Below are 56,406 nucleotides of genomic sequence, written 5' to 3'. Positions count from 1 at the left end.
CGGTCCTCGTCGTCGACCACGACGATCGGGCGGCCGGCGGCGATGTCGGCGATGGCCTGCTCGATCGGGTCGAGCGTGAGGTCTTCCAGACCGTCGGTGCTGTACAGGATCGGTGCCGTGCTCATGCCGGCGCTCCTTCCAGAGCGGGCCGCGCGCCCTGGCGGGAGCGCAGCCACCAGTCGCGCATGCCCCACAGGACGAGCGCGCCGTAGATGACGTAGACGAAGCCGGAGAAGGCGTAGCCGTTGGCGAAGTTGAGGGGGACGCCGACCAGGTCGACCAGGAGCCAGGCGAACCAGAACTCGACCATGCCTCGCGCCTGGGCGTACATGGCGACGATGGTGCCGACGAAGATGTAGGCGTCCGGCCAAGGGTCCCAGGACAGACTCGGGTACGCCTTGAAGAGCAGGGCGACCGCGACGGTGCCGGCGGCGGCCGCGCCGACCATCACCGCGCGCTCGGTCCAGGTGGCGAACCGCGGGGCGATGTGTCCGTCGCCGCCGTGGCCCTTGTTCCGGTTCCACTGCCACCAGCCGTACAGGGCGACGACCATGACGATCGCCTGCTTGCCGGCGCTGCCGGTCAGATGGCCGTAGAACGCGCCGAAGAGGATGAGGCCGGCCAGGAACTGCACGGGCCAGCTCCAGACGGAGCGCCGCCAGCCGAGGGCGAGGGCGACCAGGCCGGTGATGTTGCCGATCATGTCCGACCAGAGGATGGGCTTGCCGAAGGCGGTGAAGGCCTCGGAGGTCAGCCAGTTCACCGGCCCGCTCCCTGGGTGCTCGCGAGCAGCCGCTCGACGTACTTGGCGACGACGTCGACCTCGAGGTTGACCGGGTCGCCGGGCTGCTTGTGGCCGAGCGTGGTCAGGTCGAGGGTGGTCGGGATGAGGCTGACGGTGAAGTAGTCGGGGCCGGCGTCGACGACGGTGAGGCTGATGCCGTCGACGGTGATGGAGCCCTTCTCCACGACGTAGCGCGAGAGGTCCGCGGGCAGGGAGACCTTGACGATCTCCCAGTTCTCGGACGGCTTGCGCTCCAGGACCTGGCCGGTGCCGTCGACATGGCCCTGCACGATGTGTCCGCCGAGACGGGCGCCCACGGCGGTGGGGCGTTCGAGGTTGACGCGGGAGCCGACGGCGAGGGCGCCGAGGCTGGAGCGGTCGAGGGTCTCGGCCATGACGTCGGCGGTGAACTCGTCGCCCTCGTGCTCGACGACGGTGAGGCAGACGCCGTTGACGGCGATCGAGTCACCGTGCTTCGCGCCCTCGGTGACGACGGGGCCTCGCAGGCGGAAGCGACACGCATCGCCGAGGTTCTCGACGGCGGTGATCTCGCCCAGCTCTTCGACGATTCCGGTGAACACTTCCCGGGTCCTCCTGCCACATCGGGGCACGGACTCCGGGGCTGTCGATGACGACAGAATGAACGAGCAGGAGCACTGGGGGCGACGCCGGACAGACCCGCCCATATGGACGAGTAGATACGGCGACGCGCACGAATGCCCGCCCGCCGCGCACTGCCTCCCATCCGGACTTTAACCGTCGGTCCAGGAATTTCACCTGGTCAACCGGTCACTGGAAGTGACCGGGTCGCGGACTGTAACCGCCGGTTCGGACTTTCACCGACCCCGGAGTGCGCTGCTTTAAGGTACAGAGCCAGTGTGCCACGGCTGATCGAGGTCCATACGGGCGAGTGATGTGGGGTGGCTCACAGGTGGTGCCGCTGGACTTCTCAACCCGCCCGACCTGTTGGACCCTCTGGTCTAGTCCTTTTTGGATCTCCGCAGACGGCCCGGCGGCGGTGACGACGGCCCTTGCCCGCCGCCGGGTCCCGCACCGCCCGGGCATGGCAGGGTGACAGGCATGACGAGTGCGATCGCCGACGAGTTCGAGAGCCATCGTCCGCGGCTGTTCGGCCTGGCCTATCGCCTGCTGGGCTCGGCGGAAGAGGCCGAGGACACCCTCCAGGACGCTTATCTGCGCTTCAGCGGCGCCGACCGGGCCGGCATCGAGCGCCTCGGGGCCTGGCTCGCGAAGGTCGTCACCAATCTCTGTCTGACCCGGCTGACCTCGGCCAGGGCGCGGCGCGAGACCTACGTCGGGAGCTGGCTGCCGGAGCCCGTCGTCACCTCGGACGGCACGCTCGGCCCGCTGGAGTCCGCCGAGCAGCGCGACGCGGTGTCGATGGCGGTGCTGGTCCTGCTGGAGCGGCTCACGCCGACCGAGCGGGCGGTGTACGTGCTGCGGGAGGCGTTCGCCTACGGATACCGGGCGATCGCCGACGTACTCGATCTGAGCGAGGCCAACTGCCGTCAGTTGCACCGCAGGGCGGTACAGCGGGTGGGCGAGCCCGAGTCGCGGTTCGAGGCCGCGCCCGAGCGGCGGGAGGAGCTGGTCGCCTCGTTCGTCGCCGCGGCCCGGGAGGGCGATCTCTCCGGTCTGGAGAAGCTGCTCGCGGCCGACGCGACCTGGTGGAGCGACGGCGGCGGCAAGGTGTCCGCGGCCCTGCGGCCGGTCGAGGGGCGCGAGAAGGTCATCCGCTTCCTGCTGGGCGCGTTCGAGAAGTGGGGCCGGGCCCTGCGGTTCACGACGGTCGAGGTCAACGGCGGGACCGGGGTCGCCATGTGGGCGGGCGAGGCGGGCGAGGCCCTCGCCGCCCTGGTGACCTTCGACGTGCGGGACGGGCTGATCGGCGACATGCGGGCCGTATTGAACCCGGACAAACTGGAATTCGTGCGCGGTCAGCTCGCCCACTCGTAGCGGCCTGTCACATTTCGCCGGGGGTACGTGGTCTCAGCTGGCGAGGGGCGCTCCACCCGGGAGCGTCCGGCGTCCGAAGGGACTGAACAGCATGACCACGATCCTGGTGACCGGCGGTACCGGAACGCTCGGCCGGCTCGTCGCCGAGCGGCTGCGGGCGGACGGGCACGAGGTGCGGGTGCTCAGCCGGCACACCCAGCCGTACGCCGTCGACCTGCGCGAGGGGGGTGCCGCGCTGGACGTGGCCGTCGAGGGCGTGGACACGGTCGTGCACTGCGCGACCACGCAGACCGGCGGCGACGAGAAGGCGGCCGCGAACCTGATCGCGGCGGCGCGACGGGCGGGGGTGGGACATCTGGTCTACATCTCGATCGTCGGCGTCGACCGGGTGCCGTTCGGCTACTACCGGTCCAAGCTCGCCGTGGAGAGGCAGGTCGAGGAGTCGGGGCTGGGGTGGACCGTGCTGCGGGCGACCCAGTTCCACGATCTGCTGGTGAGGGTGTTCCGGGCGATGGCCAAGTCGCCGGTCATGGTGCTTCCCGCCGGTGTGAGCGACCAGCCGGTCGAGGTGGCCGAAGTCGCGGACCGGCTGGCCGAGTTGGCGGCCGGGCCGCCCGCGGGGCGGGTGGCGGACCTGGGTGGGCCCGAGGTGCGGTCGTTCGAGTCGCTGGCTCGGGCGTATGTGAAGGCGACGGGGCGCCGGCGGGCCGTGGTGAACGTGCCGTTGACGGGGAAGGCGTACCGCGGCTTCCGGGCGGGTGGGCATCTGGCGCCGGAACAGGCCGTGGGGAAGGGGACGTTCGAGGAGTATCTGGCGCGGCGGTCCGGCAGCAAGGGCTGAGTACGGCCGCCACGGCCCCGCGCCCCTATCGGGGCGCGAAGAGGTCGTCCTGCGCCCGGTCCCGTGCCGTCAGCAGAGCGCCACGCAGGACGGCCCCACCGCCGAGAACGCCGGGACGTACCTCGGTCGGCAGGGGTGACATCCGGCGGACTCGCCGCTCCACGCGCGCGGCGAGTTCCTCCCCGCCCGCCTGCCCGACCTCCCCACCGAGAACCACACACCCGGGGTCCAGAACGGCCACGACGGACGAGACGCCGACAGCGAGCCGGTCCGCCAGCGCGCCCAGGAAGCCGTCCGCCCCCTCCGCCACCGCCCTGCCCACCAGTACCGCCGCCACCGGCTCGGCCCCGGACGCGGCGCCCACCACCCCGTACTCCCCCGCCAGCTCCGCGATCGCCGCCGACCCCGCCAGCGAGTGGAACCCCCCGTCGCACCCCGTCGCCGAGGGCAGCCCCCGCGTGCCGGGCACCGGCAGGAAGCCGATCTCCCCCGTCCCCCCGGAGGCGCCCCTGCGCAACGAACCGTCCAGCACCACCGCCGCCCCCGTCCCGTGCCCCAGCCACAGCAGCACGAACGTGTCCCGGTCCCGCGCCACCCCATCCCGCTGTTCCGCCAGCGCCGCGAGGTTCGTCTCGTTCTCGACGTGGACACGAGCCTCCGGGAAGCGTTCCTGGAGGGCGGCGACCAGGCGGCGGTGCCATTCGGGCAGGCCGGTGGAGTTCCGCAGTTCGCTCGTGACCGGGTCGATCAGGCCGGGCGCGCCGATACCCATGGTGTGGAGCCGGTCCACGCCCGCCTCCTTGGCCGCGCGCTCGACCAGCGTCACCGCCTGCTCGACCGCAGGCCCCGTCCCCGTGTCGTCGCCGATCGGCACCGACGCCTCGGCCAGCACACGCCCCAGCAGGTCGGAGACGAGGACGGAGACGCCTTCCGTGCGGACGTCGAGCGCCGCCAGATACGCGAGGTCCGCGACGATGCCGTACAGCTTCGCGTTCGGTCCGCGGCGCTGTTCGCCCGACTCCCCGACCACTTCGATCAGATCGGCGGCGATGAGGCGTTCCACCAGGTCGGCGACGGTGGGGCGGGACAGACCGGTCAGCTGTTTCAGCTGTCCTGCCGTCAACGGGCCTTCCTGCTGGAGCAGTCGCAGGGCGAGCCGGTCGTTGATGGCCCGGGCGGTGCTGGGGGATGCGGGCATGCCGGGATCCTTCCAGATCGGCCGGGCCCTCAGGTCGGCGCGAGGGCGGCCTTCAATCGACTATCTATCAGGCAGGGACCCTGATAGTTTACGTCGCCGGTGGGGACCGGAGACCGCGAAGGGGCGGGAGAATGAGCGAAGTGCAGTACGACCAGGGCCAGGTGAAGCGCGCCCGGTACGCCGTGGCCGCGGTCTTCGCCGTGCACGGCGCCGTCACCGGTTCGTTCGCCACCCGGGTGCCATGGATCCAGGACCACGCCTCGGTGAGCGCGGGCCAGTTGGGCCTCGCCCTCGCGTTCCCCGCGCTCGGCGCGTCCGTGGCCATGCCGCTGGCGGGGAGTATCAGCCACCGCTTCGGTGCGCGGAACGCCCTGCGGGGCCTCATCTCCCTGTGGACGCTGGCCCTGGTGCTGCCGGCCCTGTCCCCGAATCTCCTGACCCTGTGCCTGTCCCTCTTCGTCTACGGCGCCACCGCCGGCATGGCGGACGTGGCGATGAACGCGCTCGGTGTCGAGATCGAGAACCGGCTCAACCGGTCGATCATGTCCGGCCTGCACGGCATGTGGAGCGCGGGTGCCCTGGTCGGCTCGGCGGCCGGCACCCTCGCCGCCCACCTGGGCTCGGACGCGCGTCTGCACCACGCGCTGGCCGCGGCCGTGCTCACCTTCCTCGGCCTGCTGGCCTGCCGTTGGGTCCTGGACCTCCAGCCCACCGAGGACGAGGAGCCGCCGCCGCGGTTCGCGCTGCCCCCGAAGTCGGCCCTGCTCATCGGTGCCGTGGGCTTCTGCGCGGTGTTCGCGGAGGGCGCCAGCCTGGACTGGTCGGCGGTGTATCTGCGGGACCAGTTGGAGGCCTCGGCGGGGCTCGCGGCCGCCTGCACGACCGGCTTCACGTTCACCATGGCGGTCGCGCGGCTCGCCGGCGACCGGATCGTGGACCGGTACGGCTCCGTGCGCACGGTCCGGGCCAGCGGCGTCCTCGCCGTGCTCGGCGGGCTGCTCATCGTCGTGGCGAACCATCCGGCGGTGGCGATGGCCGGGTTCGCGCTGATGGGGCTGGGGATCGCGGTGGTCGTGCCGCTGTGCTTCGCCGCCGCGGGCCGCAGCGGGTCCAACCCCAGTCTGGCCATCGCGGGTGTCGCGACCATCACGTACACCTCCGGTCTGATCGCCCCGAGCGCGATCGGCGCCATCGCCCAGGCGGCCAGCCTGCTGGTGTCGTTCGTCCTGGTGACCGTGCTGGCGAGCGGGCTCGTGGCCTTCGCGGGCGTGCTGCGCGCCGGCGACCGCGACCGTCCGAAGGTCGGCCGGCCGGCCGCAACAGTGCCCGACCGGCAGCCCTGAACCGCGCGTAGGCCACCGAGCCGTCCCGCGAGCAGAAGCGGAAGCCGTACGTCGGACCGGTCTCGCCGACCCGCTCCAGCCACAGGTGGACGGCGCAGGTGCCCGGCCCTGATCAGCCGGCCCAAGGCGAGGGCGGTGACCTGGGCGGATCTCCCTGACAATGGTCCGGACATCCGCACGTACGACGAAAGCGAACCCGCACCATGGATCTTGGCGTCGGCTGGAAACTGCACGGCGACGGACGCACCCCGGCACCCGGAGCGGTGGTCCGCCCCGACGAGCGGCTGTCCTGGCCGCGCACGGTCGGGCTCGGTGCGCAGCACGTGGTGGCGATGTTCGGGGCGTCCTTCGTGGCGCCGGTCCTGATGGGCCTGGATCCCAATCTCGCGATCATGATGTCCGGCGTCGCGACCGTGATCTTCCTGCTGGCCACCCGCGGCCGCGTGCCCAGCTACCTCGGCTGCTCGCTCTCCTTCGTGGGCGTCGCCGCGGTGATCCGCGCACAGGGCGGTACGAGCGCCACGGTGACCGGTGCCGTCTTCCTCGTCGGTGTCGCGCTGTTCCTGGTCGGTGTCGCCGTGCAGCGGTTCGGGGCGCGGATCATCCATGCCGCGATGCCGCCCATCGTCACCGGCGCGGTGGTCATGCTGATCGGCTTCAACCTGGCCCCGGTGACGGCCTCCACGTACTGGCCGCAGGACCAGTGGACGGCTCTGCTGGTCATGCTGTTCACCGGTCTGGCGGTCGTCTGTCTGCGTGGTTTCTGGTCCCGGATCGCGATCTTCCTCGGGCTGGTCTTCGGATACGGCATCTCCTGGGCCTTCGACCGGATCTTCGGCCGGATCCACTCGGTGGACGCGAGCGGCAAGCTCACCGACCACTGGCGGCTCGACCTCTCCGCGGTCGGCCAGGCCGACTGGATCGGGCTCCCGGCCTTCCACGGACCGTCCTTCGAGTGGTCGGCGATCCTCGTCGCGCTGCCCGTCGTCATCGCCCTGGTCGCGGAGAACGCCGGACACGTCAAGGCGGTCGGCGAGATGACCGGTGACTCGCTGGACGACAAGCTCGGCACCGCGATCTCGGCCGACGGCATCGGCTCGATGCTGTCCACCGCGGTGGGCGGCCCGCCCAACACCACGTACTCCGAGAACATCGGCGTGATGGCCGCGACCCGTGTCTACTCCACGGCCGCGTACTGGGCAGCCGCCGGTTTCGCGCTCCTGTTCGGCCTGTGCCCGAAGTTCGGCGCGGTCGTCGCCGCGATCCCGGGCGGAGTGCTCGGCGGCATCACCGTGATCCTGTACGGCATGATCGGCCTGCTCGGCGCGCAGATCTGGATCAGCGCCAAGGTGGATCTGCGCAATCCGCTCAACCTGGTGCCGGCCGCGGCGGGCATCATCATCGGCGTCGGCGACGTCACCATGAAGTTCACCGACACCTTCTCGCTGAGCGGCATCGCGCTGGGCACGCTGGTCGTCATCACCGGCTATCACGCGCTACGGGCGTTCGCACCGGCCCACCTGAAAACGCAGGAGCCGCTGCTGGACGAGGGCACGTCCTCGTACGGCGAGGCCGAAGCGGCTCAGCGCGCCAAGTCGTAGGCGTACGACGGTGTGAACGTGCCGGGCGAGCCCTTGCAGCCGTCCGACTCCCCCGGCAGCTTCACCCACAGATAGCCGTCGATGCGTGACTCTCCGGTGTTCAGGGTCGGAGCCCGGCCGAGCTTGCGGCCGTCGGGGTCGCACCACTCGCCGTCGGGCGGGGCGCCGTTGCCGTTGCGGCTGGTGTCGATGACGGCGCCGAGGCCCGCCGCGCCGCCGAGGGCGTCGAGGACCCGTCGGTCGTAGGCGATCTCGTCGGCGGTGCGGTGGAAGTTGGAGACGTTGCTGAAGACTCCGTCGGAGGAGGCGGCCGAACCGGCGCCCGCCTGCCGTAGCAGATCGGCCTGTTTGGCCGCCGGGTGCCAACCGGAGTGGCCGGCGTCGAAGTAGACCCGGGCTTTCGGATTCGCATCCTTGAGGGTCCGCCCGGCACGGGCCAACGAAGCGAAACGGTCGGCCCGTTGGCCGGCGGAGAGGCAGTCGGCCTGCGCTATCGAGTCGGGTTCCAGGATCACGACGACCTCGCCGGAGCCGAGCCCGGCGGCGAACCTGTCGATCCAGGCGTCGTAGGCGTCGAGGTCCGGCGCCCCGCCCTGGGAGGCCCCGCCGCAGTCGCGGTCCGGGATCCCGTACGCCACGACCACCGGCACCCGGCCCTGCGCCGCGCCCCCGGAGGTGACCGCACGCACGCGTGCCGTGATGGTGGCCGGCGTGTAGTCGGCGAACCACACGGCCGCCGGCTGGTCGGCGATACGGGACTGTATGACGTCCTGGCGTGCGTCGCCGGGGTTGTCGCGGACCCAGTCGAGGACCTGTGACTCGGGGTGGCGGTAGAGGCGGATGGAGACGGCCGCGGTCTCCTCCTGTTTCTTCTCGGCCTTCGTCGCCGAGGGCGTCGGGCTCGCCGGCTTCTTCTTCGGAGAGGCGGACGGAGAAGCCGACCCGGTGACCGAGGGGGACGGCGAGGGTGCGGGAGGCCGGAGATCCAGGGTCGGGGAGTCCGTCACCTCGGGGCGGGCCTCGTCGGAGCCCCGCCCGTCGTCGAGCGCGGACATCATCCCGGTCGCGGTGCCCACGGCGACCACGACGGAGGCCGCCGCGACCATGCCGTTGCGCCGGGCGGCACGGCTGCGCTCGGCCCTGCGTTCGGCCAGGCGGTGGGCACGTTGGCCTGGCACCTGCTGATCCCCTCCCCCTTCGGCGGCGGCGTTCCCCCGTTCTGGGGAAGCACCGGGCCCGCCGACACTTCGGCCAGCCTAGGCCTGGGACCCTGCCTCCATGCCCCAGTTGGAACAGTTCGTCACCCCCGTCGACGCCGTCGTCTCACGGATGCGCGCCCTGGACGAGTCGCTTCCGGAACGGGACGGGATCGCGGTCTTCAACCGCGTCTACCTCGCCGTCACGGAGGCCGTCGACCGGGGCATCGACACGGGCCGGTTCACGGACGCGCACGCCGCGATCACGCTGGACGTGCGGTTCGCCGAGCGGTACCTGCGGGCGGTCGAGGCGGCGACCGACGAGCGCCGGCCGCCCGCGTGCTGGCGGCCCCTGTTCCAGTACCGCCGCCATCCCGGTGTACGCCCGCTGCAGTTCGCACTCGCGGGCATCAACGCGCACATCGGGCACGATCTCGCCCTGGCCGTCGTGGACACCTGCCGTACGCTCGACTGCGAACCCGCCGACGTGGAGGACGAGTTCGACCGCGTGGGTGATCTCCTCGTCTCGCTGGAGGAGCGCATCCGCGAAGATCTGATGCCGGGTCCCGACCTCCTCCAGATCGCCGACCCGCTGACCCATCTGCTCGGCGCGTGGAGTCTGGAGCGGGCCCGGGACGCCACCTGGACGGCGGCCCGCGCACTGTGGGCGCTGCGCGGACTGCCCGATGTCGCCGGGGAGTTCACGGAGCGGCTGGACACGGCGGTGGGGTTCGCGGGACGGATGCTGCTCACACCGCTGCCGGAGTGATCCGGCCCGCCTGCGCCGACAGCCGAGGAACCGAACTGGTGCCGGGCTGGGTGAACCCGGTCGTGTACGGCGGCCTCGCGCTCCGCGTACCGGCCCTCGGGACGGCGGTCTCCTCGGGCCTCCGCCGTCGACCGGCTCAGTCCTCCGGCAGTTCCACCGGCGCGATCTCGTCGTAGACGTCCCCCGGCCCCGGGTTCGTCGCGTCGGTCGCCCCGCCGAAGTGGTGCATGACCCCCCACACCGCGTTCAGCGCGGTCTGGATCGCTCCCTCGGCCCAGCCGGCCGTCCAGGAGATGTCGTCGCCCGCGAGGAAGATGCCCCGCTTGTCCTCGGGCAGCCGGTCCTGCATGAAGTGCGTGAACAGGCGCCGCTGGTAGCGGTAGTGGCCGGGCAGGTTGGCCTTGAACGCGCCCATGAAGTAGGGCTCGTTCTCCCACGACACGGTCACCGGGTTGCCGATGATGTGCTTCCTGATGTCGACCTTCGGGTAGATCTCGCCGAGCGACTTCAGCATGACCTCCATCCGCTCGTTCGCGGACAACGGCAGCCACTTCAGGCTGTCGTCGCACCAGGTGTACGAGAGGCAGATGACGGCCGGCTTGTCGGGACCGTCGTCGAGGAGGTAGGTCCCGCGCGTCATACGGTCGGTGAGGGTCATCGACATGACGTCACGCCCGGTCGGGTTCCCCCTGTCGTCGACGGCCTTGTCCAGCCAGAACGGCCGGTCCACGGGGACGAAGAGCTTGCTCGACTCCATGTAGTGCGTGCGCTCGATCGCCGTCCAGTGGTCGATCGGGAAGAGCGAGTCGTCGCAGGCGATCTTCGACAGCAGCATCCAGGACTGGGCCGTGAAGATCGCCGCCCGGTAGGTGCGGATGTCGCCGTCGGCGTCGGTCACCGTGATCCGGTTTCCCGCGGTGCGGTGCAGACGGGTGACCGCGGGACGCGGCTCGCCGTTCACGTGCAGCTGCGCCAGCGAGGTCCCGTAGGGCCAGTGGACGATCTTCTCGGGCGCGCGTTCCCAGAGCCTGAGCGGCAGTTGCTGGGAGCCGCCGACGATGCCGCGGTGATGGTCGTCGGCCTCGGTGTAGACGACCCGCAGGATCTCCAGGATGGAGTTGGGGAAGTCGGTGTCCCAGCCGCCGGTGCCGAAGCCGACCTGGCCGAAGATCTCGCGGTGCCGGAAGGACCTGAAGGACTCGGAGTCGCAGAGGAAGCCGTAGAAGGTCTGGTTGTCGAGCTTCTCGACGAGCTTCGCCCAGATCTCGCGGATGCGCGGGACGTCCCGCTCCCGCATGGCCTGGTTCATGTCGGTGAAGTCGGCGCCCTCTTCGAGGCACTTGTTCCAGGCCGCGGCGACATCACGGTAGACCTGCGGCAGGTCGTCGATCGTCTCGGCGTAGTGCGACTCGCCCTTGAGGTCGACGACCGTCGAAGGGGTCGCCTCCGCAAGGGGGTTGGGGAAGGGCTGCGTCTTCAGGTCCACCAGGTCGATGTAGTGCTGGAGCGCCGTGGAGGACGGCGGGAAGCGCATCGCGCCCATCTCGGCGGTGAGGCCTTCGGTCCCCGGTCCTTCGAAGCCCACGGTCCGCAGCCGGCCGCCGATCCGGTCGGCCTCGTACACGACCGGCTTGAGGCCCATCTTCATCAGCTCGTACGCGGCCACGAGGCCGGACAGCCCGCCGCCGATCACCGCGACCTCGGTGCCGAGCTCGGTCGCCGGTATCTGGCCGAGGCCCGCCGGGTGGGCGAGGAAGTCGTCGTACGCGTACGGGAAGTCCGGGCCGAACATGGTGATCGGCGGCTGCTGCTCGTCGGCGTGCTGGACGGCGTTGGGCACCGTGGACGTCATGGGGTACGGACTCCTAGCGACTGCGAAAGAAGGGGGAAGCTCAGACCAGGGACCCGTAGAGCCCGGGGCGGCGGTCGTGCAGATACGGGTTCGCCTCGCGGGAGGCGGCGAGGGACACGGGGTCGGCGTCCGCGAACACCAGCTCCTCGCCGCGTCCGGCGCGGGTGCGGGCGACCCCGTCGGGACCGGCGAGGGTGGAGAGCCCGACGAACTCGAACTCCCCTTCCTGGCCGACCCGGTTGACGTACGCGACGTACATCTGGTTCTCGAAGGCGCGCACCGGGATCATCGACTCGGCGACGAACTGGAAGGGGTGCATCTGCGCCGTCGGCACGACCAGGAGGTCGGTGCCGGCGAGGGCGTGGGCGCGGACGTTCTCCGGGAACTCGACGTCGTAGCAGATCATGAGGCCGACGGTCAGTCCGCCGAGCTCGGCCTGGACGACCGGCTGCTCCCCCGGTGTGAAGTGGTCGCGCTCGAAGCAGCCGAAGAGATGGGTCTTGCGGTAGTTGGCCCGGCGGTCGCCCGTGGCGGAGATCAGCTGGGCGGAGTTGAAGACCGCGTCCCCGGAGCGCTCGGGATAGCCGTACGCGAGGGCGAGCGAGTGCCTCGACGCGATCTCCGCGACCGCGTCCGCGCTGTCCCCGTCGGCCGGCTCCGCGAGACGGGCGATGTCGTCGCCGATCGCGTACCCGGTCAGGAACATCTCCGGCGCGACCAGCAGTCCGGCGCCCGCGGCGGCGGCACGGCCCGCGGCCTCGTCGAGGACCTTGAGGTTCTCGACGACCGAGCCGGGGCGACCGGAGCTCTGGAGCAGGGCGGTACGCATGCGTGTCCTCACCGGGGCGAAAGGGTGGATGTGGGGGCCACATAGACGGTACGGCGGGCTGACCAGGGCGGACAAGAAGGAGCCGTTGCGTGCCGGTAAGCGGTTTGTTGCGTCCGTGCGGGGCAGGGCGGCGATTCGTTGCGTACCCGCCCGTCCGCCTTGAGGCGTACGCGGTGCGGGGCGGACCAGCCTGGCGGCGTAGCCGGGATGCCGACCGTGGCGCGACGCGGTGGGGGCGGGGCCTCGGGACAGTGGTGACCGTCCCGTTCGCCCGCGGAAAGGACCGTCATGAACCGTCGTACGAAGATCGCCGTGCTCGGCGCCACACTGTTCCTCACCGCCGGACTCACCGGAGCCGCGGCCTCCGCGCCCGCCTCCCCCGCGAAACCCCGCGAGGGCGCCGCCCTCACCGGCACCGCCGAGCTCCACCGCTCCGCCGGTGACGACATCACCTTCTCCTTCGACGCGCACCTCGCCGCCGAGGACAAGGCCGACCCGATGAGGGCGACCGGCACCTTCGAGTGGAGCCACTACCTGAACGGCGACGGCGCCTGGGCGAAGGCGAAGGTCGACTGTCTGGTCACCGGCGGCAAGGTGGCCGTCGTGTCCGGCATCGTCACCGACTCGGACCTGCCGGGCGCGAAGGGCACCCGGGTCGGCGTCACGGTGCACGACGTCGGCCACCGCGACCGGCTCGGCTACAGCTGGGCGACGACCGAGGACCTGGGCCCGAAGGACCTGCCGAAGTGCGTCAGCTCCGCCCCGTTCGAGAAGGTCGAGAAGGGGACGGGGGACTTCACGGTCGTGCCGTGGCAGCCCGACTTCTAGCCAGCACCAGCGCCGTCACCAGATACGGCACCGCCAGCACCGCGAAGACCGTGCTGTGGGCCGCGGTCGTGCCGAGCAGCGCGTACGCGCCGAACGTGGCGACCGTGACCAGCTCCGTGCCCAGGCTCGCGACCGAGGTGAGGGTGGCCCGGCGGGACTCGTCGATACGGTGCTGGAGGCGGACTTCGGCGAGCACCTCGGCCAGCTGGAACCCGCCGAAGGCGAGGCCGACGAGCGCGATGCCGGCCGGGGTCCCGGACAAGGCGCCGGCGGCCAGGGCGAGCGCGGAGCCCGCCAGCAGCCACGCCGTCCCGGTGGTGCTCAGGCGTTCGGCCGGTCCGGTCAGCAGGCTCGCCGCCGTGACGAGCGTCCACACGAGCAGGATCAGGTAGGGCACCGTCGTCTCCGCCACTCCGGTGTCGCGGGCCAGCAGGGGCGTGTACTCGTCGAGCGCGCCCCACACCGCGGCGACCGCGGGGACCAGCAGCAGGGCGCCGCGTACGGAACGGTCCTTGCGGACCACGGCGAGTCCGGTCCGCAGGGTCGTCCACCAGCCGTCACCCCCGGTCTCCGGCCGCGTACGGTGCTCCGGCAGCCGGGTCGCCACCACGGCGGCCAGCAGACAGGCCAGGACACTGCCCGCGCCCACCATCGGGTAGCCGCCCAGCGAGAACACCGGCCCGGCGAGACCGATCGCCGCCATGGTGGCCACCAGCCGCGCGGCGCGTACCCGTCCCATCACGCGCGCGTACCGGTCGGCGGCGCCGAGCCGGTCCAGCTCGTCGTAGGCCAGCGCCTCGAAGGAACCGGAGCAGAGTGCTCCGCCGACGCCCCACAGGACGAACCCGAGCGCGAAGGCCCAGTACGCGGGGACGATCACCCACAGGGCGAAGCCGACCGCGTTGAACAGCGGGCCGATCCACAGCAGCAGCCGTCGGGAGACCGCGTCGGCCAGGGCGCCGGAGGGGACCTCCAGCACGACCGCGGTGATCGACCACAGGGCGAACAGGGAGGAGATCTGCCACAGCGACATCCCGGTGTCGGCGAAGAGCAGCGCGTACACCGGGTAGAGCAGGACGAAGTCGTCGAGGAACGCGTAGCCGTACAGCGTGGTCGTCAGCCGGCGGACGCCGGTCGTGGACACACGTGTGGGTGAGAGTGTCATGAGGCCTTCCCGGAGGGGCGATTCGGACGTCGTGGGTACGGCGTCCGAGGCGGCCCTCGGGAGGCACGGCTGGTGGATCAATGTCGCCAGGTCATGACACCGATGCTAGACAGTCCCGGCCTCGCTGCCCAGCGAAAAAGTGGTGATCACCGCCGCGTGGTCGGACGGCCAGTCGTTGTCCTCGACATCCGGCCAGGTCCGGGGGGTGCCGCTGACGTACGTCCGGGAGTCGAGCACCCGCAGCCCTCGGTGCAGCACGAAGTCGATCCGGTCCTGCGGCTCCGGCGCGGCCTGGACCGGCGACCATGTGTGACCGGGCTCCGCCACGGGGTCGGGGTGGGCCTGACGGTAGGAGTCGACGAAGCCCGCTTCCTCGGCCGCCTTCGTGACCGGCCACTCGATGTCCGGCCAGTCCAGGTGCGAGGGAGTGTTGAAGTCACCGACGAGGGCGACGGGCACGGTCTCGTCGATCCTGCCCAGCGCATCTGTCAGCTGGGCGAGCCGCACCTCCTCGTGGGCGGCCGACGGCACGTAGGGCCCGTACGACTCGTAGTCCAGGTGGACCGTCCACACGTCAGCCTCGGCGCCCTCGGCGACGCGGACCCGGACACCCGCCGCGCCGTAGAAGCCCACCTCCGGGTCCCCGAAGGTGTCCGTGATCGGGTGGCGGCTGATGATGCCGAGGTTCACCCCGGCCCGGTGGTGGTACCAGCCGAGGGCCTCGGCGAGCTCCTGGGCGGCGGTGCCGTACGTCTCCTGGAGACCGACCACGTCCACCTCGGTCTCGGCGATGACCTTGAGCTGTTTGGCCCGGTGGTCGTGGACCTTGGTGCCGCCGTACCAGAGGTTCCAGGTCATGACGCGGAGCCGGTACGGCAGCAGGGAGCGGAGCCGGTCGACGGTGACCCCCTCCAGGCCGGCCAGGACGGTCCGGCCCGGCGCGGCCGCGATCGGCGCGAGGGAGGGCACGGCGAGCACCGCGCACCCGGCGGCCTCGGCGGAGGCGACCCCGGTCTCCGTGTCCTCGACGGCCACGCAGGCGGCGGGATCGACGCCCAGGGCCCGGCAGGCGGCGAGGTAGGGATCGGGGGCCGGCTTGGTGCGGGGTGTGTCGTCGGCGGTCACGGAGACGGCGAAGCGCTCGGCGCCGAGCGCTTCGAGCACCGTGTCGGCGACCGCTCTGGGGGACGCGGTCACCAGGGCCGTGGGCACTCCCTCGCGGGCCAGCGCGCCCAGCAGGTCGAGCGCGCCGGGGCGGGGCACGATGCCGGTGCGGACGCGGTCGGCGAACTCCCGGTGGAGCGCGTCGGCCAGCTCGGCGGCCGGGGTGCCCGTGGCCGCGGACAGCCAGGCGGCGGTGTCCTCGACCGCGCGGCCGAGCACCTCCGGCTGGTCCGCCTCGGTCAGGGTCCGGCCGGCCACCTGTTCCACCGCCTCCCACCACAGCCGCTCGGTGTCGACGAGCGTGCCGTCCATGTCGAACAGGACGGCCTGGAGCGGGAGTCGGCTCACGGCGCGCTCCGCTCGGCGACGAGCACCGGCCGCTCCGGCAGGGCCACGCTCACCGCGGCCCCGGCCCCGAGCCCGGCGGCCTCGTGGGCGGGCAGGTCGGCCTTCACGTCGGTGCCGTCGGCGAGCCGGACGGTGACACGGACGGCGGCGCCCAGGAAGGAGGTGGCGACGACGCTAGCCTTCCCCTCGTCGTCGGCCCGCACGCGTACGGCCTCGGGCCGCACCAGCACGTCCACCTCGGTCGCCGAGGGCACCGGGCCGTCCACGGGCAGCCGCTGCCCGAGCACATCGACGGACCCCTCGGCCAGCCGTCCCGGTATCCGGCTCATCGTCCCGACGAACTCGGCGACGAAGGCGGTGGCCGGACGGCCGTACAACTCGGCCGGGGCCGCGCACTGTTCGAGCCGCCCGGCGTGCATCACCGCGACCCGGTCCGCCATCGACAGCGCCTCCTCCTGGTCATGGGTCACGAAGAGCGTGGTGATCCCGAGCTCCTGCTGGAGCCGCCGGATCTCCTCGCGCAGGCTGAGCCGCACCTTGGCGTCGAGCGCCGACAGCGGCTCGTCGAGGAGCAGCACCCGCGGCCGCAGGGCGAGCGCACGGGCCAGGGCGACGCGCTGCTGCTGGCCGCCGGAGAGCTCGTGCGGGAAGCGCCCGCCCTTGTCGGCGAGGCCGACCAGCTCCAGCAACTCGACGGCACGTGCCCGTCGTTCGGCCGTGCGCACCTTCCTCATCCGCAGCCCGAAGGCCACGTTGTCGATCGCGTCGAGATGCGGGAAGAGGCTGTACGACTGGAAGACCATGCCGGCGTCACGGCGGTGGGCCGGCACCCGGGTGACGTCCTCGCCGTCCACCAGCACCTCGCCGGAGTCGGGGTGTTCGAAGCCCGCGAGCATGCGCAGCGCGGTGGTCTTGCCGCAGCCGGACGGGCCGAGCAGGGCGAGCAGCTCCCCGGGCCGGACGGTCAGGTCGAGTCCGTCGAGGGCGACGGTCGGACCGAACTCCCTGCGCAGGCCCCGGAATTCGACGGTGGCCGCTTTCTCGAGCGTCTTCATGGTCATCCCCGGGAAGTAGTACGGGCGCGTCCGCCGAAGCCGGCCAGGACGAGGAGCAGCACCCACGTCACGAGCAGGCTGAGCACGGACACGGCGACGGAGAGCTGGGCCTGCGAGCCGCTGACGTTCACGATCCACACGGCGAAGGGCTGGAAGCCGAGCAGCTGGGCGACCGTGAACTCACCGAGCACCAACGCCAGCGTGAGGAAGGAGGAGTTGAGGAGAGCGCCCCGCAGATTGGGCAGTACGGCCCGGACCAGCGCCTGCGGCCAGCTCGCCCCGCAGCTGCGGGCGGCCTCGACGAGGGTGCGGACATCGACCGCGCGCAGCCCGGCGTCCAGGGCGCGATGCACGAACGGCAGGGCCATCACGACGTACGCCAGGACGAGGATGACGGGGAAGTCGGGGTTCTGGATCGCCACGAACGTCTGGAACAGCGGGGTGCGGGAGAGGTGTTCGGGCCCCCACTTCAGGACCGTGATGATGCCGGCGACGAGTGCGATCGGCGGTACCACCAAAGGCAGTTGACACACCACCTCGACGACCGGCCGCAGCCGGGGCGATCCCAGCCGCAGCGCCACGGTCGCGGGCACCATCAGGAGCAGCACGACGACGATCGTCGCGAGGGCCAGTTCCAGCGAGAGCAGCAGGCTGCTGACGAAGCCGCCGGTGGAGAAGATCTGGGTGTAGGCGTCGAAGGTGAGGCCCTGCCCGGGTACGTCGACCGTGAAGACGATCGACGCGGCGAGCGGCACCAGGAAGTACAGCCCGGCGAGGCCGTAGACGCCCCACCGCCACAGGTTCAGGCGAGCCATCGCGCGCTCCGTCGTTGCAGGGGCAGGTACACGGCCATGACCAGGCCCGCGATGAGGACCATGTCGAGGCTGAGGGCGAGCGCCACGTTCTCCTGGCCCACGAGCACGTTGCCGGAGAGCGCGTCGGCGATCTGCAGGGTGATCAGCGGGATGGAGCTGCCCACGATCGCGGCGGCGGTGGCGTACGCGGCGAAGGCGGTGCCGAAGAGCAGCACGAGCCCGCCGAGCAGTGAGGGCGCGAGGACGGGCAGGGCGACATGGCGCCAGTACTGCGTGGTCGTCGCCCCGTTGTTCTGCGCGGCCTCGCGCCACTGGACGCGCAGCCCCTCCAGGGCCGGGGTGATGGTGAGGACCATCAGCGGGATCAGGAAGTACAGGTAGACGATCACCAGTCCCCAGAAGCTGTAGAGGTCCCAGCCCTTGTCGGTGAGGCCCAGGTGCCTCGTCAGCACACCGGCGTTGCCGAGGGTGGCGACGAAGGCGAAGGCCAGCGGGACGCCGCCGAAGTTGGCGAGGACGCCGGAGGCGGTGAGGACGGCCTCGCGGAGCGCTCGGTGCCGGGATGTCACCACGGCCTGGGCGAGCGGCAGTCCGAACAGGGCGGCCAGCACGGCCGACACCGCGGACAGTTTGACGCTGCCGAGGAGAGCGGTGAGGTAGGCGCCCTGCAACGAGGCGGTCAGGTTGGCCGTACCGAACCCGCCCGTCGTCTTCACCGTGAACGCCCCGTCCAGGATGGCCCAGGCCGGCAGCCCGAAGGCCACTGCGGTGAAGGTGAGCAGCGGGACCACGGCGAGCCAGCCGAGGGACCGGCGCCGCCGCTTCACCGCGACGGTCGGCGCCGAGTCCACTCGTACGGCGGTGGCCGTCATCCGGAGACGGCCTTCGCCCAGCCCTGTCCGAGCACCGTCTTGGCCTTGTTCTGCTGGGCCTCGGTCGGGAAGCTCGGCGTACCGGAGACCTCGGGCAGCTTGGCCGCGGCGGTCTTGTCGAGGGTGCCGGCCTTCTCCATCGCGGTCATCAGGGCGGGGCGGGCGTACCCCTTGAGCCACAGGTTCTGGCCCTCGGCGCTGTAGAGGTACTCCTGCCACAGGCGGGCGGTCGCCGGGTGCGGGGCGTCCTTGTTGATCGCCTGGGAGTAGTACTGCGAGAACTTGCCGTCGCTGGGGACCGACACCGTCCAGTCGACGCCCTTGGACTTGAACTCCTCGGCGTACCCGGCGTTCAGGTAGTCCCAGTCGATGCTGATGGGCGTCTCGCCCTTCTCGACGGTGGCCGGGGTCGACTCGACGGGCGTGTAGTTGCCGTTGCTCTTCAGCTTCTTGAAGAAGTCGAGGCCGGGCTGGATGTCGTCGAAGGAGCCGCCGCTCGCGAGCGAGGCCGCCCAGACGCCGCCGAAGGCGGAACCGGACTTGGTGGGGTTGCCGTTGAGGGCGACCTGGCCCTTGTACTGGGGCTTGAGGAGATCGGCGAAGGTGGTGGGGCAGGTCTTGACGCGCTTGGCGTCGCAGCCGATGGAGATGTAGCCGCCGTAGTCGTTGTACCAGCGTGCCTGTGCGTCCTTCTGCTCGCCGGGGATGTCGGCGAAGGACGCCACCTTGTACGGGGCGAGCAGCCCCTGCTCGGCCGCGCTGATGGCGAAGGAGCTGCCGAGGTCGAGCACGTCGGGGGCCCGGTCCTGCCCCTTGCGCGAGGTGACGGCGTTGATCTCGTCCTGGCTGGCGCCGTCGGGGTTCTCGACGGCGACCTCGATGCCGTACTTCTTCTCGAAGCCGTCGATGAGGGCGCCGTAGTTGGCCCAGTCGCGGGGCAGCGCGATGGCGTTGAGCTTGCCCTCCTTCTTGGCCGCCTTCACCAGGGCGTCGAGTCCGCCGAAGTCGGCGGCGGAGGTGGCGGTGGCGGCGTTCTTGCCGTCGGCGGTGGTCGAGGAGTTCTCGGGGGCGGCGCCACAGGCGCTGAGGGCGAGGGCGGCGAGGACGCCGAGTGCGGCGGTTCTCGGCAGGGACACGGTCACGGCTTCTCCAGGGGACGCGCGAGGGTGCAGGAGTCGAACGGAGAGAAGGAGCGAGGGAGAGAAGGAGCGAGAGAACTTGTGTCAGATAACTTGTCTGAACAAGTTGGCCTCAGTAAGGCTGCTGCCGGTATCGATTCCGTAAACACTGGCGAAACAGTGACCCCTGTGTTCCCTGACGATCACGCACCCCTCGGATCCCTGCCGGATGTCGTCTAGGCTGGTCACGCTGTGCACAGCAGTCGACTCAGAGGGGAAGCATGCCGGCGCGACACGAGGAGATCGCCGACGCACTGCGCCGGGCGATCGACCGCGAGGAGTACACAGTCGGCAGTCGACTCCCCGCCGAGACGGACCTCGCGGCCCAGTACGACGTCTCGCGCGGCACGGTCCGCCAGGCGGTCGCCGCGCTGACCGCCGAGGGCCTCATCGGCTCCCGCCAGGGCGCCCGCCGCATGGTCCTGGCCAGCCGTCGCAGCCAGAGCTTCGCCGAGCTGCGCAGCTTCGCGCAGTGGGCGCGGGCGATGGGCCGCGAGGCGACGGGGCGGGTGGTCGCACAGGAGTACCGTCCGGCGACCCAGGAGGACGCGATACGTCTCCAACTACGCGCCGGCACGCAGGTGTTGCATGTCCTGCGGGTGCGCGGCCTGGACGGCGAGCCGGTGTTGCTGGAGCGGACCGTGTACGCCGACTGGATCTCCCCCGCCGTCGAACCCATCGAGCCGGACTGTCCGTCGGTGACCCAACGCCTGTACGACGACAGGGGGTTGGTCTTCGCGTACGGCGAGCACGTCATCGACGCGGTCGCGGCGGGCGCGCAGGACGCGGAGCTGCTGCTCGTGCGCCGTACCAGTCCGTTGTTGCGCGTCCGCCGGGTGACGACGACCCGCGAAGGGCGCCCGGTGGAGTGGTCGGACGACCGCTACCGCTCGGACGCGGTGAGCTTCAGCGTGCACAACTCGATGGACAACAACGCGCTGGCCAGGAAGACGGCGGAGTAGAGCTCGGGGGTGCGGGCCGTTGCCGCCCCACGACCGCACCGCCCCTCACCCGGGCGCCCCCGAAGAAAACCTCCGCAGCAGCGGCGACAGCACCAGCACCGACTTGGTGCGCTCCACGAACGGCTCCCCCGCGATCCGCTCCAGGACCCGCTCGAAGTGCCGCATGTCGGAGGCGAAGACCTGGACGACCGCGTCCGCGTCCCCCGTGACCGTGGACGCGGCGACGACCTCCTGATAGCGCTCCAGGCCCCGCCGGATGGTGTCCGGCGAGGTGTTGTGACGGCAGTAGATCTCGACGAACCCCTCGGTCTCCCAGCCGAGGGCCGACGGGTCGACCCGTACCGTGAAGCCGGTGATGGCTCCGGTGGCGCGGAGCCGGTCCACGCGCCGCTTCACGGCGGGCGCGGAGAGGCCGACGATCTGCCCGATGTCCGCGTAGGAGCGGCGGGCGTCCTCGGCGAGGGCGTGGACGATGCGTTCGTCGAGATCGTTGAGCACGGTGGGTGGATCAGCTCTCAGGTGTTGCGAGTCGGGAGCGGCGATAGCCGTATACGAAGTAGAACACGAGCCCGGCGGCCATCCAGACTCCGAAGACCACCCAGGTGACGGCCGACAGACTGCCCATCATCCAGAGACAGAACCCGAGCCCCAGCGCGGGCAGCACCGGCGACAGCGGCACCCGGAAGGTGCGCGGCATGTCCGGACGGCTCCGGCGCAGCACCACGACGGCGATGTTGACCAGCGCGAAGGCGAAGAGCGTGCCGATGCTGGTGGCGTCGGCGAGCTGACCCAGCGGGATCGCGGCGGCGAGCACACCGCAGAACAGGGACACGATGACCGTGTTGGCACGGGGCGCGCCGGTCCTGGGGTGCACGCGCGAGAACACCCTCGGCACGAGCCCGTCCCGGGACATCGCGAAGAGGATGCGGGTCTGGCCGTAGAGCACGGTCAGCACGACGCTCGCGATGGCGATGACGGCACAGCCGGCCAGCAGAGTCCCCCAGAAGGTCTGCCCGGTCACCTCGCGCATGATCTGGGCCAGCGCCGCCTCCGAGTCCCCGAACCGCTGCCAGGGCTTCGCACCGACGGCGACGGCCGCGACGAGGACGTACAGGGCCGTCACGATGACCAGCGACAGCATGATCGCGCGCGGCAGGTCACGCTGCGCGTTCTTGGCCTCCTCACCGGCGGTGGAGGCGGCGTCGAAGCCGATGTACGAGAAGAACAGCGTCGCCCCGGCCGCGCTCACGCCCGCCATGCCGAGCGGCATGAAGTGGTCGTAGTTGCCGGAGCGGAAACCCTGGACACCGATGGCGCAGAACAGCACCAGCGCGGCGATCTTCACGATGACCATGACGGTGTTGGCCCGCGCGGACTCCTTCGCGCCGCCGAGCAGGAAGGCCATGGCCAGGAGTACGACGATCAGCGCCGGCAGGTTGAAGATTCCGCCGTCCCCGGGTGGGGCGGACAGCGCGTCCGGGATGGTGACGCCGATGGACCCGTCGAGCAGCTCGTTGAGGTACTCGCCCCAGCCGACGGCGACGGCCGCGACCGAGACGCCGTACTCCAGGATCAGACACCATCCGCAGACCCAGGCGACCAGCTCGCCCATCGTCGCGTACGCATACGAGTACGAGGACCCGGCGACCGGGATCGTGCCCGCGAGTTCGGCGTAGGACAGGGCCGAGAACAGTGCTGTCAGGCCCGCGACCACGAAGGACAGGGTGACGGCCGGACCGGCCTTGGGCACGGCCTCGCCGAGGACGACGAAGATGCCGGTGCCGAGCGTGGCACCGATGCTGATCATGGTCAGCTGCCAGAGCCCGAGGGAGCGCCGAAGACTGCCGCCCTCGCCCTGCCCTCCTTCGGCGACCAGGCGTTCGACGGGCTTGCGTCGCACAAGACGCGCACCGACTCCCGGGGACCGTGATGTGCGCTGTTGCGGGGGTGCGCCTTGGTCGAGCACGCGCTGACTCCTTCGTCACTGCATTTGAGTACAGCGCATGACCCTATGAGCCGGGGCATCACGGTCGTAATGCAGCAACCTTGCGCGTATCCGCAAGATCGTTGCGTTCATCGCAAGGGGGCGGGTGTTCGTTGCGCGGAGGCTTCGCAGTATTGCGTACGGCCTGCTCAGAGCAGGTTCTTGACCAAGAAGACGGCAGCGTCGACGCACTCCCGGGTGGTCCCGTCGGCCGCCTCGTAGGAGTACCGGTCGACGTAGCCGACCAGCGGGCGGTACCCGAGCCGGGCGTAGAGGGCGGCCGCGCGTGGGTTGTCCTTGCCGACGCCGATGCCGATGCCCACGACCGTCAGCCCCCGCTCCCTGGCGAGCCCCTCGGCGGCACGGATCAGCGCGGTCCCGATGCCGCGCGAGCGCAGTCGCTCCGGAAAGACGTCCAGCGCGTTGATCTCCGGGGGGTCCACGGTGACTTCGGGCGCCGCACACCCGGTCCGGCGCAGCTCGGTGTTGCCCACGGGCCGCCCTTCCAGCCACGCGACGAGATACGTGCTCTCCCCCGCCTCCTGGCGCGCGAACCGGCGGCCATGGAAGGAGGTGACTCCGAGCGAGCCCGCGCGCTGGTCGAGCAGCGCCACATCGGCGGCCCGGCAGACGGTGATCTCCATGCACCCGACGGTAGAGCCCGGGAACGCGAACGGCCCCCGAATTTTCAACGGGGGCCGTGCACAAGGGAGTTGCAGCCTCAGCTCCAGCTGGCGTGCAGCGGCTGGCCCTCCGCGTAGCCGGCCGCGCTCTGGATGCCCACGACCGCCTTCTCGGCGAACTCCTCCAGGGAGCCCGCACCGGCGTAGGTGCAGGAGGAGCGGACACCCGCGATGATCGAGTCGATCAGGTCCTCGACACCGGGACGGGACGGGTCGAGGAACATACGGGAGGTGGAGATGCCCTCCTCGAACAGCGCCTTGCGGGCCCGGTCGTACGAGGACTCCTCGGACGTACGATTGGCCACGGCACGAGCGGACGCCATGCCGAACGACTCCTTGTAGAGCCGCCCGTCGGCGTCCTGCTGAAGGTCGCCCGGGGACTCGTAGGTGCCCGCGAACCACGACCCGACCATCACGTTGGACGCACCGGCGGCCAGCGCCATGGCGACGTCACGCGGGTGCCGGACACCGCCGTCGGCCCAGACGTGCTTGCCGTACTTCTTCGCCTCGGCGGCGCACTCCAGCACGGCCGAGAACTGCGGCCGGCCCACGCCGGTCATCATGCGGGTGGTGCACATGGCACCGGGACCCACACCGACCTTGATGATGTCGGCACCGGCCTCGATCAGATCCCGCACACCCTCGGCGGCCACGATGTTGCCGGCGACGATCGGCACCTGGGGGTCGAGCGCCCGCACGACCTTGATCGCGCTGATCATCGACTCCTGGTGGCCGTGCGCCGTGTCGATGACGAGCGTGTCCACGCCCGCGTCGAGCAGCTGCTTGGCCTTGCCCGCGACATCGCCGTTGATACCGACGGCGGCGGCGATGCGCAGCTTGCCCTGAGCGTCGACGGCCGGCGTGTACAGCGTCGCCCGCAGCGCGCCCTTGCGGGTGAGGATGCCGGCGAGACGGCCTTCCTTGTCCACGGCGGGGGCATAGCGGCGGTTGGCCGCGTCCAGACGGTTGAAGGCCTCGCGCGGGTCGATGTCCGCGTCGATCAGCAGCAGGTCCTTGGACATGACGACCTCGAGCTGCGTGAAGCGGTCGACGCCGGTCAGGTCCCGGTCGGTGACGACACCGACGGGTCGGCCGTCCTCGTCGACGACCACTCCGGCGTTGTGCGCCCGCTTGGGCAGCAGGGCCAGCGCGTCGGCGACGGTCTGGTGCGGGGCCAGCACGATCGGGGTGTCCAGGACGTGGTGGCGGCTCTTCACCCAGGAGACGACCTCGGTGACGACCTCGATCGGGATGTCCTGCGGAATGACCACCAGGCCACCGCGCCGGGCCATCGTCTCGGCCATGCGGCGCCCGGCGATGGCGGTCATGTTGGCGACGACCAGCGGGATCGTGGTCCCCGTGCCGTCCGGGGCGCTGAGGTCCACACCCTGACGCGAGCCGACCGCGCTGCGGCTCGGGACCATGAAGACGTCGTCGTACGTCAGGTCGTACGCGGGCTGGATGCCATTGAGGAAACGCACGTGCTGCACATCCCAGTCGATCAGAGGTGGCCCCCGGACAGGACAGCCAGGGGGAAGAGCACGTACTTCATTGTCCCATGTCCACCGGAATGCGATGCCCGGGCAGATCATCCAGGCAGGTCAGAGGCGCGTTAGGAGGATCCTCCGAGCGCGAGCGTCACCGTGAGCGCGGACGCCTGCGAGAACACCTCACGGGCGGTCGCCCACTCGCCCGGCCGCGCCTCGGCGTACCGCTCCCAGTTCCGTACGACGACGAATCTGTCCCCGACGGTGTCCTCGGGCCACAGTCCCGGGTCGGAGAGGACGTCGGCCAGCGCGTCCCAGTTCCGCCCGAAGTAGTCCGGCAGCCGCAGGTCCCGGACACAGCGCTCCATCAGGCTCGCCTTGTCCGTGACCCCGTCGAGGTCCAGCGTGGCCACGACCGCCGTCATCTCAGTACCGCCCTGAACGAGTCGTAGTGATCATCGGTGTAGTAGATCTCGTCGCCCCGCCCGGTGACAATGCGCCGGGCCCCGCGATCGCGCGAGCCCGGCGTGGGGACGGTGTATTCGTGGTAGTAACCGCGCTTGTGGGCGGGCAGCCGCCGCTCGAAGTTCCCGAAGACACTGCCGTCCTTCTCGTACGGGAAGGGGCCACCGACGTCGATGAGGTCGAGCGTCTCGCGGGCCTGGGCGGGCAGCCGCGGCTCCTGGACGGTGGCCATGCCCTCGGCCCACGACGGAGTGGCCTCACCGGCCTCACTCGAGGCACACCCCGTCAGCAGGACGACGAGGAGACAGGCCAGCACCCGGGGGACGAACCGCAGCAGCATGCTGTCCACGCTGCCACGGCCGCCCCCTCACGACCTTCGGTCAGGGGCCGTCCGGGTCAGCGCGGTTCAGCGCCGGCTTCGGCGTCTGACCTGCCGTCAGCAGCACGTCCGCCGCCGAGGTGTCCGTCACCAGGCTGGTGACGAGCCCGGACCGCAGCACGGCGTCGATGGCCATCGCCTTGCGCGCCCCGCCCGCGATCGCGACGACCTCGGGGATACGGCGGAGCTGGTCCGCCTTGACCGTGATGCACCGCTCGCCCAGGTCCCGGCCCACCCGGCGCCCGTCGGCGTCGAAGAGGTGCGCGGAGGTCTCCGCGGCGACGCCGAGGGTCGAGTAGTGCGCCCGCTCCTCCTCGCTGAGCATGTCGTACACCGTGGAGACACCCGGCCCCCAGGAGCCGATGGAGACACAGGCGACCGTGACCTTGTCGAAGTACTCGAAGGCCCGGGCGATCCCCGTCTGGTTGCGCAGCGCCGCCGCGGTGGCCGCGTCCGGCAGCAGCATCGGGGCGTAGATCGGGTGGGCGTCGCCGCCCGAGACCTGCGCGGCCCGCCGTACCGCCTCCACCGAACCGCGCTCGGCGGTCCCGGCGTCGTACACCCCCGTCAGCTGCACCACCGTGCACGGCGGCAGCCGGTCGAGGGCCGCCGCCATGTGAATCGTGGACCGGCCCCAGGCCAGGCCCAGGACGTCGCCCTCGTTGACCAGTTCGCCGAGCAGGTCGGCGGCCGTCTCCCCGAGGTTCTCCGGGTCGGGCGAGTCCTCCGCCTCGGCCGGCGACTCCACCACGACGGCATGCCTGAGTCCGTACCGGGCGCGCAGCGCGTCCGAGCGCTCGGCGTCCAGTTCGGCAGGAACACGGATCTCGATACGTACGAGATCCCGCTCGAGGGCGGTCTCCAGAACCCGGGCCACCTTGAAGCGGCTGACGCCGAACTCCTCGGCGATCTGGATCTTGGACTTGCCCTCGAGATAGAAGCGGCGGGCCATGGCCGCCGCCTGCACCAGCTCAGCGGGTCCCATCCGCATGGCTGACCGGCCCGCCGACATACCCGACACGGCCATCTCCTCACTGCTGTTCACACTCTGGATTCGCCGTTCATCCTTGCAGATGCGGCGGACTTGATCAGCCCTGATGGGAGCCGTTCACGTTCCTGTGGCTCAGTGGCCGCATGCCCAGCTCGCCTTGGCGGTCGCCTCCTCGGCTTGGGTGCGCAGTGCACGTACCGCCTGGGCCGGGTCGGATGCGCCGTAGACGGCCGATCCGGCGACGAAGACATCGGCACCGGCGTCGGCGCACTGCTCGATGGTGGAGGCCGAGACTCCGCCGTCGACCTGGAGCCAGAGTTCGAGGCCGTGCTTCCTGATCAACTCGCGGGTGCGGCGAATCTTCGGGAGCATGATGTCGAGGAAAGCCTGTCCCCCGAAGCCCGGCTCGACCGTCATGATCAGGAGCATGTCGAGCTCGGGGAGCAGATCCTCGTAAGGCTCGATGGGCGTCGCGGGCCGGAGCGCCATGGAGGCGCGGGCGCCCTTGGCCCGGATCTCCCGGGCGAGCCGGACCGGAGCGGCGGCCGCCTCGACGTGGAAGGTGACGGAACCGGCCCCCGCCTCTACGTACTGGGGCGCCCACCGATCGGGGGCCTCGATCATCAGATGGCAGTCCAGCGGGGTGTCCGTCGCGCGGGCGAGGGACTCTACGACCGGCACACCGAGCGTGAGGTTCGGGACGAAATGGTTGTCCATGACGTCGACGTGGAGCCAGTCGGCTCCGTCCACCGCCTTCGCCTCGTCCGCGAGGCGGGCGAAGTCTGCGGACAGAATGCTGGGGTTGATCTGCGCGGCCATGACCCAAGACTGCCATGTCCGGGCACGATTGTTCGCGCCGGTCCGGACCTAAGCCGTTCATCGGATGTTGTGTCGGGGCAACCCGTGCCATATTGGGCGGCCGACCGTGAGGCATCGGGCTGGGCCCTGTCGTCGACCTCGCGCCGTCCGCCCGGAGGGCGGGCTCCGCGGTGGCAGGTGCGTGCTCTCGGCGTGCCGGGGCTCGGCCCACGTGCTGGACGCACTTGGGTCGAGCCCCGGTGCGGCGAGAGTGCGTGCATGTCGGCGCGGAGCAGGCGAGAGGTCGGCGACAGGGCCCAAGGGGGTGGCCATGACTGACAAGCGAGGCATCGGGCATCTGGTGTGCGGACGGCGCGCCAAGTGGGTCGTACTGGCGCTGTGGGTCGTCGCGCTGTTCCTCACCGCGCCCTTCGCCCAGAAACTCACCGACGCCCAGGACAACGACGCCGCCTCCTGGCTGCCCGGCTCCGCCGAATCCACCCAAGTCCTCAAGCTCTCCGAGGACTTCAGGCCCGAGCAGATCCCCGCGGTCGTCGTCTACGCCCGCGCCGACGGTCTGACCGCCCAGGACCGGGCGCAGATCGAGGAGGACGCACGGCAGATCAAGGAACTCCGGGACCACGGCATCCGCGGCGCGGAGACCCGCGGCCCGGTCTTCGACCGTGAGACGGACCCGCGCGCGGCCCAGATCCTCGTACCGATCACGATGGACGAGAAGGGCTGGGAGGAGATCGCCCCCGCGGTCGACACCATCCGGGACGACGTCGGTGAGGGCGGCGACGGTCTCGCCGTGCACATCACGGGCCCGGGCGGCACCTCCGCCGACTTCTCCGAAGCCTTCGAGGGCATCGACTCCACACTGCTGGTGTCCGCGATGGGCGTCGTCATCGTGATGCTGCTGATCACCTATCGCAGCCCCAGCCTCCTCCTGGTCCCCCTGCTCTCGGTCATCGCCGCCCTGTTCACCGCCCAGGCCCTCATCTACCTGCTCGCGGAACACGCGGGCCTGACGGTCAACGGCCAGAGCGCGGGCATCCTCACGGTCCTCGTCTTCGGTGCGGGGACGGACTACGCCCTGTTGCTGGTCGCCCGCTACCGCGAGGAACTGCACCACCACGAGGACCGGCACGAGGCGATGGCCCTGGCCCTGCACCGGGCGGGCCCGGCCGTGATCGCGTCCGGCGCGACCGTCGTCCTGAGCATGCTGGTGCTGCTGGCCGCGGAGATGAACTCGACGAGCGGCCTCGGCCCGGTGGCGGCGATCGGCGTGGCGGTGGCCCTGCTGGCGATGATGACCCTCTTCCCCGCTCTGCTGGTGATCTGCGGCCGCTGGATCTTCTGGCCCGTGATCCCGCACTTCGGCGACCCCGACCGCATCGAGCGGGGCCTGTGGGCGCGGATGGGCCGCCGTATCGCCCGCCGGCCGCGCATGGTGTGGAGCGTCACCGCACTGATCCTCGCGGTCTGCTCGCTCGGCCTGATCCAGCTGCGCGCCGAGGGCATCAGCAACGCGGACGCGTTCACCGGGAAACCGGACTCGATCGTCGGCCAGGAGGTCTCCGCACGCTACTTCCCGGCGGGCAGCGGCGATCCCCTGGTCATCATCAGCAACCAGGAGCAGGCACAGCAGGTGGGCGAGGCGGTGGCCGCCACCGACGGCGTCGTCCCCGGGTCGCTGGGCCTGCCACCGGGCACGAAACCGTCGTACGAGGGCAAGGTCCTCTTCGAGGCGACCATGACCGACCCGGCCGACAGCGAGGCGGCGAAGCAGACCGTCGAACGGGTCCGGGACGCCGTCCACGCGGTACCGGACGCCGACGCCCAGGTCGGCGGCGGTACGGCCGCCCTGCTCGACATGGACGAGGCGACCACTCACGACAACATGCTGATCATCCCGCTGGTCCTGATCGTCGTCATGCTGATCCTGTGCGCCCTGCTGCGCGCCCTGATCGCACCGCTGCTGCTGATCGGGACGGTGATCCTGTCGTTCGCGGCGGCCCTGGGCATCAGCGCGCTCGCGTTCAGGTACCTGTTCGACTACGCGGGGGAGACGACGGACTTCCCCCTCTTCGTCTTCGTCTTCCTGGTGGCCCTCGGCATCGACTACAACATCTTCCTGACCACCCGCATCCACGAGGAGGCGGCCCGCCAGGGCACCCGCCCAGGCGTGGTCACGGGCCTGGCGGCGACGGGCGCGGTCATCACGTCCGCGGGCCTGGTGCTGGCCGGCACCTTCGCCGCCCTCGGCACGCTGCCGATGGTCGCCTTCGCCGAGATCGGCTTCGCGGTGGCGCTGGGCGTACTCCTGGACACGTTCATCGTCCGGTCCGTACTGGTGCCGGCCCTGTTCCTGGATGTGGGCCCGAAGATGTGGTGGCCGCATCGGCTGGCGAAAGAGGACGGTACGGCAACCCCGGTGGCTGAACAGCCGACGGCGGGGCAACGCCGCTAGGGGCACGGGGCTGTGTTGCACCCGCGCCACAACCCGACCCCTACGGCGAAGGGGCGAACCTCACCCCGTCCGACGGATCAACGCCAGATACATCGCGTCGGTCCCATGCACATGCGGCCACAACTGCACATCCGGCCCCTCACCGAGCGCCGGCACACCGGGCAGCAGCGGCCGCGCGTCGATCAACTCGGCCTCCGGCCACTGCTTCAGCACGTCCTCGACCACCGCCCGCGTCTCGGCGAGATGCGGCGAACAGGTCGCGTACCCCACGACCCCGCCCACCCGGACGGAGTCCAGCGCGGTCTTCAACAGCCCCCGCTGCAACGGCGCGAACCCCTCAAGATCCTCCGGCCGCCTCCGCCACCGCGCCTCGGGCCGCCGCCGCAACGCCCCCAGCCCGGTACACGGCACATCCATCAGCACCCGGTCGAAACTGCCCGACCGCCACGGCGGCTTGATCCCGTCCGCGGCGATGACCTGGTACGGCCCCGGATTCCCGGCCAGCGTCTTCGCCACCAGCCCGGCCCGATGCGGCAACTTCTCGGAGGCCAGCAACACGGCACCCCGCTCCGCAGCCAGCGCGGCGAGCAGCGCGGCCTTCCCGCCGGGCCCCGCACACCCGTCGAGCCACTTCCCGTCAGGCCCCTCCAGAGGCGCGTTGGCGAGCGCCAGGGCCACCAGCTGGCTGCCCTCGTCCTGCACGCCCGCACGGCCCTCCCGTACGGCCTCGATGGCCCCGGGCTCGCCGCCCTCGGCCAGCCGCACGGCGTACGGCGACCAGCGCCCGGGGACGGCGGCCTCCTCCCGCAGCAGCTCGTCGGTGCCGGCCCGTCCGGGCCGGGCGACCAACGTCACCTCGGGCCGCTCGTTGTCCGCCGCCAGCAACTCCTCGATCCCGGCCCGCGGGCCGCCGAGCGAGTCCCACAGCGCCGAGACGACCCAGCGGGGGTGCGAGTGCACGACGGCGAGATTCTCCTCGGGGTCGTCCTCGTACGGCGGAGCCACGCGCGCGATCCATCCGTCCAGATCGTCCTGTGCGACCTTCCGCAGCACGGCGTTCACGAACTTGGCCCGCCCATCCCCGAGCACCACACGCGCGAGCTCGACGGAGGCGGACACCGCGGCATGCGTGGGGATCCGCGTCCCGAGCAGCTGATGGACCCCGAGGCTCAGCACATCGAGGACCGGCGGGTCGACCTCCCGGAGCGGCCGGTCGACACAGGCGGAGATGACGGCGTCGTACGTCCCCTGGCGCCGGAGCGTCCCGTAGACGAGTTCGGTGGCCAGCGCGGCGTCCCGTCCGTCGAACTTGTCGGGCCCCTCCTTCTCCCGCGCCTTGCGCAGCAGCGGCGGAAGCACGAGGTTGGCGTACGCGTCCCGCTCGTCCACGGCCCGCAGGGCCTCGAAGGCGAGGAAGCGGACGGGGTCCTTCTTGGGCCGACGGTAGGGCTTGCCGGACGGGCGGGGCCCACGGGACTGGTCGCTCACGAAAAAGGTGCTCCGGATGTGTTGGCGGGATACGCACCAAGCGTACGTCCCGCCTGCGCGCGCGTTACCCGCCGAGAGGGCTCGCCGTCGGCATCCGTGCTACTCGCCCAGGCTCTCGCTCTCGCCGATCCGCACCCCGCGCGCCCAGTCGGCGGCCTTCATCGGCTTCTTGCCCTGGGCCTGCACCCACAGCAGCTCCACGCCGTAGGAGCCGGTGCCCACGTGGACGTTGTTCTTGCCGACGGCGAGCTGTCCGGGGGCGAGGTCGGTGCGCTCGGGCGCGGGCCGCACCTGGATGAGCTTGAGCCGCTCGCCGCGGAAGACCGTCCAGGCGCCGGGCGCGGGCGTGCAGCCGCGCACGACCCGGTCGACCCGCAGGGCCGGGGTGTGCCAGTCGACCTGTGCGTCCTCGACGGTGATCTTCGGAGCGAGGGTGATGCCCTCGGCGGGCTGCGGTACGGCCTTCAGGGTGCCGTCCTCGATCCCGTCCATGGTCGCGGCGAGCAGTCCGGAGCCGGCGAAGGCGAGCCGGGTCAGCAGGTCGCCGCTGGTGTCGGTGTGGCGGATCTCCTCGGTGACGGTGCCGTAGACGGGGCCGGAGTCGAGGCCCTCCTCGATGAGGAAGGTGGAGGCCCCGGTGATCTCGTCGCCCGCCATGATGGAGTGCTGCACGGGTGCGGCCCCACGCCAGGCGGGCAGCAGCGAGAAGTGCAGGTTGACCCAGCCATGGGCCGGGATGTCGAGGGCTGCGCGGGGCAGCAGCGCCCCGTAGGCGACGACGGGACAGCAGTCGGGGGCGATCTCGCGCAGCCGCTCCAGGAACTCCGGGTCCCGCGGCTTGAGGGGCTTCAGCACCTCGATGCCCGCCTCCACGGCCCGCTCGGCCACCGGGCTCGCGACGAGCCTGCGCCCACGCCCGGCCGGCGCGTCGGGCCGCGTGACGACGGCGGCCACCTCGTGCCGCCCGGAGGCGATCAGAGCGTCCAGAGCGGGAACGGCGACCTCGGGGGTACCGGCGAAGACGAGCTTCATGGGTGGGTGCGGGCCTCTCGGGCGGGGGTTGTGCGGGCAACGCACAAGTCTATGACCACGGAAAGAAATACCGCCGACGGAGTGGACCGTGCGGGAATCGAGGCGCGAACCCTCCTCCCGGGGCGCACGCATATGCCGCTACGCCCCCACTGCGTGACCAGCGGAGCGTCCACGCGTTGGTCAAGAAAGAGTTGACCACAACGGGCCGCTGTAGCGGCCCGATCCTTTTCATCGCCGGTTCGAGAGGCTTGTTCATGGCCGACCACGCAACCCACGACGCCCAGGCTCGGGCCAGCCTGCACTTGCTGGTGCGGGACATCGAGCGGGTCCGCCGGCAGGTGGACGCACTGCGCACGCTCACCGCCCAGTTGGGGAACGTCTACCGCCCGCGCCGCTCCGGCCCCTCCACGGGCTTCGTCGTCTACGGACGCGCGCCCGCGCCGACGGTCCGTCTCGCGCAGGAGCTGCGGGACAGCGTCGAGACCCTGGTGACGGCCGCGGTCGACTTCGACCGCTCGCTCGGCTTCTCGTGGGACGCGGTGGGCTCCGCGCTCGGGGTCACCAAGCAGGCGGTCCACCGTCGCTACGGCGCACGCCGTGCCGTGACCCAGGCTGCCGCCGAGGCAGAGCGCACCGCCGAGGCGCCCAGCACCCACACGGTCAACGTCAACACCGGTATCCCCTCGGTACCGACGGTCCCGGCGGCCCGCTCCATGCCGACCCAGCCGACGGCGGGCAGCCCGGCCCTGCGCGAAGAGGCACGCCCCACCGCCTTCCCCGGCCCCCGCAACGGCTGACCCACCCCACCTCATGCCCTCCCGGGACCCCTGGGAGGGCAGCCGCATGCGTGGACGGCCCCGCACCAGACGACAACCCCGTCACCCGATGTCAGGCGGATCGATCCGCACCCGCACCACCGGCTCCCCACTCCCCCGAGCCATCCGCGCGGCCTGCGCGGCCTTCAGCGCGGACGCCAGCACCGCGCCCTTCCCCGGCGGCACCCGAATCAACACCCGCTCCCACTGCTCCCCGGGCGGCGGTGCCCCCACCCGCCGCGGCCCCTGCGCACCCGTGACAGCCATCGGCACCGGCCCCAACACCTCCGCCTCCCCCGGCAGTTCCACAGCCCCGAGAAACGCCGCGACCGCCTCCCCCACCCCCGACACGGCCGCCATCCGCGACACCGGCGGAAACCCCAACTCGGCCCGCTCGGAGAGCTCCCGCACCGCATGCCCCACGGGATCCCACCGCACCAACGCCTGCACGGGCCGCAACGTCGGCTCGGCGACGACGACCACGGTGCCCCCCGCCCCCTGCGGCCGCACGAGCGCCGCGGCGGCGATCCACCTGCGCAACGCATCCTCACCGGCACGCAGATCGGGCCGCCCGAGCATGGCCCAGCCGTCCAGCAACAGCGCGGCCGCATACCCGCCCTCGGCCACCGGCTCGGCCCCCGGCGTACTCACGACGAGCGCGGGCGCCCCCGGCACGGTGTCCAGGACATGCTCCCGCCCGGAGGTCCGCACCGGTACGGCGGGAAACGCCCGCCCCAGCTCCTCCGCGGTCCGCCGGGCACCCACGACCTGGGCGCGCAGCCGAAAGCCGCCACACTCCGGACAGTGCCAGGCGCCGTCCTCACGCGCACACCACCCGCACCGCAGGGCATCCACACCCTCCTGGGCCTCCAGCGGCCCCGAGCAGTGCCGACACCGCGCGGGCGCCCGGCAGTTGGCACACGCCATCCGAGGCACATACCCGCGCCGCGGAACCTGCACGAGCACCGGTCCCTGCTTCAGCCCCTCCCTGACGGCCTGCCAGGCAAGGGTCGGCAGCCGAGCGGCCCGCGCGGCCTCGTCCCTGGCCAGATCCCCGTCCCCGACGGTCCGTACGAGCGGCGCGGCACCCCGCACCTGCTCCCGCGCGGACACGATCGGCCCCGCCCACCCGCTCTCGACGAGTTGCGCGGCCTCCACGGTGCAGCTCCAGCTCCCCAGCAGGAAGGCGCACTTGTCCTGGGCGGCCCGCAGCAACAGCACCTCACGGGCATGCGGCTGCGGCGCGTGCGGCTCGCTGTGGCTGTCGTCCCCGTCGTCCCAGATGGCGACGAGCCCGAGATCCCGTACGGGCGCGAACATGGCCGCCCGAGTCCCCACCACGGCCCGCACGGCCCCCCGCCGCACGGCGAGCCACTCCCGGTACCGCTTCTCGGGCCCCGCGTCGGCGGTGAGCACGGCATGCCGCCCCGCCCCCAGCAAGGAGGTCAGCGCGGCATCGACACGCGTGACGGCCCGCCCGTCCGGCACCACGACCAGCGCCCCGCGACCGGAGGCCAGCGTGGCGGCGACGGCCCGAGCCAGTTCGTCACACCACTCGGGCCCGGGCAACGCGTTCCAGACGGCCCTCGGCGCCCCACCCGAGGCGAGCGCCTCAAGAAAGCCGGCCCCCCGCTCGTACCGGCTCCAGGACCCGGCCTCAGGCACCCCAGGCGGCGGAAGCGGCTCCGCCGAAGCCCGTTGCTCCGCCCGGGCACTCCGCGGCGGCACGGCAAGCTGCAGCACATCGGCGAGGCTCCCTGCGTACCGGTCGGCCACAGCCCGGGTGAGCGCCAACAGCTCCTGGCCGAGCACCGGTTCGGGCGACACGACCTGGGCCAGCGCCGCCAACGGCCCGGAGTAGTCGGACTCGGCCAGCCGCTCGACGAGAAACCCGTCGATCAGCCCGCCACCCTCACGCCGCCCGTCCCGCACCCGACCACGCCCGGCCCCGAACCGGACCCGAACCCGCACCCCGGGCTGCGCCTCGGCATCGAGCTCCTCGGGCACGGCGTAGTCGAAGTACCGATCAAGATGGAGCACGCCCTTGTCCACGAGCACCCGTGCGACGGGCAACTCCTTGGCCAGCGCGGCCCCTCGCCAGGTCCGCGGCTTCGCCCGCGGCACCTTCGCCTTCCGCACACTCTCCCGAATGAACGCAAGCTGCTCGGGCGGCGCCCCCTCGCCCCCACCACCGACCTGCTCGTCCTCGCTGCTCACGCCTGCATTCTTACCAAACCCCACTGACATCCGAAGCCGCCCGAACGCACCGAAGCCCGGCATCCCCCAAGGGACACCGGGCTTCGGAAAGAACCGTGGAGCCGGGCCTTACAGCCCCGCCGCCCTGCGCAGCGCGTCCACGCGGTCCGTGCGCTCCCACGTGAAGTCGGGCAGCTCACGGCCGAAGTGGCCGTACGCGGCGGTCTGGGCGTAGATCGGGCGCAGCAGGTCGAGGTCGCGGATGATCGCGGCCGGGCGGAGGTCGAAGACCTCGTCGATGGCCTTCTCGATCTTCTCGGCGTCGACCTTGGCGGTGCCGAAGGTCTCGACGAACAGGCCGACGGGCTCGGCCTTGCCGATCGCGTACGCGACCTGCACCTCGCAGCGGGAGGCGAGGCCCGCGGCGACGACGTTCTTGGCGACCCAGCGCATCGCGTACGCGGCCGAGCGGTCCACCTTGGACGGGTCCTTGCCGGAGAAGGCGCCGCCACCGTGGCGGGCCATGCCGCCGTACGTGTCGATGATGATCTTGCGGCCGGTCAGACCCGCGTCGCCCATCGGGCCGCCGATCTCGAAGCGGCCGGTCGGGTTGACCAGGAGGCGGTAGCCCTCGGTCTCCAGCTTGATGCCCTCGTCGAGCAGCGCCTTCAGCTCCGGCTCCACGACGAACTCGCGGATGTCGGGGGCGAGCAGCGACTCGAGGTCGATGTCGGAGGCGTGCTGAGAGGAGACCACGACCGTGTCGAGGCGGACGGCCTTGTCGCCGTCGTACTCGATGGTGACCTGGGTCTTGCCGTCGGGGCGCAGGTAGGGGATCGTCCCGTTCTTGCGGACCTCGGACAGGCGGCTCGACAGCCGGTGCGCCAGGAAGATCGGCAGCGGCATCAGCGTCGGCGTCTCGTCCGTCGCGTAGCCGAACATCAGGCCCTGGTCGCCGGCGCCCTGCTTGTCGAGCTCGTCCTCGTCGCCCTCGACCCGCTTCTCGTAGGCGGTGTCGACACCCTGCGCGATGTCCGGGGACTGTGAGCCGATGGACACCGAGACACCGCAGGAGGCGCCGTCGAAGCCCTTCTTCGAGGAGTCGTAACCGATCTCGAGGATCTTGTCCCGCACGAGCTGGGGGATCGGGGCGTACGCCTTGGTGGTGACCTCACCGGCCACGTGCACCAGGCCGGTCGTGATCAGGGTCTCGACCGCGACCCGGGAGGTCGGGTCCTCGCGCAGGAGCGCGTCGAGAATGGTGTCGCTGATCTGGTCAGCGATCTTGTCGGGGTGACCCTCGGTCACAGACTCCGAGGTGAACAGACGACGGGACACAACGCTCCCTGGGGTTGCAGCGGCTGCTGGCTGATCATGGGCGGACGGGCTCGGGGGCTGCGCCCGGCATCGTCCGAGAACAGTTTATCGGTCGTGCTCAGCCACAGGCTCACCCGTCTCGCTGGTCGGGAGCCCTGTGACCTGCGGCACGGGCATTCTGCCCAATCCCGAGCGGGCTTGGCCAGGCCCGCCACGCCTCTATTACCGAGGTGACAGAGCGCAGTGAAGCGAATGAAACATTCACTTCATGCGCCGGGCCACCAGGTCCCACACGATTTCGGCCAATGCTTCCTTCGGGCCGTGCGGGACCGGCGTCTCGGTGCCGTCGGCGCCCAGCACCACCGCCTCGTTCTCCTCCGCCCCGAAAGTCTTACGCTCCCCCACCTCGTTGACGACGAGGAGGTCGCAGCCCTTGCGGGTGAGCTTCGTACGGCCGTTGGCCAGCACGTCGTCCGTCTCGGCGGCGAACCCGACGACCACCTGTCCGGGGCGGGCCCGGTCGGCCGAGATCTCCGCCAGGATGTCCGGATTCCGCACCAGAACGATGGGTTCCGGATCCTGGCCGTCCTTCTTCTTGATCTTCCCGGCCGCGTATGTCTCCGGCCGGAAGTCCGCGACCGCGGCGGCCATGACGACCGCGTCGGCGTCCTCGGCCGCCTTCAGGACGGCTTCACGCAGTTGTACGGCCGTGCCGACCGGGACGATGTCCACCCCCGCCGGGTCCGGCAGCCCGGTGTTCGCGGCGATGAGCGTGACACGGGCGCCGCGGGCGGCGGCGGTGCGGGCGAGGGCGTAGCCCTGCTTGCCGGAGGAGCGGTTGCCGAGGAAGCGGACCGGGTCGAGCGGCTCACGGGTGCCGCCGGCGCTGACGACGACGTGTCGTCCCTTCAGGTCCGACTCGGTGACGCCCCGGGCGAGGACGCGGCGGCAGACCTCGAAGATCTCACCCGGGTCGGGCAGCCGGCCCTTGCCGGTGTCGACGCCGGTGAGGCGTCCGACGGCCGGCTCGATGACGACCGCGCCCCGGCGGCGCAGGGTCGCCACGTTCTCCTGGGTGGCCGGGTGCTCCCACATCTCGGTGTGCATCGCGGGGGCGAAGACGACCGGACAGCGGGCGGTCAGCAGCGTGTTGGTGAGCAGGTCGTCCGCGAGACCGTGAGCCGCCTTCGCGAGCATGTCGGCCGTGGCCGGGGCGACGATCACCAGGTCGGCGTGCTGTCCGATGCGGACGTGCGGCACCTCGTGGACGTCGTCCCACACCTCGGTCGAGACGGGGTGGCCGGAGAGGGCGGACCAGGTGGCGGCACCGACGAAGTGCAGCGCGGAGGCGGTGGGCACCACGCGTACGTCGTGGCCCGACTCCGTCAGTCTGCGCAGCAGCTCACAGGCCTTGTAGGCGGCGATCCCACCGCTGACCCCCAGCACGACCCTCGGCTTGTCCACCAGGTCTCCCATCCCTCGAACCGACGACTCCATGACACACCACAGGCCCGACAGTCGCGCTGCCGGGCCTGTGGACAAGCCAGCTCAAAGCCGAAATTACTGCTTACTGCGCCGGGCCCTCGACGGCCTCGGACGTCAGCAGACCCGCGTTGATCTCGCGGAGCGCGATCGAGAGCGGCTTCTCGTGCACGTGGGTGTCGACGAGCGGACCGACGTACTCGAGGAGGCCCTCGCCGAGCTGCGAGTAGTACGCGTTGATCTGACGCGCACGCTTGGCCGCGTAGATCACGAGGCTGTACTTCGAGTCGGTGGCCTCGAGGAGCTCGTCGATCGGAGGGTTGATGATGCCCTCGGGCGCGGTGATGGAAGAGGACACGCTCTGCCTTCCGATGGGTGGGAAAGAATCAGTGTGAACGATCGAGCCTCAACGATCAGGGCACGATCACACAACTTCCATCAAGGCTAGCAGCTCACGCGCCACGTCCTCGACGGAGGTGTTGACCAAGGTCACATCGAACTCGCGCTCGGCCGCCAGCTCGACCTTCGCCGCCTCAAGACGGCGTTCGATCACTGCGGGCGGCTCGGTGCCACGTCCCGTGAGCCTGCGCACGAGCTCCTCCCAGGAGGGAGGAGCCAGGAACACCAGCTGGGCCTCCGACATGGACTCGCGGACCTGCCGGGCACCCTGGAGATCGATCTCCAGAAGAACCGGCTCGCCCGCCTCCAGCCGCTCCAGCACCGCGTTGCGCGGGGTGCCGTAGCGATTGCCGGCGAACTCGGCCCACTCCAGCAGCTCACCGTTGGCGATCAGCTTGTCCATCTCCTCGTCGGTGACGAAGAAGTAGTGGACACCGTGCTTCTCGCCGGGGCGGGGCTTGCGGGTCGTCGCCGACACCGAGAGCCAGACCTCGGGGTGTTCCTTGCGCATATGGGCGACGACCGTGCTCTTGCCGACCCCTGAGGGGCCGGAGAGCACGGTCAGCCGCGGACGTTCACTCATGCAGCGATTATTCCAGCAATCCCGGAGTGCCCGGGACTCCCGGTCCGGACTGTGCCGGACTCAGGAACCGGTGCTGCCGAACTCACGCTCCAGGGAAGCGATCTGGTTCGAACCGAGACCACGCACACGGCGGCTCTCGGAGATGCCCAGACGCTCCATGATCTGCTTGGCGCGGACCTTGCCCACGCCCGGTAGCGACTCGAGCAGGGCGGAGACCTTCATCTTGCCGATGACGTCGTTCTCCTGGCCCTGCTTGATGACCTCGTGAAGAGAGGCGCCGGAGTGCTTGAGTCGATTCTTGACCTCGGCCCGCTCCCGGCGAGCCGCGGCGGCCTTTTCGAGCGCGGCTGCGCGCTGTTCAGGGGTAAGGGGCGGAAGAGCCACGCCTACGTCACCTCGGATGTTGAACTGTCGGATACGGACCGGTGAGGAACCTAGTCGCCCCACACCTGGGGAGCCACGAGCAACACGCTTGCCCGTTCACTCTGCGTCGGAGACTAGCGGCCAACTCCGCCAGAGTCAGCGAGAACAGCGGAAAAGTCCTGGTCAGCCTCCGTCAGGCCGGACATTTCAGGCATACTGCCCTGGATTTGAGAATGTATTCAGCCTCAAGTCGTCCTGGAAGCACTCATCGGAGGTCTCGTCCGAGCGTCTCGAACGCCTCGGACGACCGTCATACGACCGCCATGGCGCTGTCGGTCTCACGCCACGGCGGCCCTGGTCTCCTCCGCGAACCGCTCCGCGGCGGTCCGCAGCGCGCCGACGTCGGGACCGTGCCGCAGGACCCCCCGGCTGACGTTGGGGACGACATTGCGCACCACAGAGCCGAACACCTTGGGAAGGTCGGCCGGAGTGGCCCCCTGGGCGCCGATGCCGGGCGCGAGGAGCGGACCGTTGATGTCCAGGTCGTAGGACGACAGATCGCCCAGCGTGGCGCCCACGACGGCGCCGAAGGACCCCAGGGGCTCCTCCCCCGTGTTCTCGGCCGCCAGATGCGCCAGCATCGTCGCACCGACGTCACGGCCGTCCGCGCGGATCGCGTGCTGGACCTCGCCGCCCTCGGGGTTGGACGTCAGCGCCAGCACGAACAGGCCGGCCCCGCTCTCCCGCGCCAGCGCGACCGCCGGCGAGAGCGAGCCGTAGCCGAGGTACGGCGAGACGGTGAGCGCGTCGGAGAACAGCGGGGAGTCCTTGTGCAGGAAGGCCTCGGCGTACGCGGCCATGGTCGAGCCGATGTCGCCGCGCTTGGCGTCCATGACGACCAGCGCACCGGCCGCCCGCGCCTCCTCGACCGACTTCTCCAGGACGGCGACACCGCGCGACCCGAAGCGCTCGAAGAACGCGCTCTGCGGCTTGAGCACGGCGACCCGGTCGGCCACGGCCTCGACGACCGTGCGGCTGAACCGCTCCAGTCCGGCCACGTCGTCGTTCAGGCCCCACTCGCCGAGCAGGGACGCGTGCGGGTCGATGCCGACGCACAGCGGGCCGCGCTCGTCCATGACCTGACGAAGACGTGCGCCGAAGGGTGCGAGAGAGCTCATACCGGCTTCCTTACGTCGGCGCCGACCGCGTCGGCGAGAGTGGCGTACGGGCTCGTACGGAGGCGGGCGGCGAGCCCCTTGTGGATCGCTCGGGCCCAGAAGGGCCCCTCGTAGACGAACGCGCTGTAGCCCTGGACGAGCGTGGCACCGGCGAGGATGCGCTGCCAGGCGTCCTCGGCGTCCTCGATGCCGCCGACGCCCACGAGGGTGATGCGGTCGCCCACGCGCGCGTAGAGGCGCCTGAGGACCTCCAGGGAGCGCGCCTTCAGCGGGGCGCCGGACAGGCCGCCGGTCTCCTTCACCAGCGAGGGTTCGGATTTCAGGCCGAGCCCCTCGCGCGCGATGGTGGTGTTCGTGGCGATGATCCCGTCCAGGCCGAGCTCCACGGCCAGGTCGGCGACGGCGTCGACGTCATCGTCGGCGAGGTCGGGCGCGATCTTCACCAGGAGCGGGACGCGACGGCTGGTGACCGTACGGTCGGCGGCCTCGCGCACGGCGCTCAGGAGCGGCCGCAGCGCCTCGGTGGCCTGCAGATTGCGCAGCCCTGGCGTGTTCGGCGACGACACGTTCACGACCAGGTAGTCGGCGTACGGCGCGAGCCGCTCGGTCGACTTCACGTAGTCGGCGGCGGCCTCGGCCTCCGGTACGACCTTGGTCTTGCCGATGTTGACGCCCACGACGGTCCTGAAGACGGGCGTACGGGAGGCCAGGCGGGCCGCTACGGCCAGCGAGCCCTCGTTGTTGAAGCCCATGCGGTTGATCAGCGCGCGGTCCTTCACGAGCCGGAACAGCCGCTGCTTGGGGTTGCCGGGCTGCGCCTCCCCGGTGACCGTGCCGATCTCGACGTGGTCGAAGCCGAGCATCGACATGCCGTCGACGGCGACCGCGTTCTTGTCGAAGCCGGCGGCGAGCCCGAAGGGGCCGTGCATGCGCAGCCCGAAGGCCTCGGTGCGCAGCTCCTCGTGGCGGGGGGCGAGCGCGGCGGCGACGAAGGTACGGAGCACCGGGACGCGGACGGCCAGGCGGATCCAGCGGAAGGCGAGGTAGTGGGCCTTCTCGGGGTCCATGCGTTTGAAGACGAGCTGGAAGAAGATCTTGTACATGGTGTCCTCATGAAGAGGGGGACACCGTTTCCGGTGTCCCCCTCAGGGCTGCTAGTCGCGGGCGGCGGTCAGGTGTTCCGCGTGTTCCTGCAGTGAGCGGACGCCCACGTCACCGTGGTTGAGGGCGTCGATGCCCTGGACGGCGGCGGCGAGCGCCTGGACCGTCGTCAGGCACGGGACCGACCGTGCCACGGCCGCCGTACGGATCTCGTAGCCGTCGAGGCGGCCACCGGTGCCGTACGGGGTGTTGACGATGAGGTCGACCTCGCCGTCGTGGATGAGCTGGACGATGGTCTTCTCGCCGTTCGGGCCGGTGCCTTCGGACTGCTTGCGCACGATCCTGGCGTTGATGCCGTTGCGCTTGAGGACCTCGGCGGTGCCGGAGGTGGCGAGCAGCTCGAAGCCGTGGGCGACCAGCTCGCGCGCCGGGAAGATCATCGAGCGCTTGTCACGGTTGGCGACCGAGATGAACGCGCGGCCCTTGGTGGGCAGCGGGCCGTACGCACCGGCCTGCGACTTGGCGTACGCCGTGCCGAAGACGGAGTCGATGCCCATGACCTCGCCGGTGGAGCGCATCTCCGGGCCGAGGACGGTGTCGACGCCGCGCCCGTGGATGTCGCGGAAGCGCGACCACGGCATGACGGCCTCCTTGACGGAGATCGGCGCGTCGAACGGCAGCTCGCCGCCGTCGCCGTTGGCCGGAAGCAGCCCCTCGGCCCGCAGTTCGGCGACGGTCGCGCCGAGCGAGATCCGGGCGGCGGCCTTGGCCAGCGGCACCGCGGTCGCCTTCGAGGTGAAGGGGACGGTGCGGGACGCGCGCGGGTTGGCCTCCAGGACGTAGAGGATGTCGCCGGCCATCGCGAACTGGATGTTGATCAGGCCGCGGACGCCGACGCCCTTGGCGATCGCCTCGGTGGAGGCCCGCAGGCGCTTGATGTCGAAGCCGCCCAGGGTGATCGGGGGCAGCGCGCACGCCGAGTCGCCGGAGTGGATGCCGGCCTCCTCGATGTGCTCCATGACGCCGCCGAGGTAGAGCTCCTCGCCGTCGTAGAGGGCGTCGACGTCGATCTCGATGGCGTCGTCGAGGAAGCGGTCGACCAGGACCGGCCGGGAGGGGCTGATCTCGGTCGACTCGGCGATGTAGGACGCGAGGCGGGTCTCGTCGTAGACGATCTCCATGCCGCGTCCGCCGAGGACGTACGACGGCCGCACCAGGACCGGGTAGCCGATCTCGTCGGCGATCGCCTTGGCCTCGGCGAAGGTGGTCGCGGTGCCGTGCTTGGGGGCCGGGAGGCCGGCCTCGGCGAGCACGCGGCCGAAGGCGCCGCGGTCCTCGGCGGCGTGGATGGCCTCCGGCGGGGTGCCCACGATCGGGACGCCGTTGTCCTTCAGCGCCTGGGCCAGGCCCAGCGGGGTCTGGCCTCCCAGCTGGACGACGACACCGGCGATCGGGCCCGCGAGGGACTCCGCGTGGACGATCTCCAGCACGTCTTCCAGCGTCAGCGGCTCGAAGTACAGGCGGTCGGAGGTGTCGTAGTCCGTGGAGACGGTCTCCGGGTTGCAGTTGACCATCACGGTCTCGTACCCGGCCTCGCTCAGCGCGAAGGAGGCGTGGACGCAGGAGTAGTCGAACTCGATGCCCTGGCCGATGCGGTTGGGGCCGGAGCCGAGGATGATGACGGCCGGCTTCTCGCGGGGGGCGACCTCCGTCTCCTCGTCGTAGGAGGAGTAGAAGTACGGCGTCTTCGCGGCGAACTCGGCGGCGCAGGTGTCGACCGTCTTGTAGACCGGGCGGATGCCCAGCGCGTGCCGGACCTCGCGGACGACGTCCTCGCGCAGACCGCGGATCTCGCCGATCTGCTGGTCGGAGAAGCCGTGCCGCTTGGCCTCGGCCAGCAGGTCGGGGTCCAGCTTCGGCGCCTCGGCGAGCTCGTCCGCGATCTCCTTGATGAGGAAGAGCTGGTCGACGAACCAGGGGTCGATCTTCGTGTACTCGAAGATCTCCTCCGGCGTGGCGCCCGCGCGGATGGCCTGCATGACGGTGTTGATCCGGCCGTCGGTGGGACGGACGGCTTCCGTGAGCAGCGCTTCCTTGTCGCCGGGCTCGCCGACGAAGGTGAACTGGCTGCCCTTCTTCTCCAGCGAGCGCAGCGCCTTCTGGAAGGCCTCGGTGAAGTTGCGGCCGATGGCCATGGCCTCGCCGACCGACTTCATGGTCGTCGTCAGCGTGGAGTCGGCCTGCGGGAACTTCTCGAAGGCGAAGCGCGGGGCCTTCACGACCACGTAGTCGAGCGTCGGCTCGAAGGAGGCCGGGGTCTCCTGGGTGATGTCGTTGGGGATCTCGTCGAGGGTGTAGCCGACGGCGAGCTTGGCCGCGATCTTGGCGATCGGGAAGCCGGTCGCCTTGGAGGCGAGGGCCGAGGAGCGCGACACGCGCGGGTTCATCTCGATGACGATGACGCGGCCGTCGACCGGGTCGATCGCGAACTGGATGTTGCAGCCGCCGGTGTCGACGCCGACCTCGCGGATGATCGCGATACCGACGTCACGAAGGCGCTGGTACTCGCGGTCGGTCAGGGTCATCGCGGGCGCGACGGTGATCGAGTCGCCGGTGTGGACGCCCATGGGGTCGAAGTTCTCGATGGAGCAGACGACCACGACGTTGTCGTTCTTGTCGCGCATCAGCTCCAGCTCGTACTCCTTCCAGCCGAGGATGGACTCCTCCAGGAGCACCTCGGTGGTCGGGGAGAGCGTGAGGCCCTGGCCCGCGATACGGCGCAGCTCCTCCTCGTCGTGGGCGAAGCCGGAGCCGGCGCCGCCCATGGTGAAGGACGGGCGGACGACGACCGGGTAGCCGCCGAGCGTCTCGACGCCCTTGAGGACGTCGTCCATGGAGTGGCAGATGACCGAGCGGGCGGACTCGCCGTGCCCGATCTTCGCGTTCACCGCTTCGACGACGCCCTTGAAGAGGTCGCGGTCCTCACCCTTGTTGATGGCCTCGACGTTGGCGCCGATCAGCTCGACGCCGTACTTCTCCAGGGTCCCGGACTCGTGCAGCGAGATCGCCGTGTTGAGGGCCGTCTGACCGCCCAGGGTGGGCAGCAGGGCGTCGGGGCGCTCCTTGGCGATGATCTTCTCGACGAACTCCGGGGTGATCGGCTCGACGTAGGTGGCGTCGGCGATCTCCGGGTCGGTCATGATCGTCGCCGGGTTGGAGTTGACCAGGATGACCCGGATGCCCTCGGCGCGCAGGATGCGGCACGCCTGGGTGCCGGAGTAGTCGAACTCGGCGGCCTGGCCGATGACGATCGGGCCGGAGCCGATGACCAGGACGGACTGGATATCGGTGCGCTTAGGCACGCTGGCCCTCCAACAGAGATACGAAGCGGTCGAACAGGTAGGCGGCGTCGTGCGGGCCCGCTGCCGCTTCGGGGTGGTACTGGACGCTGAAGGCCGGCTGGTCGAGCAGTTGGAGGCCCTCCACCACGTTGTCGTTGAGGCAGACGTGGGAGACCTCGGCGCGGCCGTAGGGGGTGTCGGACACCTTGTCGAGCGGGGCGTCGACGGCGAAGCCGTGGTTGTGCGCGGTGATCTCGACCTTGCCGGTCGTACGGTCCTGGACCGGCTGGTTGATGCCGCGGTGGCCGTACTTCAGCTTGTAGGTGCCGAAGCCGAGCGAGCGGCCGAGAATCTGGTTGCCGAAGCAGATGCCGAAGAGCGGGGTCTTGCGCTCCAGCACGCCCTGCATGACGGAGACGGCGTGGTCGGCGGTGGCGGGGTCGCCGGGGCCGTTGGAGAAGAACACACCGTCCGGGTTCACGGCGTACACGTCCTCGACGGTCGCCGTGGCGGGCAGCACATGCACCTCGATGCCGCGCTCGGCCATGCGGTGCGGGGTCATGCCCTTGATGCCGAGGTCGACGGCGGCGACCGTGAACTTCTTCTCGCCGATCGCGGGGACGACGTACGCCTCCTTGGTGGCGACCTCCGCGGAGAGGTTCGCGCCCTTCATCTCGGGGGCCTGGCGGACCTCGGCGAGCATGGTGCCGTCGTCGGGCAGCGCGTTGCCGGAGAAGATGCCGACGCGCATGGCGCCGCGCTCACGCAGGTGGCGGGTGAGCGCCCGGGTGTCGATGCCGGAGATCCCGACGACGCCCTGCTTGGTGAGCTCCTCGTCCAGGGAGCGGCGCGAGCGCCAGTTGGAGGGCACGCGCGCGGGGTCGCGCACGACGTAGCCGGCGACCCAGATCCGCTGCGACTCGGCGTCCTCGTCGTTGACACCGGTGTTGCCGACGTGCGGGGCGGTCATCACGACGACCTGGCGGTGGTACGACGGGTCGGTCAGCGTCTCCTGGTAGCCGGTCATCCCGGTGGAGAACACGGCCTCGCCGAAGGTCTCCCCCACGGCCCCGTAGGCGCGGCCGCGGAAGATCCGGCCGTCCTCCAGGACGAGTACCGCGGGAACCTTCGAGGCTCCCCTTGTGGAGGTCGTCATCGTGCGCCTTCCGTTTCCGTCTTCTTGTTGATCATGGAGTTAATGGCGTCGACCCACTCGTTGTGCTCGGCCGCGCGGTCGGAGCGGAACCCGGAGTCGAGCAGCCGGTCGCCGTGCTCCCAGGTCACGACCAGCAGCCCGCCCTCGGTGAGGACCTTGCCGGCGATGCCCTTGTCGAGCCGGGCCTCGCGCAGCGCCGCGGCGGGGACGAAGAAGTCGGCCGCGCCGGGGCGTACGACGTCCAGTCCCGCGTCCGTCAGCGTGAGCTCGACCCGGCTGCGGGTGCCCAGGCCGTGCGCCACGATGCGGTCGAGCCACTGCCCGGCGGTGGTGGAGCCGTGGTAGCGGCCGCTCATCGTCAGTTTCGCCGCACCGGGCTCGGACGGCGCGGCGGGCAGCTCGGGCAGGTCGCCCTGGAGCGTGCCGCGCCACTTCCAGCCCTCGCGCATCAGCCAGTAGATGAGCGCGACGAACAGCGCGAGTCCGACGAGCCACCCGACCCGGGCGGCCCAGTCGGTGACCTCAGCCGATTTCTGCTCGGCGGCCAGCAGGATTACAGGTGTCACGTGAGCTTCCCGTCGACGAGCGTGGCCTTGCCCCGCAGCCAGGTGTGCGTCACACGGCCCGGCAGCTCACGCCCCTCGTACGGGGTGTTCCGGCTGCGCGAGGCGAAGCCCGCGGGGTCCACGTCCCCACGGTATTCCGTGTCGACGAGCGTGAGGTTGGCGGGCTCACCTGCCGAGACGGGGCGGCCGTGCCCGGTGGCCCGCCCGATCTGTGCGGGCTTGAAGGACATGCGGTCGGCGACCCCGGCCCAGGTGAGGAGCCCGGTGTCCACCATGGTCTCCTGCACCACCGACAACGCGGTCTCCAGGCCGACCATCCCCATGGCGGCCGCGGCCCACTCGCAGTCCTTGTCCTCGTGCGGGTGCGGGGCGTGGTCGGTGGCGACGATGTCGATCGTGCCGTCGGCCAGCGCCTCGCGCAGGGCGAACACGTCGCGCTCGGTGCGCAGCGGCGGGTTGACCTTGTAGACCGGGTTGTAGGTGCGCACCAGCTCGTCGGTGAGGAGTAGGTGGTGCGGGGTGACCTCGGCGGTGACGTCGATGCCGCGGGACTTGGCCCAGCGGACGATCTCGACGGAGCCGGCGGTCGACAGGTGGCAGATGTGGACGCGGGAGCCGACGTGCTCGGCGAGCAGGACATCCCGGGCGATGATCGATTCTTCGGCCACCGCGGGCCAGCCGCCCAGACCCAGCTCGGCCGAGACGACGCCCTCGTTCATCTGGGCGCCCTCGGTCAGCCGCGGCTCCTGCGCGTGCTGGGCGACGACCCCGCCGAAGGCCTTCACGTACTCCAGCGCCCGGCGCATGATCACCGCGTCGTCGACGCACTTGCCGTCGTCGGAGAACACGGTCACACCGGCCGCCGACTCGTGCATGGCCCCCAGCTCGGCGAGCTTGCGGCCCTCCAGGCCGACGGTGACGGCACCGATGGGCTGCACATCGCAGTACCCGTGCTCCTGGCCGAGCCGGTAGACCTGCTCGACCACACCGGCGGTGTCGGCGACCGGGAAGGTGTTGGCCATGGCGAAGACGGCCGTGTAGCCACCGGTGGCCGCCGCGCGCGTGCCGGTCAGTACGGTCTCGGAGTCCTCGCGGCCGGGCTCGCGCAGATGGGTGTGCAGGTCGACGAGGCCCGGGAGGAGGACCTTGCCGCCCGCCTCGACGACCTCGGCGCCCTCGTCCGACAGACCGGCGCCCACCTCGGCGATGACGCCGGCGTCGATCAGGACGTCCTGCGACTCGCCGCCGAGCACCTTCGCACCACGGATCAGGATCTTGCTCATGTCTCTTACTTCTCCTCGATACGGGTGTGGCTGACGGCGGGCTCGTTGCCACCCAGCAGCAGGTACAGAACGGCCATCCGGATGGAGACTCCGTTTGCGACCTGCTCCACGACGGTGCAGCGGTCCGAGTCGGCGACCTCGGCGGTGATCTCCATGCCGCGGACCATCGGCCCGGGGTGCATCACGATGGCGTGCTCGGGCATCTTCGCCATGCGCTCTCCGTCGAGGCCGTAGCGCCGCGAGTACTCGCGCTCGGTCGGGAAGAACGCGGCGTTCATACGCTCGCGCTGCACACGCAGCATCATCACCGCGTCGGACTTGGAGAGCGTGCTGTCCAGGTCGTACGACACCTCGCACGGCCAGGACTCGACGCCGACCGGTACCAGGGTGGGCGGGGCGACGAGGGTGACCTCGGCGCCGAGGGTGTGCAGCAGGTCGACGTTGGAGCGGGCGACCCGGCTGTGCAGGACATCGCCGACGAGCGTGATGTGCTTGCCGGACAGGTCCTGGCCGAGGCCGGCGTCCCTGCCGATGAGGCGGCGGCGCATGGTGAAGGCGTCCAACAGGGCCTGGGTGGGGTGCTGGTGGGTGCCGTCGCCGGCGTTGATCACGGCGGCGTCGATCCAGCCGGAGGTGGCGAGCCGGTACGGGGCTCCGGAGGCGCCGTGCCGGATGACGACGGCGTCGACGCCCATGGCCTCCAGGGTCTGGGCGGTGTCCTTGAGGGACTCGCCCTTGGACACGCTCGACCCCTTGGCCGTGAAGTTGATGACGTCCGCGGAGAGGCGCTTCTCCGCGGCTTCGAAGGAGATACGCGTGCGCGTGGAGTCCTCGAAGAACAGGTTGACGATCGTGCGGCCGCGCAGGGTCGGCAGCTTCTTGATCGGCCGGTCGGCGACCCGGGCCATCTCCTCGGCGGTGTCGAGGATCAGGACGGCGTCGTCGCGGGTGAGGTCGGCGGCCGAGATGAGATGACGCTGCATCTGTCAGGCTCCGTAACGAAGTTCAGGTCGGGAGATTCCGGGCAAGACGGTGCGCGCGTACGACGGAGCCGTACGCCTGCGGCTTGCTACTGGGTCTGCTTGGCACCGAGCAGCACGGTGTCGCGACCGTCCTCCTCGGCGAGCAGGACCTTGACCGTCTCCCGCAACGACGTGGGGAGGTTCTTGCCGACGTAGTCGGCGCGGATGGGCAGTTCGCGGTGGCCGCGGTCGACGAGGACCGCGAGCTGCACCGCGCGCGGACGCCCGATGTCGTTCAGGGCGTCGAGGGCGGCGCGGATGGTGCGGCCGGAGAAGAGCACGTCGTCGACGAGGACGACGAGGCGGCCGTCGATGCCGTCACCGGGGATCTCGGTGCGGGCCAGCGCACGCGGCGGGTGCATGCGCAGATCGTCCCGGTACATGGTGATGTCGAGCGAACCGACCGGAATCTTGCGCTCGGTGATCTCCTCGAGTTTGGCGGCGAGCCGCTGGGCGAGGAAGACGCCGCGGGTCGGGATGCCGAGGAGCACCACGTCGTCAGCGCCCTTGGCGCGTTCGACGATCTCGTGGGCGATGCGGGTCAACACGCGTGCGATGTCGGGGCCTTCGAGAACGGGCCGGGCATCGGACGGTGCGTCCTGCTGGTTGTCCTGCTTGTCCATATGAAACGGACCTCCTTCTCCGCCTCACGGGACGGACCTTAAAGGACGTCGGAATTGCGCCATCCACGGTAGCAGGCCGAGACGACCACCCCGTTCACCCCCTTGGCCTAATCGGCCACCACGCGCACGGAAAGGTCGGTGTGGACCATTCGGCTTGACGCACAAGAGTCACGCTGCGTAACCTCACAGTGAGTTACCAGACGCGCGGCAGGAAACAACCCCAGTCGCGTCGATCCAGTGTCCGGGGAGCTATATGTCCAGCGAATACGCCAAACAGCTCGGGGCCAAGCTCCGGGCCATCCGCACCCAGCAGGGCCTTTCCCTCCACGGTGTCGAGGAGAAGTCCCAGGGACGCTGGAAGGCGGTCGTGGTCGGTTCGTACGAGCGTGGCGACCGTGCCGTGACCGTGCAGCGTCTCGCCGAGTTGGCGGATTTCTACGGCGTACCCGTCCAGGAACTGCTGCCGGGCACCACGCCGGGCGGTGCCGCGGAGCCGCCGCCGAAGCTGGTCCTGGACCTGGAGCGGCTGGCCCATGTGCCGGCCGAGAAGGCGGGCCCCCTGCAGCGCTACGCCGCGACGATCCAGTCGCAGCGCGGTGACTACAACGGCAAGGTGCTCTCGATCCGCCAGGACGACCTGCGCACACTCGCCGTCATCTACGACCAGTCGCCCTCGGTCCTCACCGAGCAGCTGATCAGCTGGGGCGTCCTGGACGCCGACGCGCGTCGCGCGGTCTCCCACGACGAGGGCTGAGTCGCTTCCAGCCTCAGCAGAAACGTGCCGCCGGGGTGGCCGGAACTTCACGGTTCCGGCCACCCCGGCGGCTTTCTGCGGCCCTCGGGGGCCTCAGGGGCACCGGGATGCCAGAGGGCCCGCAGCAGTCACGCTGCGGGCCCTCTGGCATGTCGTACCTCTGGCGACCTGGCGGCCTCCTACGCCTCGTCGCGACGCAGAGACGGCTTCAGGTCCTTGAAACGGCCCAGCAGGCCGTTCACGAACGCCGGCGACTCGTCCGTGGAGAACTCCTTCGCCAGCTGCACCATCTCGTCCAGCACGACGGCGTCAGGGGTCGCGTCGACCCAGATCAGCTCGTGCGCGCCGAGACGCAGGATATTGCGGTCCACGACCGGCATCCGGTCGAGTGTCCAGCCGACCGAGTACTGCGCGATCAGCTCGTCGATGCGCTTCGCGTGCTCCGCGTAGCCCTCGACCAACTGCATCGTGTACTCGCTGACCGGCGGCTGCCGGGTGTCGTCCCGGGACAGCCGGATCCAGTCCGCGAGGACCGTCAGGACATCGACGCCGCGCTGGTCGCCCTCGAAGAGGATCTGGAAGGCGCGCTTGCGGGCCGTGTTGCGGGCAGCCACGGTTAGCTGTTCACCCGGCCGAGGTAGTCGCTCGTGCGGGTGTCGACCTTGATCTTCTCACCGGTGGTGATGAAGAGCGGCACGTTGATCTGGTGACCGGTCTCCAGGGTGGCGGGCTTGGTGCCACCGGTGGAGCGGTCGCCCTGCAGGCCCGGCTCGGTCTCCTGGACGACGAGCTCGACGGCGGCCGGCAGCTCGACGAAGAGCACCTCGCCCTCGTGCTGCGCGACGGTGGCCGTGAAGCCCTCGATGAGGAAGTTCGCGGCGTCGGCGACCGTCTTGCGGTCGATCATCAGCTGGTCGTAGGTCTCCATGTCCATGAAGACGAAGTACTCGCCGTCCATGTACGAGAACTGCATGTCGCGCTTGTCGACAGTGGCCGTCTCGACCTTGACGCCGGCGTTGAACGTCTTGTCGACGACCTTGCCGGACAGCACGTTCTTGAGCTTGGTGCGCACGAAGGCCGGGCCCTTGCCGGGCTTGACGTGCTGGAACTCGACGACGGACCAGAGCTGGCCGCCTTCGAGCTTGAGCACAAGGCCGTTCTTGAGGTCGTTCGTGGAAGCCACGGTTGCGGAATCTCCTGGACTGACGTGGACGACCCCGGCGCACGCACCTGACTAGAGGGCGAGCAGCTCCTTGGTCGTGATGGTGAGTAGCTCGGGTCCGCCGTCCGCCTCGGGGCGTACGACGAGCGTGTCATCGATCCGGACACCGCCCCGGCCCGGGAGGTGGACCCCCGGTTCGACGGTGACCGGCACGCAAGCGTCCAGTTTACCCATGGCTGCGGGGGCCAGCTGCGGGTCCTCGTCGATTTCGAGTCCCACGCCGTGTCCGGTCAGGGCCGGAAGGGCCTCCGAGTACCCTGCGGAGTCCAGTACCTGCCGTGCCGCACGGTCCACATCACGGTAGGCCGCGCCAGGTGCGAGAGCCTCCCGTCCGGCCCTCTGGGCAGCGAAGACGAGGTCGTACAGCTCGATCTGCCAGTCGGCCGGCGATGTACCGATCACGAATGTACGACCGATCTCACAGCGGTAGCCACGGTACGTCGCCCCGAGGCACACGGAGAGAAAGTCGCCCTCCTCGACGCGGCGGTCGGTGGGGCGGTGGGCCCGTCGGCCGGAGTTCGGGCCGGTGGCGACGGAGGTGGGGAAGGCGGGGCCGTCGGCGCCGTGGTCCACGAGGCGCCGCTCCAGTTCCAGAGCCAGGTGCCGTTCGGTGCGGCCGACGAGGATGGACTCCAGGAGCTCCCCCAGGGCCTGGTCGGCGATCTCCGCGCCGATCCGGAGACAGGAGATCTCCTCCTCGTCCTTGATGATCCGGAGCTGCTCGCAGGCTCCGCCGAGGTCGGTGAGCCGCAGGCGCGGGACGACCGAGCGCAGGGCTCTGTGCCGGGCGACGGTGAGATGGTGCTCCTCCACCGCGAGGGAATCGCCGCCCTGTGCGGCGGCGAGGTCACCGGCCGCGACGGCGGGATCGCCTCCGGCGCCGGGGAGTGTGTGCAACGTCAGCGCCTCGTCCGGGCGGCCGTCCGAGGGACGGTCGTCCGGTGGGCCGGAGCACACCAGCAGGTCCTCGGTCTTGCCGAGGAGCAGGACGGCGCCGAGCGGGGCTGCGCCCGCGAGGTAGCGCACGTTGGCGGGGCGGGAGATGAGGGCCGACGTACTGCCGACCGCGTTGCAGCGTTCCCTCAACCTTGTGCGGCGGGCCGCGTAGACCTCTGACATGACACGAGCGTAGGAGCGGTGTCTGGTTTATGCCGGTTGGGAGGGTGCCGTTCGGGGGACGGGTGCCTCTACCGGTTGTGTGCCGACCGACGGTGCGTGGGGGCTGGTCGCGCAATTCCCCGCGCCCCTTGGGTGGGTCCGGGCGCCTCTGACTACCAGCTCGGGGGGCTTGCGATCGATCGTGCCAGCACGTCGTCCAGCACCCGCGCCGTCTGCGGTACGTCCAACTGTGAATTGTCGATGATCGGCAAGCCCGAGCCGTACCAGCCCGCCATACGGCCGTGGATGCGGGCCACCTCCTCGTCCGTGAGACGGCGGTTGCCGGAGCGTTCCGCGTTGCGTTCCAGGACGATCTCCAGGCCCGGCAGCAGGACCACCGGCAGCAGCCCCGGACCCACGTGCCGCTTCCAGCCGCCGAGGCCCACGACCGGGCGGTCCGGGAAGACGGCGTCGTCGAGGATGCAGGAGATGCCGTTGGCGAGGAAGTTGCGGGCGGCGAAGCCGCAGGTGCGGCGGGCGAGGCGGTACTGGGCCTCGGAGTGGTCGTTCCAGCCGGACTGGGGGTCGGCGAAGCCCGAGCGGACCCATTCGCGGACGTCGTCGAGGCTGATGTGGGCGGTGGGAACCCTGCGGTGGTCCGCCCAGTACTTGGCGACGCTCGTCTTGCCGGCTCCCGCCGGGCCGATCAGCAGCACCGCGAGGGTCGTACCTGCGGGGTCGGGCGCTACCGCGGCGGGCGGGGTCACGGGGACTCCGAAGGGGCCGCCGGGGGGCAGCGGTACATGGCCGGTGGTGTCCGGGGCCGGAGGGACCGGCGGGTGGGGAGGCTGTGGGGCGAAGCCCGGGGCCGGAGGCGGCGGGGGCACCGAGGCGGAAGCCTGGTGCGCACCCGGGTGGTGGGAACCCGGGTGGTGTGCGGCCGGCGACCAGCCGACGGCCGGTCCGTGCCCCGGCTGGTGGGGCGGCGGCAGCGGAGAACCCACTGCGTGCTGCATCCGGTGCCACTCCGTCTCGTACAGGCAATTGGCGCTGGCAGCAGGGTACGAACCCCGCTCCTTACCGAACGGTACCGTCCCCGGCCGCCGTTTGGTGAACGGCCGGGGACGACCCTAAGTGCCCGTGCCCGTAAGGCAAATCGGACGGACGGCTCCTGTACGGACTACTCGCCCACCTCGCCGTACGCGGCGAGCAGCACGGCCGGGTCGGGACCCTCCAGGACGGTGGGCTTGCCCAGTCCGTCCAGGACGATGAAGCGCAGCAGGTCGCCGCGGGACTTCTTGTCGACCTTCATGTTCTCCAGCAGCTTGGGCCACTGGTCGTAGCGGTAGTGCAGCGGCAGACCGACGGACTCCAGGACCGTGCGGTGACGGTCCGCCGTGGCGTCGTCCAACCGCCCCGCGACACGGCCGAGTTCGGCCGCGAAGTGCATGCCCACGGCGACGGCGGCGCCGTGCCGCCACTTGTACCGCTCGTTCTTCTCGATGGCGTGGGCCAGCGTGTGACCGTAGTTGAGGATCTCCCGCAGCCCCGACTCCTTCAGGTCCGCGGAGACGACCTCGGCCTTGACCCGGATGGCACGCTCGATCAGCTCGGACGTGTGCGGGCCCGCCGGGGTGCGCGCGGCCTCGGGGTCGGACTCGATGAGGTCCAGGATCACCGGATCGGCGATGAAACCGGCTTTGATGATCTCCGCGAGTCCGGAGACGTAGTCGTTGACCGGCAGGGAGTCCAGCGCGGCCAGGTCGCACAGCACACCTGCCGGCGGGTGGAAGGCACCGACGAGGTTCTTGCCCTCGGCGGTGTTGATGCCGGTCTTGCCGCCGACGGCCGCGTCCACCATCGCCAGGACGGTGGTGGGGATCGCGATCCAGCGCACACCGCGCAGCCAGGTCGCGGCCACGAAACCGGCCAGGTCGGTGGTCGAGCCGCCGCCGACGCCCACGACGACGTCGGTACGGGTGAAGCCGGACTGGCCCAGCGCCTTCCAGCAGTAGGCGGCGACCTCGGCGGTCTTGGCCTCCTCGGCGTTGGGCACCTGGATGGCGACCGTCTCGAAGCCCTGCCCGGCGAGGTCGGCCCGCAGCGCCTCACCGGTCTCGGCGAGCGCCTCGGGGTGGACGACCGCGACCCGCTTGGCCTTGGGACCGATCAACGCGCCGAGCTCGCCCAGGAGTTGACGGCCCACCAGAACCTCGTACGGCTCGCTGCCCGCGGTGCCGCCGACCTGGATCCGCGTCGCTGCCTCGCTCATGCTTCCTTCAACTCCAGTGCGTCCAGGGCGGCTTGGGTGACTTCTTCGGGCGTACGGCCGTCCGTGGCGACGACCGCGGTGGCGACCCCCTCGTAGAGGTGCCGCCGTGCCTCCATCAGCTCGCGCCACTGCTTGCGCGGGTTGACCGCGAGCAGCGGACGGGCCGCGTTGAGGCCGGTGCGCTGGACCGCCTCCTCGACGTCCATCGAGAGGTAGACGACCCGCTGCCCGGCGAGGAGCGCGCGCGTGGCCTCGTCGAGGATCGAGCCGCCGCCGAGGGCGAGGACACCCTCGTGCTCGGCGAGCGCCTTGCTCACGGCGGCCTTCTCGATCGCCCGGAAGACCGGCTCACCCTCGTCGACGAAGATCTCGGCGATGGTCCGGCCCTGCTCGGCGACGATGTCGTCGTCGGTGTCCCGGTAGCCGACGCCCAGCCGCTCGGCCAGCAGCTGCCCGACGGTGGACTTGCCCACGCCCATCGGACCGACCAGCACCACCTGCGGACGGGTCATCGGATGGCCAGGTTCTCGAGGTACGACCGGACGTTCCGGCGGGTCTCGGGCACCGAGTCGCCGCCGAACTTCTCCGCCACCGCGTCCGCGAGGACCAGGGCGACCATGGCCTCGGCGACGATGCCCGCGGCGGGCACCGCGGAGACGTCGGAGCGCTGGTGATGGGCCTGGGCCGCCTCGCCGGTGGTGACGTCCACGGTCTGGAGGGCGCGCGGGACGGTCGCGATCGGCTTCATCGCGGCACGTACGCGCAGCAGCTCGCCCGTGGTCAGACCGCCCTCGGTGCCGCCGGAGCGGCCGGAGACGCGGCGGATGCCCTCGGGGGTGTTGACGATCTCGTCGTGCGCCTTGGAGCCGGGCACTCGCGCCAGCTCGAAACCGTCACCGAGCTCGACGCCCTTGATGGCCTGGATACCCATGAGCGCACCGGCCAGCCGGGCGTCCAGCTTGCGGTCCCAGTGCACATGCGAGCCGAGGCCCACCGGGACGCCGTAGGCCAGGATCTCGACCACGCCACCGAGGGTGTCGCCGTCCTTGTGGGCCTGGTCGACCTCGGCCACCATCGC

General features: G+C 70.8%; 54 protein-coding genes and 1 riboswitch (2 of these 55 running past the window's edge). Of the genes, 10 read left to right on the top strand and 44 right to left on the bottom strand.

Annotation, left to right across the window (positions count from 1 at the left end; genetic code table 11):
- The 3 genes in view from ACWD3I_RS31260 to ACWD3I_RS31250 are tightly spaced (each overlapping or abutting the next) and all read right to left on the bottom strand, a layout consistent with a single transcriptional unit that may run on beyond the window.
- On the bottom strand, positions 1-125 hold the beginning of the coding sequence (locus tag ACWD3I_RS31260; RefSeq protein WP_365403185.1) for a bifunctional 3,4-dihydroxy-2-butanone-4-phosphate synthase/GTP cyclohydrolase II. 1,174 nt of this gene lie to the left of the window's left edge; only the first 125 of its 1,299 coding nucleotides appear in the window; the start codon lies at positions 123-125; the stop codon falls past the left edge of the window.
- The gene (locus ACWD3I_RS31255) at positions 122-763 is read right to left on the bottom strand and encodes a nicotinamide mononucleotide transporter family protein (protein WP_365403188.1); all 642 of its coding nucleotides are present in this window, start codon (positions 761-763) and stop codon (positions 122-124) included. The genes ACWD3I_RS31260 and ACWD3I_RS31255 overlap by 4 nt, the downstream gene beginning before the upstream one ends.
- A complete protein-coding gene (locus tag ACWD3I_RS31250; RefSeq protein ID WP_307033367.1) occupies positions 760-1,365 on the bottom strand; it encodes a riboflavin synthase in 606 nt (201 codons plus the stop codon). The genes ACWD3I_RS31255 and ACWD3I_RS31250 overlap by 4 nt, the downstream gene beginning before the upstream one ends.
- Positions 1,366-1,511: 146 nt before the next feature.
- Positions 1,512-1,642, bottom strand: a riboswitch (FMN riboswitch).
- A 222-nt stretch (positions 1,643-1,864) separates the two neighbouring features.
- Here ACWD3I_RS31250 and ACWD3I_RS31245 point away from each other — a divergent pair.
- The gene (locus ACWD3I_RS31245) at positions 1,865-2,761 is read left to right on the top strand and encodes an RNA polymerase sigma-70 factor (RefSeq protein ID WP_365403191.1); all 897 of its coding nucleotides are present in this window, start codon (positions 1,865-1,867) and stop codon (positions 2,759-2,761) included.
- A 91-nt stretch (positions 2,762-2,852) separates the two neighbouring features.
- Positions 2,853-3,602, top strand: a complete 750-nt coding sequence (locus ACWD3I_RS31240; protein WP_365403194.1) for an SDR family oxidoreductase — start codon at positions 2,853-2,855, stop codon at positions 3,600-3,602.
- Positions 3,603-3,627: 25 nt separating this feature from the next.
- On the opposite strand, the gene ACWD3I_RS31235 is transcribed toward ACWD3I_RS31240, so the two are convergent.
- Positions 3,628-4,800 carry an ROK family transcriptional regulator gene (locus tag ACWD3I_RS31235; protein ID WP_365403197.1) on the bottom strand — a complete coding sequence of 391 codons (1,173 nt, stop codon included), beginning with the start codon at positions 4,798-4,800 and terminating at the stop codon, positions 3,628-3,630.
- 131 nt (positions 4,801-4,931) lie between these two features.
- Between ACWD3I_RS31235 and ACWD3I_RS31230 the strand changes: the two genes are divergently transcribed.
- Both ACWD3I_RS31230 and ACWD3I_RS31225 read left to right on the top strand, forming a co-directional pair.
- Entirely contained in the window at positions 4,932-6,143 is a 1,212-nt protein-coding gene (locus ACWD3I_RS31230; protein WP_365403200.1) for an MFS transporter, read from the top strand.
- Between the two features lie 203 nt (positions 6,144-6,346).
- Positions 6,347-7,744: a uracil-xanthine permease family protein gene (locus tag ACWD3I_RS31225; protein ID WP_365403202.1), complete on the top strand. Its 1,398-nt coding sequence runs from the start codon at positions 6,347-6,349 to the stop codon at positions 7,742-7,744.
- On the opposite strand, the gene ACWD3I_RS31220 is transcribed toward ACWD3I_RS31225, so the two are convergent.
- Positions 7,726-8,850 carry a glycoside hydrolase family 6 protein gene (locus ACWD3I_RS31220; protein ID WP_365403298.1) on the bottom strand — a complete coding sequence of 375 codons (1,125 nt, stop codon included), beginning with the start codon at positions 8,848-8,850 and terminating at the stop codon, positions 7,726-7,728. The genes ACWD3I_RS31225 and ACWD3I_RS31220 overlap by 19 nt on opposite strands.
- A gap of 172 nt (positions 8,851-9,022) precedes the next feature.
- Here ACWD3I_RS31220 and ACWD3I_RS31215 point away from each other — a divergent pair, with 172 nt between their 5' ends.
- Positions 9,023-9,709: a DUF5995 family protein gene (locus ACWD3I_RS31215; protein WP_365403205.1), complete on the top strand. Its 687-nt coding sequence runs from the start codon at positions 9,023-9,025 to the stop codon at positions 9,707-9,709.
- A gap of 136 nt (positions 9,710-9,845) precedes the next feature.
- On the opposite strand, the gene ACWD3I_RS31210 is transcribed toward ACWD3I_RS31215, so the two are convergent.
- Together ACWD3I_RS31210 and ACWD3I_RS31205 are read right to left on the bottom strand one after the other, a co-directional pair.
- Positions 9,846-11,561, bottom strand: a complete 1,716-nt coding sequence (locus ACWD3I_RS31210) for a flavin monoamine oxidase family protein (protein WP_365403208.1) — start codon at positions 11,559-11,561, stop codon at positions 9,846-9,848.
- A 40-nt stretch (positions 11,562-11,601) separates the two neighbouring features.
- A complete protein-coding gene (locus ACWD3I_RS31205; RefSeq protein WP_365403211.1) occupies positions 11,602-12,390 on the bottom strand; it encodes a carbon-nitrogen hydrolase family protein in 789 nt (262 codons plus the stop codon).
- A gap of 288 nt (positions 12,391-12,678) precedes the next feature.
- On the opposite strand from ACWD3I_RS31205, the gene ACWD3I_RS31200 reads away from it, so the two are divergent.
- Positions 12,679-13,218: a Repetin gene (locus ACWD3I_RS31200; protein WP_365403214.1), complete on the top strand. Its 540-nt coding sequence runs from the start codon at positions 12,679-12,681 to the stop codon at positions 13,216-13,218.
- Here the strand turns inward: ACWD3I_RS31200 and ACWD3I_RS31195 are convergent.
- The 6 genes from ACWD3I_RS31195 to ACWD3I_RS31170 all read right to left on the bottom strand — a co-directional run bounded on the left by ACWD3I_RS31195 (position 13,187) and on the right by ACWD3I_RS31170 (position 19,779).
- The gene (locus ACWD3I_RS31195; protein ID WP_365403217.1) at positions 13,187-14,383 is read right to left on the bottom strand and encodes an MFS transporter; all 1,197 of its coding nucleotides are present in this window, start codon (positions 14,381-14,383) and stop codon (positions 13,187-13,189) included. The genes ACWD3I_RS31200 and ACWD3I_RS31195 overlap by 32 nt on opposite strands.
- 105 nt (positions 14,384-14,488) lie before the next feature.
- Entirely contained in the window at positions 14,489-15,895 is a 1,407-nt protein-coding gene (locus tag ACWD3I_RS31190) for an HAD-IA family hydrolase (protein WP_451084224.1), read from the bottom strand.
- On the bottom strand, positions 15,892-16,950 hold the full coding sequence (locus ACWD3I_RS31185; protein WP_365403222.1) for an ABC transporter ATP-binding protein: 1,059 nt from the start codon (positions 16,948-16,950) through the stop codon (positions 15,892-15,894). The genes ACWD3I_RS31190 and ACWD3I_RS31185 overlap by 4 nt, the downstream gene beginning before the upstream one ends.
- Positions 16,951-16,952: 2 nt before the next feature.
- Positions 16,953-17,765, bottom strand: a complete 813-nt coding sequence (locus ACWD3I_RS31180) for an ABC transporter permease (protein WP_266895087.1) — start codon at positions 17,763-17,765, stop codon at positions 16,953-16,955.
- Positions 17,753-18,637 carry an ABC transporter permease gene (locus ACWD3I_RS31175; RefSeq protein ID WP_365403226.1) on the bottom strand — a complete coding sequence of 295 codons (885 nt, stop codon included), beginning with the start codon at positions 18,635-18,637 and terminating at the stop codon, positions 17,753-17,755. The genes ACWD3I_RS31180 and ACWD3I_RS31175 overlap by 13 nt, the downstream gene beginning before the upstream one ends.
- Complete coding sequence (locus ACWD3I_RS31170) at positions 18,634-19,779, bottom strand: ABC transporter substrate-binding protein (protein WP_365403229.1); 1,146 nt, start codon at positions 19,777-19,779, stop codon at positions 18,634-18,636. Before ACWD3I_RS31170 ends, ACWD3I_RS31175 begins: the two co-directional genes overlap by 4 nt.
- A 257-nt stretch (positions 19,780-20,036) precedes the next feature.
- On the opposite strand from ACWD3I_RS31170, the gene ACWD3I_RS31165 reads away from it, so the two are divergent.
- Positions 20,037-20,777, top strand: a complete 741-nt coding sequence (locus ACWD3I_RS31165) for a GntR family transcriptional regulator (RefSeq protein ID WP_365403232.1) — start codon at positions 20,037-20,039, stop codon at positions 20,775-20,777.
- A gap of 45 nt (positions 20,778-20,822) precedes the next feature.
- Here the strand turns inward: ACWD3I_RS31165 and ACWD3I_RS31160 are convergent, their stop codons facing one another.
- From ACWD3I_RS31160 to rpe, 8 genes are all read right to left on the bottom strand, one after another.
- Complete coding sequence (locus tag ACWD3I_RS31160; protein ID WP_046260034.1) at positions 20,823-21,275, bottom strand: Lrp/AsnC family transcriptional regulator; 453 nt, start codon at positions 21,273-21,275, stop codon at positions 20,823-20,825.
- A 10-nt stretch (positions 21,276-21,285) separates the two neighbouring features.
- Positions 21,286-22,743, bottom strand: a complete 1,458-nt coding sequence (locus ACWD3I_RS31155; RefSeq protein WP_365403236.1) for an amino acid permease — start codon at positions 22,741-22,743, stop codon at positions 21,286-21,288.
- 167 nt (positions 22,744-22,910) lie between these two features.
- A complete protein-coding gene (locus ACWD3I_RS31150) occupies positions 22,911-23,405 on the bottom strand; it encodes a GNAT family N-acetyltransferase (RefSeq protein WP_365403239.1) in 495 nt (164 codons plus the stop codon).
- A 77-nt stretch (positions 23,406-23,482) separates the two neighbouring features.
- Positions 23,483-24,925, bottom strand: coding sequence for a GuaB1 family IMP dehydrogenase-related protein (locus ACWD3I_RS31145; protein ID WP_365403242.1), 1,443 nt, complete (start codon positions 24,923-24,925; stop codon positions 23,483-23,485).
- Positions 24,926-25,056: 131 nt separating this feature from the next.
- Complete coding sequence (locus ACWD3I_RS31140; protein WP_046260036.1) at positions 25,057-25,356, bottom strand: barstar family protein; 300 nt, start codon at positions 25,354-25,356, stop codon at positions 25,057-25,059.
- A complete protein-coding gene (locus tag ACWD3I_RS31135; RefSeq protein ID WP_365403301.1) occupies positions 25,353-25,736 on the bottom strand; it encodes a ribonuclease domain-containing protein in 384 nt (127 codons plus the stop codon). Before ACWD3I_RS31135 ends, ACWD3I_RS31140 begins: the two co-directional genes overlap by 4 nt.
- 40 nt (positions 25,737-25,776) lie before the next feature.
- Positions 25,777-26,820, bottom strand: coding sequence for a sugar-binding domain-containing protein (locus ACWD3I_RS31130; protein WP_171144130.1), 1,044 nt, complete (start codon positions 26,818-26,820; stop codon positions 25,777-25,779).
- A 78-nt stretch (positions 26,821-26,898) separates the two neighbouring features.
- Entirely contained in the window at positions 26,899-27,585 is a 687-nt protein-coding gene (gene rpe / locus ACWD3I_RS31125; RefSeq protein WP_365403246.1) for a ribulose-phosphate 3-epimerase, read from the bottom strand.
- A gap of 310 nt (positions 27,586-27,895) precedes the next feature.
- On the opposite strand from rpe, the gene ACWD3I_RS31120 reads away from it, so the two are divergent.
- Positions 27,896-30,037, top strand: a complete 2,142-nt coding sequence (locus tag ACWD3I_RS31120) for an MMPL family transporter (RefSeq protein WP_365403249.1) — start codon at positions 27,896-27,898, stop codon at positions 30,035-30,037.
- Between the two features lie 60 nt (positions 30,038-30,097).
- Here ACWD3I_RS31120 and ACWD3I_RS31115 read toward each other — a convergent pair whose 3' ends face one another.
- Complete coding sequence (locus ACWD3I_RS31115) at positions 30,098-31,525, bottom strand: RsmB/NOP family class I SAM-dependent RNA methyltransferase (protein ID WP_365403252.1); 1,428 nt, start codon at positions 31,523-31,525, stop codon at positions 30,098-30,100.
- Between the two features lie 99 nt (positions 31,526-31,624).
- Positions 31,625-32,557, bottom strand: coding sequence for a methionyl-tRNA formyltransferase (gene fmt, locus ACWD3I_RS31110; protein WP_365403255.1), 933 nt, complete (start codon positions 32,555-32,557; stop codon positions 31,625-31,627).
- Between the two features lie 254 nt (positions 32,558-32,811).
- Between fmt and ACWD3I_RS31105 the strand changes: the two genes are divergently transcribed.
- On the top strand, positions 32,812-33,354 hold the full coding sequence (locus ACWD3I_RS31105; protein ID WP_365403258.1) for a hypothetical protein: 543 nt from the start codon (positions 32,812-32,814) through the stop codon (positions 33,352-33,354).
- 81 nt (positions 33,355-33,435) lie between these two features.
- On the opposite strand, the gene ACWD3I_RS31100 is transcribed toward ACWD3I_RS31105, so the two are convergent.
- From ACWD3I_RS31100 to pyrR, 14 genes are all read right to left on the bottom strand, one after another.
- Complete coding sequence (locus tag ACWD3I_RS31100) at positions 33,436-35,589, bottom strand: primosomal protein N' (protein WP_365403261.1); 2,154 nt, start codon at positions 35,587-35,589, stop codon at positions 33,436-33,438.
- 108 nt (positions 35,590-35,697) lie between these two features.
- Positions 35,698-36,906 (bottom strand): methionine adenosyltransferase, encoded by a 1,209-nt coding sequence (gene metK / locus ACWD3I_RS31095; protein WP_365403264.1) that lies wholly within the window; start codon positions 36,904-36,906, stop codon positions 35,698-35,700.
- Between the two features lie 240 nt (positions 36,907-37,146).
- Positions 37,147-38,349 (bottom strand): bifunctional phosphopantothenoylcysteine decarboxylase/phosphopantothenate--cysteine ligase CoaBC, encoded by a 1,203-nt coding sequence (gene coaBC, locus ACWD3I_RS31090; protein WP_365403267.1) that lies wholly within the window; start codon positions 38,347-38,349, stop codon positions 37,147-37,149.
- 103 nt (positions 38,350-38,452) lie between these two features.
- Positions 38,453-38,725, bottom strand: coding sequence for a DNA-directed RNA polymerase subunit omega (gene rpoZ, locus ACWD3I_RS31085; protein WP_003982715.1), 273 nt, complete (start codon positions 38,723-38,725; stop codon positions 38,453-38,455).
- Between the two features lie 66 nt (positions 38,726-38,791).
- Complete coding sequence (gmk, locus tag ACWD3I_RS31080) at positions 38,792-39,349, bottom strand: guanylate kinase (protein WP_365403270.1); 558 nt, start codon at positions 39,347-39,349, stop codon at positions 38,792-38,794.
- 60 nt (positions 39,350-39,409) lie between these two features.
- A complete protein-coding gene (locus ACWD3I_RS31075) occupies positions 39,410-39,733 on the bottom strand; it encodes an integration host factor (protein ID WP_003977346.1) in 324 nt (107 codons plus the stop codon).
- 317 nt (positions 39,734-40,050) lie between these two features.
- Positions 40,051-40,890 carry an orotidine-5'-phosphate decarboxylase gene (pyrF, locus tag ACWD3I_RS31070; protein WP_365403274.1) on the bottom strand — a complete coding sequence of 280 codons (840 nt, stop codon included), beginning with the start codon at positions 40,888-40,890 and terminating at the stop codon, positions 40,051-40,053.
- Entirely contained in the window at positions 40,887-41,993 is a 1,107-nt protein-coding gene (locus tag ACWD3I_RS31065; RefSeq protein WP_365403277.1) for a quinone-dependent dihydroorotate dehydrogenase, read from the bottom strand. The genes pyrF and ACWD3I_RS31065 overlap by 4 nt, the downstream gene beginning before the upstream one ends.
- 51 nt (positions 41,994-42,044) lie before the next feature.
- Positions 42,045-45,353 (bottom strand): carbamoyl-phosphate synthase large subunit, encoded by a 3,309-nt coding sequence (carB, locus tag ACWD3I_RS31060; protein ID WP_365403280.1) that lies wholly within the window; start codon positions 45,351-45,353, stop codon positions 42,045-42,047.
- Entirely contained in the window at positions 45,346-46,488 is a 1,143-nt protein-coding gene (carA, locus tag ACWD3I_RS31055) for a glutamine-hydrolyzing carbamoyl-phosphate synthase small subunit (protein WP_365403283.1), read from the bottom strand. The genes carB and carA overlap by 8 nt, the downstream gene beginning before the upstream one ends.
- On the bottom strand, positions 46,485-47,054 hold the full coding sequence (locus ACWD3I_RS31050) for a PH-like domain-containing protein (protein ID WP_365403286.1): 570 nt from the start codon (positions 47,052-47,054) through the stop codon (positions 46,485-46,487). The genes carA and ACWD3I_RS31050 overlap by 4 nt, the downstream gene beginning before the upstream one ends.
- Complete coding sequence (locus ACWD3I_RS31045) at positions 47,051-48,337, bottom strand: dihydroorotase (RefSeq protein WP_365403289.1); 1,287 nt, start codon at positions 48,335-48,337, stop codon at positions 47,051-47,053. Before ACWD3I_RS31045 ends, ACWD3I_RS31050 begins: the two co-directional genes overlap by 4 nt.
- Before the next feature lie 5 nt (positions 48,338-48,342).
- The gene (locus tag ACWD3I_RS31040; RefSeq protein ID WP_365403292.1) at positions 48,343-49,320 is read right to left on the bottom strand and encodes an aspartate carbamoyltransferase catalytic subunit; all 978 of its coding nucleotides are present in this window, start codon (positions 49,318-49,320) and stop codon (positions 48,343-48,345) included.
- Between the two features lie 86 nt (positions 49,321-49,406).
- Positions 49,407-49,982, bottom strand: coding sequence for a bifunctional pyr operon transcriptional regulator/uracil phosphoribosyltransferase PyrR (gene pyrR / locus ACWD3I_RS31035; protein ID WP_365403295.1), 576 nt, complete (start codon positions 49,980-49,982; stop codon positions 49,407-49,409).
- Positions 49,983-50,235: 253 nt separating this feature from the next.
- On the opposite strand from pyrR, the gene bldD reads away from it, so the two are divergent.
- Complete coding sequence (bldD, locus tag ACWD3I_RS31030) at positions 50,236-50,736, top strand: transcriptional regulator BldD (protein WP_067366005.1); 501 nt, start codon at positions 50,236-50,238, stop codon at positions 50,734-50,736.
- Positions 50,737-50,915: 179 nt separating this feature from the next.
- Here bldD and nusB read toward each other — a convergent pair whose 3' ends face one another.
- The 7 genes from nusB to aroC form a co-directional block, all read right to left on the bottom strand.
- Positions 50,916-51,350: a transcription antitermination factor NusB gene (gene nusB, locus ACWD3I_RS31025; protein ID WP_046260054.1), complete on the bottom strand. Its 435-nt coding sequence runs from the start codon at positions 51,348-51,350 to the stop codon at positions 50,916-50,918.
- Between the two features lie 2 nt (positions 51,351-51,352).
- Positions 51,353-51,919 carry an elongation factor P gene (efp, locus tag ACWD3I_RS31020; RefSeq protein ID WP_046260055.1) on the bottom strand — a complete coding sequence of 189 codons (567 nt, stop codon included), beginning with the start codon at positions 51,917-51,919 and terminating at the stop codon, positions 51,353-51,355.
- A 51-nt stretch (positions 51,920-51,970) separates the two neighbouring features.
- Positions 51,971-53,077, bottom strand: coding sequence for an aminopeptidase P family protein (locus tag ACWD3I_RS31015; RefSeq protein ID WP_365403306.1), 1,107 nt, complete (start codon positions 53,075-53,077; stop codon positions 51,971-51,973).
- Positions 53,078-53,229: 152 nt separating this feature from the next.
- On the bottom strand, positions 53,230-54,072 hold the full coding sequence (locus ACWD3I_RS31010) for a Pro-rich N-terminal domain-containing protein (protein ID WP_365403309.1): 843 nt from the start codon (positions 54,070-54,072) through the stop codon (positions 53,230-53,232).
- Between the two features lie 164 nt (positions 54,073-54,236).
- Positions 54,237-55,328: a 3-dehydroquinate synthase gene (gene aroB, locus ACWD3I_RS31005; protein WP_365403312.1), complete on the bottom strand. Its 1,092-nt coding sequence runs from the start codon at positions 55,326-55,328 to the stop codon at positions 54,237-54,239.
- Positions 55,325-55,840 carry a shikimate kinase gene (locus ACWD3I_RS31000; protein WP_365403315.1) on the bottom strand — a complete coding sequence of 172 codons (516 nt, stop codon included), beginning with the start codon at positions 55,838-55,840 and terminating at the stop codon, positions 55,325-55,327. The genes aroB and ACWD3I_RS31000 overlap by 4 nt, the downstream gene beginning before the upstream one ends.
- Positions 55,837-56,406 carry the final stretch of a chorismate synthase gene (gene aroC / locus ACWD3I_RS30995; protein WP_365403317.1) on the bottom strand. Its footprint extends 615 nt past the window's final position, so the window shows 570 of its 1,185 coding nt (coding positions 616-1,185); its start codon lies beyond the right edge, outside the window — the gene reads right to left on this strand; the stop codon is at positions 55,837-55,839. The genes ACWD3I_RS31000 and aroC overlap by 4 nt, the downstream gene beginning before the upstream one ends.

This window comes from Streptomyces sp. NPDC002817 (assembly GCF_053592055.1).
The sequence above is the reverse complement of the archived record's forward strand: the minus strand, read 5'-3'. Positions and strand labels throughout refer to the sequence as shown.

Bases quoted from the DNA above. Each gene is read 5' to 3' on its own strand.
- ACWD3I_RS31245 (WP_365403191.1), top strand. From the start codon at position 1,865: ATGACGAGTGCGATCGCCGACGAGTTCGAGAGCCATCGTCCGCGGCTG.
- ACWD3I_RS31240 (WP_365403194.1), top strand. From the start codon at position 2,853: ATGACCACGATCCTGGTGACCGGCGGTACCGGAACGCTCGGCCGGCTC.
- ACWD3I_RS31235 (WP_365403197.1), bottom strand. From the start codon at position 4,800: ATGCCCGCATCCCCCAGCACCGCCCGGGCCATCAACGACCGGCTCGCC.
- ACWD3I_RS31230 (WP_365403200.1), top strand. From the start codon at position 4,932: ATGAGCGAAGTGCAGTACGACCAGGGCCAGGTGAAGCGCGCCCGGTAC.
- ACWD3I_RS31225 (WP_365403202.1), top strand. From the start codon at position 6,347: ATGGATCTTGGCGTCGGCTGGAAACTGCACGGCGACGGACGCACCCCG.
- ACWD3I_RS31220 (WP_365403298.1), bottom strand. From the start codon at position 8,850: ATGGTCGCGGCGGCCTCCGTCGTGGTCGCCGTGGGCACCGCGACCGGG.
- ACWD3I_RS31215 (WP_365403205.1), top strand. From the start codon at position 9,023: ATGCCCCAGTTGGAACAGTTCGTCACCCCCGTCGACGCCGTCGTCTCA.
- ACWD3I_RS31210 (WP_365403208.1), bottom strand. From the start codon at position 11,561: ATGACGTCCACGGTGCCCAACGCCGTCCAGCACGCCGACGAGCAGCAG.
- ACWD3I_RS31205 (WP_365403211.1), bottom strand. From the start codon at position 12,390: ATGCGTACCGCCCTGCTCCAGAGCTCCGGTCGCCCCGGCTCGGTCGTC.
- ACWD3I_RS31200 (WP_365403214.1), top strand. From the start codon at position 12,679: ATGAACCGTCGTACGAAGATCGCCGTGCTCGGCGCCACACTGTTCCTC.
- ACWD3I_RS31195 (WP_365403217.1), bottom strand. From the start codon at position 14,383: ATGACACTCTCACCCACACGTGTGTCCACGACCGGCGTCCGCCGGCTG.
- ACWD3I_RS31185 (WP_365403222.1), bottom strand. From the start codon at position 16,950: ATGAAGACGCTCGAGAAAGCGGCCACCGTCGAATTCCGGGGCCTGCGC.
- ACWD3I_RS31180 (WP_266895087.1), bottom strand. From the start codon at position 17,765: ATGGCTCGCCTGAACCTGTGGCGGTGGGGCGTCTACGGCCTCGCCGGG.
- ACWD3I_RS31175 (WP_365403226.1), bottom strand. From the start codon at position 18,637: ATGACGGCCACCGCCGTACGAGTGGACTCGGCGCCGACCGTCGCGGTG.
- ACWD3I_RS31165 (WP_365403232.1), top strand. From the start codon at position 20,037: ATGCCGGCGCGACACGAGGAGATCGCCGACGCACTGCGCCGGGCGATC.
- ACWD3I_RS31150 (WP_365403239.1), bottom strand. From the start codon at position 23,405: ATGGAGATCACCGTCTGCCGGGCCGCCGATGTGGCGCTGCTCGACCAG.
- ACWD3I_RS31140 (WP_046260036.1), bottom strand. From the start codon at position 25,356: ATGACGGCGGTCGTGGCCACGCTGGACCTCGACGGGGTCACGGACAAG.
- ACWD3I_RS31135 (WP_365403301.1), bottom strand. From the start codon at position 25,736: ATGCTGCTGCGGTTCGTCCCCCGGGTGCTGGCCTGTCTCCTCGTCGTC.
- rpe (WP_365403246.1), bottom strand. From the start codon at position 27,585: ATGGCCGCGCAGATCAACCCCAGCATTCTGTCCGCAGACTTCGCCCGC.
- ACWD3I_RS31120 (WP_365403249.1), top strand. From the start codon at position 27,896: ATGACTGACAAGCGAGGCATCGGGCATCTGGTGTGCGGACGGCGCGCC.
- fmt (WP_365403255.1), bottom strand. From the start codon at position 32,557: ATGAAGCTCGTCTTCGCCGGTACCCCCGAGGTCGCCGTTCCCGCTCTG.
- ACWD3I_RS31105 (WP_365403258.1), top strand. From the start codon at position 32,812: ATGGCCGACCACGCAACCCACGACGCCCAGGCTCGGGCCAGCCTGCAC.
- gmk (WP_365403270.1), bottom strand. From the start codon at position 39,349: ATGAGTGAACGTCCGCGGCTGACCGTGCTCTCCGGCCCCTCAGGGGTC.
- pyrF (WP_365403274.1), bottom strand. From the start codon at position 40,890: ATGAGCTCTCTCGCACCCTTCGGCGCACGTCTTCGTCAGGTCATGGAC.
- ACWD3I_RS31065 (WP_365403277.1), bottom strand. From the start codon at position 41,993: ATGTACAAGATCTTCTTCCAGCTCGTCTTCAAACGCATGGACCCCGAG.
- carA (WP_365403283.1), bottom strand. From the start codon at position 46,488: ATGACGACCTCCACAAGGGGAGCCTCGAAGGTTCCCGCGGTACTCGTC.
- ACWD3I_RS31045 (WP_365403289.1), bottom strand. From the start codon at position 48,337: ATGAGCAAGATCCTGATCCGTGGTGCGAAGGTGCTCGGCGGCGAGTCG.
- ACWD3I_RS31040 (WP_365403292.1), bottom strand. From the start codon at position 49,320: ATGCAGCGTCATCTCATCTCGGCCGCCGACCTCACCCGCGACGACGCC.
- pyrR (WP_365403295.1), bottom strand. From the start codon at position 49,982: ATGGACAAGCAGGACAACCAGCAGGACGCACCGTCCGATGCCCGGCCC.
- bldD (WP_067366005.1), top strand. From the start codon at position 50,236: ATGTCCAGCGAATACGCCAAACAGCTCGGGGCCAAGCTCCGGGCCATC.
- ACWD3I_RS31015 (WP_365403306.1), bottom strand. From the start codon at position 53,077: ATGTCAGAGGTCTACGCGGCCCGCCGCACAAGGTTGAGGGAACGCTGC.
- ACWD3I_RS31010 (WP_365403309.1), bottom strand. From the start codon at position 54,072: ATGCAGCACGCAGTGGGTTCTCCGCTGCCGCCGCCCCACCAGCCGGGG.
- aroB (WP_365403312.1), bottom strand. From the start codon at position 55,328: ATGAGCGAGGCAGCGACGCGGATCCAGGTCGGCGGCACCGCGGGCAGC.
- ACWD3I_RS31000 (WP_365403315.1), bottom strand. From the start codon at position 55,840: ATGACCCGTCCGCAGGTGGTGCTGGTCGGTCCGATGGGCGTGGGCAAG.